General features: G+C 47.2%; 50 protein-coding genes, 1 tRNA gene, 8 pseudogenes and 1 other annotated feature (1 of these 60 cut by a window edge). Of the genes and pseudogenes, 43 read left to right on the forward strand and 16 right to left on the reverse strand.

The features are described from left to right. The 4 genes and pseudogenes from QMK20_RS09245 to QMK20_RS09260 form a co-directional block, all read left to right on the forward strand. Nucleotides 1-360, forward strand: the 3' portion of a protein-coding gene (locus QMK20_RS09245; protein WP_283655481.1) for an ammonium transporter. 1044 nt of this gene lie to the left of the window's left edge; 360 of the gene's 1404 nt are visible here — the last part of the coding sequence; its start codon lies beyond the left edge, outside the window; the stop codon is at nucleotides 358-360. Between the two features lie 48 nt (nucleotides 361-408). Then, nucleotides 409-1492: pseudogene (locus QMK20_RS09250) on the forward strand (DUF294 nucleotidyltransferase-like domain-containing protein). Next, nucleotides 1489-2232, forward strand: a complete 744-nt coding sequence (locus QMK20_RS09255; protein ID WP_283655482.1) for an exonuclease domain-containing protein — start codon at nucleotides 1489-1491, stop codon at nucleotides 2230-2232. Before QMK20_RS09250 ends, QMK20_RS09255 begins: the two are co-directional and overlap by 4 nt. 146 nt (nucleotides 2233-2378) lie before the next feature. After that, on the forward strand, nucleotides 2379-3035 hold the full coding sequence (locus QMK20_RS09260; protein ID WP_283655483.1) for a TlpA family protein disulfide reductase: 657 nt from the start codon (nucleotides 2379-2381) through the stop codon (nucleotides 3033-3035). 41 nt (nucleotides 3036-3076) lie between these two features. On the opposite strand, the gene cimA is transcribed toward QMK20_RS09260, so the two are convergent. Beyond that, complete coding sequence (gene cimA, locus QMK20_RS09265) at nucleotides 3077-4693, reverse strand: citramalate synthase (protein ID WP_283655484.1); 1617 nt, start codon at nucleotides 4691-4693, stop codon at nucleotides 3077-3079. Between the two features lie 245 nt (nucleotides 4694-4938). On the opposite strand from cimA, the pseudogene QMK20_RS09270 reads away from it, so the two are divergent. The 3 genes and pseudogenes from QMK20_RS09270 to QMK20_RS09280 all read left to right on the forward strand — a co-directional run bounded on the left by QMK20_RS09270 (nucleotide 4939) and on the right by QMK20_RS09280 (nucleotide 8212). Beyond that, nucleotides 4939-6220 (forward strand): annotated as a pseudogene (locus QMK20_RS09270) (DNA polymerase IV). A 162-nt stretch (nucleotides 6221-6382) separates the two neighbouring features. Next, nucleotides 6383-6625 (forward strand): ferredoxin, encoded by a 243-nt coding sequence (locus QMK20_RS09275; RefSeq protein ID WP_014280869.1) that lies wholly within the window; start codon nucleotides 6383-6385, stop codon nucleotides 6623-6625. Between the two features lie 156 nt (nucleotides 6626-6781). Next, entirely contained in the window at nucleotides 6782-8212 is a 1431-nt protein-coding gene (locus tag QMK20_RS09280) for a L,D-transpeptidase (protein WP_283655485.1), read from the forward strand. Between the two features lie 26 nt (nucleotides 8213-8238). Here QMK20_RS09280 and QMK20_RS09285 read toward each other — a convergent pair whose 3' ends face one another. Continuing rightward, entirely contained in the window at nucleotides 8239-8385 is a 147-nt protein-coding gene (locus QMK20_RS09285; RefSeq protein WP_283655486.1) for a hypothetical protein, read from the reverse strand. Between the two features lie 219 nt (nucleotides 8386-8604). On the opposite strand from QMK20_RS09285, the gene QMK20_RS09290 reads away from it, so the two are divergent. Genes QMK20_RS09290 through QMK20_RS09300 form a run of 3 tightly spaced genes read left to right on the forward strand, consistent with a single transcriptional unit; the run spans nucleotide 8605 to nucleotide 11116 of the window. Then, nucleotides 8605-9699 carry a quinone-dependent dihydroorotate dehydrogenase gene (locus QMK20_RS09290; RefSeq protein WP_044646355.1) on the forward strand — a complete coding sequence of 365 codons (1095 nt, stop codon included), beginning with the start codon at nucleotides 8605-8607 and terminating at the stop codon, nucleotides 9697-9699. 34 nt (nucleotides 9700-9733) lie between these two features. Beyond that, the gene (gene yjbM, locus QMK20_RS09295) at nucleotides 9734-10546 is read left to right on the forward strand and encodes a GTP diphosphokinase (RefSeq protein ID WP_283655487.1); all 813 of its coding nucleotides are present in this window, start codon (nucleotides 9734-9736) and stop codon (nucleotides 10544-10546) included. Next, the gene (locus tag QMK20_RS09300) at nucleotides 10547-11116 is read left to right on the forward strand and encodes a DUF309 domain-containing protein (RefSeq protein ID WP_283655488.1); all 570 of its coding nucleotides are present in this window, start codon (nucleotides 10547-10549) and stop codon (nucleotides 11114-11116) included. It abuts the gene before it with no gap. 104 nt (nucleotides 11117-11220) lie between these two features. Here the strand turns inward: QMK20_RS09300 and QMK20_RS09305 are convergent, their stop codons facing one another. Next, nucleotides 11221-11748, reverse strand: coding sequence for a thioredoxin family protein (locus QMK20_RS09305; protein ID WP_044646358.1), 528 nt, complete (start codon nucleotides 11746-11748; stop codon nucleotides 11221-11223). A 163-nt stretch (nucleotides 11749-11911) separates the two neighbouring features. Between QMK20_RS09305 and QMK20_RS09310 the strand changes: the two genes are divergently transcribed. Continuing rightward, nucleotides 11912-13492, forward strand: a complete 1581-nt coding sequence (locus QMK20_RS09310) for an RsmB/NOP family class I SAM-dependent RNA methyltransferase (RefSeq protein ID WP_283655489.1) — start codon at nucleotides 11912-11914, stop codon at nucleotides 13490-13492. Continuing rightward, entirely contained in the window at nucleotides 13489-14271 is a 783-nt protein-coding gene (locus QMK20_RS09315; RefSeq protein ID WP_283655490.1) for a pseudouridine synthase, read from the forward strand. Before QMK20_RS09310 ends, QMK20_RS09315 begins: the two co-directional genes overlap by 4 nt. A gap of 108 nt (nucleotides 14272-14379) precedes the next feature. Here the strand turns inward: QMK20_RS09315 and QMK20_RS09320 are convergent, their stop codons facing one another. Then, on the reverse strand, nucleotides 14380-15558 hold the full coding sequence (locus QMK20_RS09320; protein WP_283655491.1) for a GGDEF domain-containing protein: 1179 nt from the start codon (nucleotides 15556-15558) through the stop codon (nucleotides 14380-14382). A gap of 209 nt (nucleotides 15559-15767) precedes the next feature. On the opposite strand from QMK20_RS09320, the gene QMK20_RS09325 reads away from it, so the two are divergent. Continuing rightward, on the forward strand, nucleotides 15768-16892 hold the full coding sequence (locus tag QMK20_RS09325; protein ID WP_283655492.1) for a glycosyltransferase family 4 protein: 1125 nt from the start codon (nucleotides 15768-15770) through the stop codon (nucleotides 16890-16892). Here the strand turns inward: QMK20_RS09325 and QMK20_RS09330 are convergent. Further along, nucleotides 16889-17996: pseudogene (locus tag QMK20_RS09330) on the reverse strand (YkvI family membrane protein). The gene QMK20_RS09325 and the pseudogene QMK20_RS09330 sit on opposite strands and share 4 nt — an antisense overlap. A 140-nt stretch (nucleotides 17997-18136) precedes the next feature. Between QMK20_RS09330 and QMK20_RS09335 the strand changes: the two are divergent. From QMK20_RS09335 to QMK20_RS09355, 5 genes and pseudogenes are all read left to right on the forward strand, one after another. After that, complete coding sequence (locus QMK20_RS09335; RefSeq protein WP_283655493.1) at nucleotides 18137-18742, forward strand: DedA family protein; 606 nt, start codon at nucleotides 18137-18139, stop codon at nucleotides 18740-18742. A gap of 86 nt (nucleotides 18743-18828) precedes the next feature. Continuing rightward, nucleotides 18829-19401 (forward strand): xanthine phosphoribosyltransferase, encoded by a 573-nt coding sequence (locus tag QMK20_RS09340; protein WP_025686483.1) that lies wholly within the window; start codon nucleotides 18829-18831, stop codon nucleotides 19399-19401. Nucleotides 19402-19504: 103 nt separating this feature from the next. Continuing rightward, nucleotides 19505-19849, forward strand: a complete 345-nt coding sequence (locus QMK20_RS09345) for a hypothetical protein (protein ID WP_007429850.1) — start codon at nucleotides 19505-19507, stop codon at nucleotides 19847-19849. Between the two features lie 150 nt (nucleotides 19850-19999). After that, nucleotides 20000-20222, forward strand: a pseudogene (locus QMK20_RS09350) (hypothetical protein). 139 nt (nucleotides 20223-20361) lie between these two features. Continuing rightward, nucleotides 20362-20691: a carboxymuconolactone decarboxylase family protein gene (locus QMK20_RS09355; RefSeq protein WP_283655494.1), complete on the forward strand. Its 330-nt coding sequence runs from the start codon at nucleotides 20362-20364 to the stop codon at nucleotides 20689-20691. Nucleotides 20692-20831: 140 nt separating this feature from the next. Here QMK20_RS09355 and QMK20_RS09360 read toward each other — a convergent pair whose 3' ends face one another. Beyond that, a complete protein-coding gene (locus QMK20_RS09360; protein ID WP_283655495.1) occupies nucleotides 20832-21371 on the reverse strand; it encodes a YhjD family protein in 540 nt (179 codons plus the stop codon). Nucleotides 21372-21591: 220 nt separating this feature from the next. On the opposite strand from QMK20_RS09360, the gene QMK20_RS09365 reads away from it, so the two are divergent. Together QMK20_RS09365 and shc are read left to right on the forward strand one after the other, a co-directional pair. Next, nucleotides 21592-21675, forward strand: a tRNA-Leu gene (locus tag QMK20_RS09365). Nucleotides 21676-22101: 426 nt separating this feature from the next. Continuing rightward, nucleotides 22102-23991, forward strand: a complete 1890-nt coding sequence (shc, locus tag QMK20_RS09370) for a squalene--hopene cyclase (RefSeq protein WP_283655496.1) — start codon at nucleotides 22102-22104, stop codon at nucleotides 23989-23991. A gap of 688 nt (nucleotides 23992-24679) precedes the next feature. Here shc and QMK20_RS09375 read toward each other — a convergent pair. Next, nucleotides 24680-26216: pseudogene (locus tag QMK20_RS09375) on the reverse strand (MFS transporter). 98 nt (nucleotides 26217-26314) lie between these two features. Here QMK20_RS09375 and QMK20_RS09385 point away from each other — a divergent pair. From QMK20_RS09385 to QMK20_RS09395, 3 genes and pseudogenes are all read left to right on the forward strand, one after another. After that, a complete protein-coding gene (locus tag QMK20_RS09385) occupies nucleotides 26315-27154 on the forward strand; it encodes a MerR family transcriptional regulator (protein WP_283655498.1) in 840 nt (279 codons plus the stop codon). A 69-nt stretch (nucleotides 27155-27223) separates the two neighbouring features. Next, on the forward strand, nucleotides 27224-27736 hold the full coding sequence (msrA, locus tag QMK20_RS09390; protein ID WP_283655499.1) for a peptide-methionine (S)-S-oxide reductase MsrA: 513 nt from the start codon (nucleotides 27224-27226) through the stop codon (nucleotides 27734-27736). Nucleotides 27737-27857: 121 nt separating this feature from the next. Beyond that, nucleotides 27858-28806: pseudogene (locus tag QMK20_RS09395) on the forward strand (divergent polysaccharide deacetylase family protein). On the opposite strand, the gene QMK20_RS09400 reads toward QMK20_RS09395, so the two are convergent. Beyond that, nucleotides 28781-29542, reverse strand: a complete 762-nt coding sequence (locus QMK20_RS09400) for an N-acetylmuramoyl-L-alanine amidase (RefSeq protein ID WP_283655501.1) — start codon at nucleotides 29540-29542, stop codon at nucleotides 28781-28783. The pseudogene QMK20_RS09395 and the gene QMK20_RS09400 overlap by 26 nt on opposite strands. Nucleotides 29543-29855: 313 nt before the next feature. Between QMK20_RS09400 and QMK20_RS09405 the strand changes: the two genes are divergently transcribed. Together QMK20_RS09405 and QMK20_RS09410 are read left to right on the forward strand one after the other, a co-directional pair. Continuing rightward, complete coding sequence (locus QMK20_RS09405; protein WP_025685457.1) at nucleotides 29856-30047, forward strand: YqzE family protein; 192 nt, start codon at nucleotides 29856-29858, stop codon at nucleotides 30045-30047. Between the two features lie 32 nt (nucleotides 30048-30079). Then, nucleotides 30080-30262, forward strand: a complete 183-nt coding sequence (locus QMK20_RS09410; protein WP_283655502.1) for a hypothetical protein — start codon at nucleotides 30080-30082, stop codon at nucleotides 30260-30262. A gap of 2 nt (nucleotides 30263-30264) precedes the next feature. Here the strand turns inward: QMK20_RS09410 and QMK20_RS09415 are convergent, their stop codons facing one another. The 4 genes and pseudogenes from QMK20_RS09415 to QMK20_RS09430 all read right to left on the reverse strand — a co-directional run bounded on the left by QMK20_RS09415 (nucleotide 30265) and on the right by QMK20_RS09430 (nucleotide 35497). Continuing rightward, entirely contained in the window at nucleotides 30265-31371 is a 1107-nt protein-coding gene (locus QMK20_RS09415; RefSeq protein ID WP_283655503.1) for a hypothetical protein, read from the reverse strand. A 252-nt stretch (nucleotides 31372-31623) separates the two neighbouring features. Beyond that, nucleotides 31624-32630: pseudogene (locus QMK20_RS09420) on the reverse strand (YqhG family protein). Nucleotide 32631: 1 nt separating this feature from the next. Continuing rightward, entirely contained in the window at nucleotides 32632-34521 is a 1890-nt protein-coding gene (locus tag QMK20_RS09425) for a DEAD/DEAH box helicase (protein WP_283655504.1), read from the reverse strand. 136 nt (nucleotides 34522-34657) lie between these two features. Next, nucleotides 34658-35497, reverse strand: coding sequence for a helix-turn-helix transcriptional regulator (locus QMK20_RS09430; RefSeq protein WP_283655505.1), 840 nt, complete (start codon nucleotides 35495-35497; stop codon nucleotides 34658-34660). 161 nt (nucleotides 35498-35658) lie between these two features. On the opposite strand from QMK20_RS09430, the gene fabF reads away from it, so the two are divergent. From fabF to QMK20_RS09460, 5 genes and pseudogenes are all read left to right on the forward strand, one after another. Then, entirely contained in the window at nucleotides 35659-36897 is a 1239-nt protein-coding gene (fabF, locus tag QMK20_RS09435; protein ID WP_283655506.1) for a beta-ketoacyl-ACP synthase II, read from the forward strand. Between the two features lie 397 nt (nucleotides 36898-37294). Next, entirely contained in the window at nucleotides 37295-38269 is a 975-nt protein-coding gene (locus QMK20_RS09440; protein WP_283655507.1) for a helix-turn-helix transcriptional regulator, read from the forward strand. Between the two features lie 80 nt (nucleotides 38270-38349). Next, a complete protein-coding gene (locus QMK20_RS09445; protein ID WP_283655508.1) occupies nucleotides 38350-39093 on the forward strand; it encodes a zinc ribbon domain-containing protein in 744 nt (247 codons plus the stop codon). Nucleotides 39094-39398: 305 nt separating this feature from the next. Next, nucleotides 39399-40182, forward strand: a pseudogene (locus tag QMK20_RS09455) (lantibiotic dehydratase). Next, complete coding sequence (locus tag QMK20_RS09460; RefSeq protein ID WP_283655511.1) at nucleotides 40176-40574, forward strand: ATP-binding protein; 399 nt, start codon at nucleotides 40176-40178, stop codon at nucleotides 40572-40574. The pseudogene QMK20_RS09455 and the gene QMK20_RS09460 overlap by 7 nt, the downstream one beginning before the upstream one ends. A gap of 40 nt (nucleotides 40575-40614) precedes the next feature. Here the strand turns inward: QMK20_RS09460 and QMK20_RS09465 are convergent, their stop codons facing one another. Next, nucleotides 40615-41844, reverse strand: a complete 1230-nt coding sequence (locus tag QMK20_RS09465) for an MFS transporter (protein WP_283655512.1) — start codon at nucleotides 41842-41844, stop codon at nucleotides 40615-40617. A 195-nt stretch (nucleotides 41845-42039) separates the two neighbouring features. On the opposite strand from QMK20_RS09465, the gene QMK20_RS09470 reads away from it, so the two are divergent. The 4 genes from QMK20_RS09470 to QMK20_RS09485 are packed head-to-tail and all read left to right on the forward strand — an operon-like array spanning nucleotide 42040 to nucleotide 44127. Then, nucleotides 42040-42621, forward strand: coding sequence for a TetR/AcrR family transcriptional regulator (locus QMK20_RS09470; RefSeq protein ID WP_137062591.1), 582 nt, complete (start codon nucleotides 42040-42042; stop codon nucleotides 42619-42621). 51 nt (nucleotides 42622-42672) lie between these two features. Further along, nucleotides 42673-43404 (forward strand): SDR family NAD(P)-dependent oxidoreductase, encoded by a 732-nt coding sequence (locus tag QMK20_RS09475; protein ID WP_137062592.1) that lies wholly within the window; start codon nucleotides 42673-42675, stop codon nucleotides 43402-43404. Further along, nucleotides 43401-43538 carry a hypothetical protein gene (locus tag QMK20_RS09480; RefSeq protein ID WP_170970824.1) on the forward strand — a complete coding sequence of 46 codons (138 nt, stop codon included), beginning with the start codon at nucleotides 43401-43403 and terminating at the stop codon, nucleotides 43536-43538. The genes QMK20_RS09475 and QMK20_RS09480 overlap by 4 nt, the downstream gene beginning before the upstream one ends. A 34-nt stretch (nucleotides 43539-43572) precedes the next feature. Then, nucleotides 43573-44127 carry a GrpB family protein gene (locus tag QMK20_RS09485; RefSeq protein ID WP_192511246.1) on the forward strand — a complete coding sequence of 185 codons (555 nt, stop codon included), beginning with the start codon at nucleotides 43573-43575 and terminating at the stop codon, nucleotides 44125-44127. A gap of 3 nt (nucleotides 44128-44130) precedes the next feature. Here the strand turns inward: QMK20_RS09485 and QMK20_RS09490 are convergent, their stop codons facing one another. Next, entirely contained in the window at nucleotides 44131-44454 is a 324-nt protein-coding gene (locus tag QMK20_RS09490) for an iron-sulfur cluster biosynthesis family protein (protein ID WP_283655513.1), read from the reverse strand. Between the two features lie 73 nt (nucleotides 44455-44527). Between QMK20_RS09490 and QMK20_RS09495 the strand changes: the two genes are divergently transcribed. Beyond that, nucleotides 44528-44914: an NUDIX hydrolase gene (locus tag QMK20_RS09495; protein ID WP_283655514.1), complete on the forward strand. Its 387-nt coding sequence runs from the start codon at nucleotides 44528-44530 to the stop codon at nucleotides 44912-44914. A gap of 32 nt (nucleotides 44915-44946) precedes the next feature. On the opposite strand, the gene QMK20_RS09500 is transcribed toward QMK20_RS09495, so the two are convergent. After that, entirely contained in the window at nucleotides 44947-46131 is a 1185-nt protein-coding gene (locus QMK20_RS09500; RefSeq protein WP_283655515.1) for an aminotransferase class I/II-fold pyridoxal phosphate-dependent enzyme, read from the reverse strand. A gap of 43 nt (nucleotides 46132-46174) precedes the next feature. Further along, nucleotides 46175-46413: a binding site (T-box leader), on the reverse strand. Between the two features lie 192 nt (nucleotides 46414-46605). Between QMK20_RS09500 and QMK20_RS09505 the strand changes: the two genes are divergently transcribed. Together QMK20_RS09505 and QMK20_RS09510 are read left to right on the forward strand one after the other, a co-directional pair. Continuing rightward, entirely contained in the window at nucleotides 46606-47211 is a 606-nt protein-coding gene (locus QMK20_RS09505; protein WP_283655516.1) for a DUF1349 domain-containing protein, read from the forward strand. Nucleotides 47212-47292: 81 nt separating this feature from the next. After that, nucleotides 47293-48003 carry a DUF1361 domain-containing protein gene (locus QMK20_RS09510; protein ID WP_283655517.1) on the forward strand — a complete coding sequence of 237 codons (711 nt, stop codon included), beginning with the start codon at nucleotides 47293-47295 and terminating at the stop codon, nucleotides 48001-48003. A gap of 57 nt (nucleotides 48004-48060) precedes the next feature. On the opposite strand, the gene QMK20_RS09515 is transcribed toward QMK20_RS09510, so the two are convergent. Next, the gene (locus tag QMK20_RS09515) at nucleotides 48061-48990 is read right to left on the reverse strand and encodes an ArsR/SmtB family transcription factor (protein ID WP_283655518.1); all 930 of its coding nucleotides are present in this window, start codon (nucleotides 48988-48990) and stop codon (nucleotides 48061-48063) included. 511 nt (nucleotides 48991-49501) lie between these two features. On the opposite strand from QMK20_RS09515, the gene QMK20_RS09520 reads away from it, so the two are divergent. The 6 genes from QMK20_RS09520 to QMK20_RS09545 all read left to right on the forward strand — a co-directional run bounded on the left by QMK20_RS09520 (nucleotide 49502) and on the right by QMK20_RS09545 (nucleotide 57669). Then, nucleotides 49502-50845 carry an ABC transporter substrate-binding protein gene (locus QMK20_RS09520; protein ID WP_283655519.1) on the forward strand — a complete coding sequence of 448 codons (1344 nt, stop codon included), beginning with the start codon at nucleotides 49502-49504 and terminating at the stop codon, nucleotides 50843-50845. Between the two features lie 91 nt (nucleotides 50846-50936). Further along, nucleotides 50937-51827, forward strand: coding sequence for a carbohydrate ABC transporter permease (locus QMK20_RS09525; protein WP_044646978.1), 891 nt, complete (start codon nucleotides 50937-50939; stop codon nucleotides 51825-51827). A gap of 27 nt (nucleotides 51828-51854) precedes the next feature. Next, nucleotides 51855-52697, forward strand: a complete 843-nt coding sequence (locus QMK20_RS09530) for a carbohydrate ABC transporter permease (protein ID WP_044646977.1) — start codon at nucleotides 51855-51857, stop codon at nucleotides 52695-52697. A gap of 81 nt (nucleotides 52698-52778) precedes the next feature. After that, on the forward strand, nucleotides 52779-54164 hold the full coding sequence (locus tag QMK20_RS09535; protein ID WP_283655520.1) for an arabinan endo-1,5-alpha-L-arabinosidase: 1386 nt from the start codon (nucleotides 52779-52781) through the stop codon (nucleotides 54162-54164). A 41-nt stretch (nucleotides 54165-54205) separates the two neighbouring features. Then, complete coding sequence (locus QMK20_RS09540; protein ID WP_283655521.1) at nucleotides 54206-55177, forward strand: glycoside hydrolase family 43 protein; 972 nt, start codon at nucleotides 54206-54208, stop codon at nucleotides 55175-55177. A gap of 404 nt (nucleotides 55178-55581) precedes the next feature. Further along, on the forward strand, nucleotides 55582-57669 hold the full coding sequence (locus QMK20_RS09545; RefSeq protein WP_283655522.1) for a class I SAM-dependent methyltransferase: 2088 nt from the start codon (nucleotides 55582-55584) through the stop codon (nucleotides 57667-57669). Nucleotides 57670-57671: the final 2 nt, after the last annotated feature.

Genomic DNA, 57671 nt, shown 5'->3' on the forward strand with positions numbered 1-57671 from the left:
GATGATCCGGTATATGCATTTTCCGTTCATGGTATTGCAGGGATGTGGGGGGCGATATCCACAGGATTGTTCGCTACTCCTGAGCTGGTGAAAATAACAGGGGTTGGTCAAGCCGGGCTATTCTATGGTGGCGGATTTACGCAATTGGGAGTACAGTTGCTTGGACTGGTAGGGACATTTGCTTTCGTATTCGTTATTTCCTTTATTATTCTGGGTGCGATGAAAGCCATTATGGGAATTCGTGTTACGGAAGAAGAAGAAACGATGGGGCTGGATATAAGCGAGCATGGTACGTACGGCTATCCTGAGCAAATGAAACTGGTTGCCGAGGCTGAAAAGCGTTCTGGGACTGTAAGCTAATATGTAAAATATAAAGAGCCAGTAAGGATGAGCGGAGGAGATGGAAGTATGGAACTGCAAAATACGGCACCTTGGGTGAGTTCAGCCGAAGCGATTGATCATGCAGATACGCCTGAATCGCTAAGGCAGGCCAGGGTCGATTCTCAAAAATGGCTGCTGGCTTCCCAAGCCTCCGCTCCGTTATCAGACTGGTTACAAACGGCGAATGATATGCATGACCGCATTGCGGCCCAGAGCTGTGCAAATGTGCGAAAAAGGGATGGTTGAGGATGGCTTCGGCCCTCCTCCCGTCCCTTACGCATTTATAGCCTTCGGCAGCATGGGACGCTCGGAGTCGACGCTGTGGAGTGACCAGGATAACGGTATGATTATCAGTGACGCTGCATCTGCCGGGAAAGAGACATATTTTATGGAGTTCGGCCGGAGGGTGTCTGCAATGCTGGAATATTTGGGATATCCGAAATGTGAAGGGAAAGTGATGTGTTCAGAGCCGCTATGGCGACAAACATTGTCTGAATGGCAGGAGCAGCTGGCAAAATGGTCGGATGATTTTGCCTGGGAGCCGATTCGTTATCTGATTATCTCGTCTGATATGAAGCATATCGCTGGAGATGAGCGATTGTCAGCAGAATGGAAACGAAGCTTTTATGCGTTGCTGCGCAAGCGTCCCGATTTGCCGTCCGCGGTACTTAGGAACACGGTAAGGCATAAAGCAACACTTAATATTTTGGGTCAGATCGTTACCGAGCGCTTCGGGGAGCACGCGGGCGATTTTGATGTGAAATACGGTTTATACATCCCGTTGGTAAATGCAGTACGTTTTTGGGCTTTGCAGCACGGGGTGGAGGAGACCTCTACGTTGAAAAGGCTCAGGCGGCTCGCGCTGCTGGAAGCAGCACCGTCTCCTTTGCTGGATGCTTGCGAGCGGGCCTTTCGGATCGCGCTTCAGCTTCGGATGGCTACTCCGGTGCAGGAGAAGAACGGACTCTTGGTTAGCAAGGGTTACCTTGCTGTCAAACCGTTGAAGCAAGGTAAGGGCTGGCATGAACTGCGCGAGGCGCTCTCAACGGTGCGGCGGCTGCATCGTGCGCTGCAAAGACAGTTGCGGTTTACGGAAGGGAGAAGGTCATGAAGGAGCCAACGCAGGGAGGCGGCTTTTGGAGCGCTCTTCGCAGAGGAGGAGTGCCATCAGCCATCGCTTCTGTAATGGGAGCTCCTACGGCTCAGCAGATGGCCTTTATCCGTTCCTTGACCCGGGAGCAACGGCGCTCTGAAGTATTGCGGACCCCGTTGGAGCGTTTGGAGACGGTTGTTTTTGATTTGGAAACCACGGGATTTTCAGCGCAGCACGGAGATGAGATTTTATCGTTCGGTGCGATTCGGGTGGTCGGGGATACGATTATGGAAAAAGAGCAGTTTTACACGCTTGTCAATCCACGTACAGCAATTCCTGAGCACATTACGGAGCTTACCGGGATTACCCGGGAAATGACAGATGAGGCTCTGCCGCTTATGGATGGGCTGCATGACTTTATGTCCTTTGTAGGGGGACGGGTGCTTGTAGCGCATGCCAGCGCTCACGACAAGGCTTTTTTGAATGCTGCGCTATGGAAAACATCTAAAGTGCAGCTGACCCATCGTGTTCTGGATACGATGATGCTCGCCAAATGGCTGGAGCCGCAGCAGCGCCAAACGTATAGTTTGGATGAATTGCTGACCTATCAGGGCATACCGATTCAGGGACGGCATCATGCGTTAGAGGACGCGAAAATGACGGCAAAGCTGTGGGTGGCTTATGTTCAGGAAATGCTGAAGCGTAATGTGACCAATTTGGCAGATGTGTATGCTCATTTAAGCCAAGCTTCAATATAGAACAACATTACAGCAAGTCTGCGATCATTCGTGGGTTTGCTGTTTTTTTGCATCTGTATAGATTGGAAGGGTTAGAGGTGGGAGCAGAAGGGGCACCATATGGAGAAGGTGAGAGTAATCCAGATGAAAGGCCGGGTGATTGGACTGTGAAAAAAGTTGTTTTTATTAAATTCCTGATGGTTATGCTGGTGGTAGGAGTAGCTTCATGGGGAGTAGAAACAAAAATGACTTATACTTATGCGGCAAGCGTACCGGCTAAAAATGTGCAAACTCAGGAGGAAAATGAGGACGGAGAAAGACTTGAAGCTGGCAAAGGGGTAGATACAGAGTTAGATACTATAGAAGTGATGCAAAAGATACAGCCTGGTCAACCGCTTCCTTCCATGATTTTAAAAGATTTGGATGGCAAATCCTACAATATGGGAGTCAAGCGCGACAAAGCGCTGGTAATTAGCTTCTGGGCCTCATGGTGCGATCCGTGCCGTTTGGAGGCACCTGTACTGAATGAGCTATATAGCAAGTACAAGCACGATGTGGACGTATATGGTATTAATGTAACACGCTATGATCGGTTGGAGGATGTGCAAAAGTTTTCCCGCTCCCTAAAGCTCCAATTTCCGGTTTTGCTTGATGAGCAAGGGGCGCTGTTTGAACGGTTTGGGGGGGCGGCTTTTCCAACTCATGTCATGGTTGACCGTCATGGACAGGTACGTGAAATCATAATCGGCATGCTCAGCGAAGGGGATCTGGAACGAAAAATAGAGTTTCTGCAAAAAAAGACGGTGCCTTTGAGGTCCGAATAGACCGCTAAAGACACCGCTTAACAATATAAGCACTTATCAAATCAGTGATTTACCAGTCCTTGGGGCGATAGGTCGGTCTGCTGATTTTTCGGAGACGGTGCTTCCAGCAACGCATAACGGAAACTGTCCACCAGTGCTTCCCAGCTGGCTTCAATTACATTTTCGGATACGCCCACGTTACTCCAGACGTCCTCGTAATTTTTGGATTCAATGAGCACACGTACCTTGGCAGCGGTGGCATCTTTTTCGTCAAGTACACGTACTTTGTAGTCAGCCAGATGCATATCCCGCAGTGCCGGAAAATATTGAGAAAGAGCTTTACGCAGTGCATTATCGAGTGCGTTGACTGGACCGTTGCCTTCGGCGGCAGTATAAACGCTTGTGCCTGCAACATTCAGCTTCAAGAACGCTTCGGATACAACTGGACGGCCCGCTGTTTTCTCCACAAGCACCTTGAAGGACTCAAATGAGAACATTTCCTTCACTTCACCGCCCGCTTCACGAATGAGCAGTTCCAGTGAAGCATCGGCTCCTTCAAACTGGTAGCCCTGATGCTCCAGCTCCTTAATGCGGCTGATGACGCCACGTGCCTCATTGCTGGACGGATCAAGGGTAATACCCAGTTCCTGCGCTTTGGACACAACATTGCTTTGTCCGGCTAGTTCAGAGACCAGCACCCGTTGCTTGTTGCCCACCAGTTCGGGGGCGATGTGCTCATAGGTTCGCGAGTCGCGCAGAATAGCTGACACGTGGATACCGCCCTTGTGAGCAAAGGCGGCATTACCGACATAAGGCTGGTTCACAGGCAAATTCACGTTGGCGACTTCGCTGACAAAGCGGGCCGTGTTGTGAAGCTGCTTTAGTTTGTCGGAGTCCAAACAATCGTAGCCGAGCTTGAGCTGCAAATTTGGAATGACGGAGCATAAATTAGCGTTACCACAACGCTCGCCGTATCCGTTAATCGTACCTTGAATTTGTCTCGCGCCTGCTTGTACTGCACTCAGTGTATTGGCAACAGCCAATTCGCAGTCATTGTGTGTGTGAATGCCCAACCGTGACCTTGTCAGCTGGCTTTGCAGTATGTTGACAATTTCCTGTATTTCATGCGGCATGGTACCACCGTTAGTATCGCACATGACGAGCCAATCTGCGCCTGCTTCTTCTGCTTTTTTCATGACGGCGAGTGCGTATTCTGGATTATTTTTATATCCGTCAAAAAAATGCTCGGCATCAAAAATAACCTCCATGCCCCCTTGCTTTAAAAAGGCGATGGAGTCGTAAATCATGGACAGATTTTCTGCTAGCGTCGTCTGTAGGGCAGTGTGTACATGAAAATCCCATGATTTGCCGACGAGAGTAGCAGCTTGGGCGCCGGATTCCAGAATCCGTTGCAAATTGGCATCCTGTGCCGCTATGCTATCTTTACGGCGCGTGCTGCCGAAGGCGACAATCTTTGCCTGAAGTCCCAGCTCTTGCACTCGTTTAAAAAATTCGATATCCTTGCTGTTGCTCCCGGGAATCCCGCCTTCAATATAATGAACACCGAGATCATCGAGTTTTTTTGCGATTTTCAATTTGTCGTCAGCAGACAAGCTAATTCCTTCTCCTTGAGTTCCGTCGCGTAGTGTTGTATCGAAGATAGAAATAGCGGTGGACATGAGGACTCCTCCTTCGCGGATTGCACAGATTGGTAGTGCTTTGCTTTTTAAGCAGATTATTTAATCATTTAACGCGTGAAAATACAAAGGTGTCAACTTGCCTTGTTTCGTATGATTTTTGATTATATCAACTTATGACTTCAAATGTAATATATAAATATCATTTTTGACCGCAAAACCTTTAATTTCATGTAAAATAGGGCATAGAATCATTTTATAATTTATAGTTAAAAGAAGGGTTGAGCGTGAGAGATGTCAGTGCTTATTATCCGGTTGGTGGGCGGGTTATTCTGCATGTCGATATGAACGCATTTTATTGTTCTGTTCATGCAGCGGAGGAACCGGAGAAATACAAGGGTTTACCTACCGCCGTCGCGGGTAGCAGTGAGCTGCGCAGAGGTGTAATCGTAACCTGCTCCTATGAAGCCCGGCGATTGGGCATCTCAACAGGGATGGTCGTCCAGCAAGCCCGGCGGATTTGTCCGCAGCTTATCGTGATTCAGCCTGATTTTCACCTGTACCGTCGTTATTCCAAAGCTTTTATGAGCATTGCTTATTCGTATACGCCTATGTTGGAGGCAACTTCAATTGATGAATGTTATCTGGACATTACAGGTTCCAGGCAGTTTGGAACGCCTATGGAGATCGCGGAGGAAATTCAGCGCAGGGTAGCGGACGAACTGGGACTGCCCTGCTCCATCGGAGTGGCACCCAACAAGCTGCTGGCCAAAATGGCCTCTGACCTGAAAAAGCCACGCGGGATATCTGTGTTGCGCTTGCGCGATGTACCAAATATTTTGTGGAATCTTCCCTGTGGTCAATTGTTTGGTGTGGGACGAAAAACAGCCGACAAGCTTCGGCAAATGAACATTCGCACCATTGGCCCAATTGGCCAAGGCGGACGAGCATATGCTGATCGGCGTATTTGGCGTGACTGGCTCGTGGTTAAAGCTGGCTGCTAACGGGATTAATCATTCTCCGGTCAATACCGAGCGGGAGCCGAACAAGTCCATCGGACACACCACCACCTTGCCCATGGATGTGGTGAAGCTGGAGGAAGCCCAACGGGTGCTTCTCAATATCAGCGATCAGGTAGCACGCCGGCTTCGACGGCATGGCATGCTGGCAGGAGGTATTCAACTGACAATTCGGACGCCAGAGATGAAAACCTTTACGCGTTCTCAGGTAAGGAGTATTCCTACGGAAAGTGCAGAGGATATATATAAGGAAGCTTGTGCGTTGTATCGGCGGCATTGGGGAGAGGACAAACCTGTGCGCTTGCTGGGAATTACGCTTCAGCAGTTAGTCCCGAAGGAAGAAGCTGCCGTTCAAATGGATCTTTTTGAATATAAGGACCAGCCCAAAAAGGAAAGCCTGCTGAAGACGATGGATGCGCTACGAGACAAGTTTGGCGAAAATGCAGTTCTGACCGCCGGGATGCTGGGAGATGACCCTTCGGTGCTTCTTCGTAACTCCAAGCTGCGCGGAACTTCGCTGCAAAAAGACAATCTCCAGACGCCTGAGTAAACTTTTTGGTGAGTTTATACGAAGCAGCGGAGGCGTACGCTATAAGTATTTTTTGCATAAAGGATCAATGAAAATAATTTGTAATAATTTATTGTTTGTATTAATATGTGAATAGAATGCAAAAGCTGGTTTGTTTGATTGTATAGGAGGCAGAGGAGAGTTATGGCTAAATACACTTGGGTAGAAAAAGATACATGCATTGCGTGCGGAGCCTGTGGTGCTACAGCACCGGACATTTATGATTATGACGATGAGGGCTTGGCTGAAGTGATCTTTGATGGAGATGGAAACCAAGGGATCAAGGCAATTTCAGACGACCTGTTTGATGATATGCAGGATGCTTGCGACGGTTGCCCTACTGATTCTATTAAAGTTGCAGACGAGCCGTTCAATAAAGAAGGTTAAGTCTACTTGGATAGGCACAGCACCGACAGCACTCTTTGCCGTACAACGGTGAAAAGGTGCTGTCGGTGCTGTTTTTTTATGTGCTATCCATATGATCTATTTTGGCCGATATACATAGTAAATAATAGGGCAAGACTACACGATCAGGAGGATCCGATGAATCATTCGCCTCATCTTAAATCGTATGTAAAAATGCACCCTGATAATAAAATGGCTTGGTATTTGCTCGGAAAAGAGTATGAGAGCAGCGGTCAGGAGGGCAAAGCAAATTATTGCTTCAATCGCGCGGGGGAAGTGTTTGAAGCCTTCGAGCATAAACAGATTCCGGCAGACGTATGGATGGAGTATCAGGATAAACTGGTTCAGATGTCTAAGGAGAAGGCGCGGAGAACGGCTCGAACGCGTTATTTGTTAACTACGTTGATGGTACTTCTTCTGATATGGGTGCCTTCAGCCAATTCGCCGGGCCATTCGAGGGAAAGTGCATCCGTTCCGTCAGGAAGAGAGCCTGTGGCAGCCGACAATGTCCAAGTGGCAGGAGTACAGACTTCTGACCCGAATGAAGTGGCTCAGATCGGTGGGCCTGGTGCTGGTGGCGTGTTTACCGCCCAAGCGCGCACAGGCAGTTCAGCAGGAACGGCACTTGCAGATATGTTGGCAAAGGTTAGTCGTCTACCAGCCGAGACCACAGTGCTGGGCATGGAGCAAAGCGGTTCTTGGATGCTCTGGAGAGATCGTATGCAGCCGCTGCTTAGTTTGCAAAACAAAGGAAATGGAGGCTTGACTGTCCAGTCTTACGACGCAGCAGCGTGTGCTTGTAAGCCGTCGGACAGTGAAAAGCTTCGAAAAACAGGTCTGCAATGGGCTGTGGGACAGGAAGAACTGGCTGTGCTGAATAGCTCCATGCGTGCTTTTCGTACGCAGCATCAACGTCTTCCTCAAAGTCTCGATGAGCTGACCGGAAGCTTTCCAGATAATATGATGTACGGTGCGACAGACGGAATGAAGAAGGCTTTTACACCTATGCGTAATTTACTTGCTTCACAGGGACAGAGAGCTAAAGGAGCAGCAAGCCAACAAGCTGGCTCGTCGGCTGAAAGCAGTCCTTTGCTGACGTCGTCGCTGTATGGACGGCCTTTTCTAGGGCAGCCGTTGCGGATTGTGGTAGACAAGTCGAAGCACAGGCTCGGATTGGTGAGTGGTAATGTGCTGATCCGCAATTATCCTATCGGATTGGGTGGAGATCGAACTCCGGAAGGGAAGTTTGTGATTACGGATAAAGTTGTAAATCCGAACGGTAAGTCCAACGGTGAGTTTGGCAGCCGAGGTATGCAGCTGTCTGCAACGAATTATGCCATCCATGGCACCAACGAGTCGGACAGCATTGGCAAAAATGAGTCGCTAGGCTGCGTTCGCATGGGCAAAGAGGATGTGGAGGAGTTATTTGCTCTCGTACCTTCAGGTACAGAGGTGGTCATTGGTAACGGGGGACTGCCTGATCAAGTGCTTGTGCCTGGCTCCCGATTTACAACTGAGCCGCAGCACGACCAGACGAATCCCCGCAAAACCTATCACTGGCTAAATTAGCTTTAGATGCTATTGCTACATGAAGTTTAACGATTTCCTGCTTGTGCCAAAATAACGACCAGAACAATCACAATGATGAGGAGAACAAAACTGACGGCGGTCCATACAATCGCTTTCTTGTTCACCTCGTCCTTTTTCTTTTGCAGACTTGGCGGCTTGCGCTTGGTCTTCATATCAGCAATCCCTCTTTTCTGACGGGCTATAGCCCTGTCTTACTATGTCCATTGTAAATGGTTTGATTATACATTTTCAATGACATCTCCATGACAAACGAATTGTTCCTGATACTGCACGTCGCAAATTACTTTCTTTTTGGTATGGAAAAAGCTAAACTATTTTGTAGAGATGTTTTTTTAGGATTGCGCAAGGGCATAGAACGGAGTGGATGAATCGTGTTGTATCGAAGGATTGTGAAACCTGTTTTTTTCAAAATGAGTCCAGAGACGGCCCATCATGTCGTCATTGATGGCTTGAAGTATGCGGGGGCGCTTCCCGGTGGAACAGCAACGCTGCGGGGAATGTACGGAGTCAAGGAAACGGAGGATCTTGCGGTTGATCTGTTCGGCCTTCATTTTCCCAACCCGATTGGACTGGCTGCGGGATTGGATAAAAATGCGGAGGCAGTTGCCGGCTTTTCCTCGATCGGGTTTGGTTTTATGGAAGTGGGCACGGTGACACCTGTGGGACAGCCCGGCAATGACCGCCCTCGTTTGTTCCGGTTGCCTCCCGATGAGGCGTTAGTGAATCGGATGGGTTTTAACAATCTGGGTGCGGAAAGCATGGCTAAACGTCTGGCTGCGCTAAAACATCGGCCTGTTCCGGTCGCTGTTAATATTGGTAAAAACAAAAACACGCCTAATGAGGATGCCCATAAGGATTATGAGAAGTGCATTTCCGCGCTGTATCCGTATGCGGACTTTTTTGTAGTGAATATTAGTTCACCGAATACGCCGGATTTACGAAAGCTCCAGCATGGCAGTGAGCTGAAATCGCTGCTGGAAGCTGTTCGAGCAGAGATGGGAGTACAGGCGACGAAGTATGGCGGAGCCAAGTCTGTACTGGTCAAAATTGCGCCGGACGTATCAGATGAGGAACTGGAATATATGACAGATGCGATTGCGGCCAGTGGAGTAGACGGTATCATCGCGACGAATACGACAATTTCGAGGGCTGGCCTGACGCACCGGAATGCGAGTGAGACGGGAGGGCTGAGCGGTAAGCCGCTGCGTGACCGTTCTACAGAGGTCATCGGACGAGTGTATCGCCAAACAGATGGCAAGCTGCCGATTATCGGATCGGGCGGCATTTTCAGCAGTCGTGATGCTTACGACAAAATTAAAGCAGGCGCAAGCCTGATTGAAATTTATACAGCATTGATCTATGAGGGACCGGAAGTGAACCGGACATTACATGCCGGTCTGCGTGAGCTGCTGCGAAAGGACGGCTTTAGACACATTACCGAGGCTGTTGGTGCAGATCACAGATAAAAAAGTGTTGTCGGAAGAGACAGGAGGTACGGGGATGGACGGAAGAGACTGGGGAACATTTTTGCTGCCATATGATCAGGCGGTGGAGGAGCTTAAGGTCAAGTTCAAAACAATGCGTGCGGAGCTGAAAAAGCGCGAGGAATACGCTCCTATCGAATTCGTAACCGGACGGGTGAAAAAAATATCAAGCATCCTCGATAAAGCGAAGAGATTACAGGTTCCTTCTGATCAGCTGGAGACGGGAATCGAGGATATTGCAGGAATCCGCATCATGTGCCAATTTGTTGAGGATATCCGGCGGGTAGCCGAGTATATTCGAAGACGCAAGGATTTGACTGTACTGTATGAAAAGGACTATATCACCAATTATAAAGATAGCGGATATCGCAGCTTTCATATGATTGTGGAATATCCAGTGCAGACAGCGCTTGGATTAAAAATTGTGCTGGCAGAAATTCAGATCCGTACCTTAGCCATGAATTTTTGGGCAACCATCGAACATTCCCTCAGTTATAAGTATCGTGAAAGCTTACCGGATAATATGCGGACACGGTTGAAAAAGGCAGCTGAGGCGGCCTTTGTACTGGATAATGAAATGTCTTCGATGCGTCTTGAAATATTAGAAGCGCAGAAGAAGTTCGAGGATGAAGCGAATATCGTATCCAAGGTGCTGACGGGTATGCACCGTCTGTATTTCTACCATAAGATCAGTGAAACGATTGATGCGCAGCGCAGGTTCAATGAGCTGTGGGAACGGCACGACATGGAAGGGATCAAGCTGCTCCATGATGAAGTCAGGGATTTGCTGGTAGCTTCTACCAAGGAAGACGACAGGGATGAGTATTAAATGGTGAACGTTTCCTATGAACCGTTATACGTGGCTTATTTGGTATATTTCAATCGGGATCGGGATTATTTTGAATGTCACGAGGTACTGGAAGAGCTGTGGCTAAAGCTGGACCGTGACCCTGTATATAAAGGTTTGCTGCAAATTGCTGTAGGGCTGTATCATTTTCGCAACGGAAATTTCCGAGGCGGACATATGATGCTGGACAGCGCGGTACACAAGCTGGAGCATGCGTCTCCGCAGGCGCTGGGCATTAACATGGTGAAGCTGGTGGACGAGGCGCGCGCTTGCGCCAGCCAGCTTGCCGCGGCTGTTGTAGGTGGCTCGGCAGATCTCCAGCGCCAGCCGCCAGTTTATCGGGATTTGACGATTGAAATCGTCAATCCCGGGCTGCGTCAGGCCGTGGAGGACGCATCGTCGTCCATACCAGCCAATATCCCGCAGCAGAGAGGCCCGCGGCGTGGGGAAAAGCATGAGCAGCGTCAGCAGGCGCTTGAGGCTTCTGTGAGGCGCAGACAGGCGGGCCGCAGCTCCTGCTCTGCCTCCCCTGGTACGAAGGGCACGACGTAATCTGAGGCGTGTCTATGAAAGCAAGCAGCCCGATCCGTTTCAGGGGATCGGGCTGCTTTATCGTTCAGTAGCCTTAGCCGTGTGAACGTCATTTAGGAGGTTGTTTAGGAAGTTACATTCTTTTTATATTTTTCAAAAAAGGCTTTGAAATCGTCGAGTGTATAGCCGTTGTCGGAAGGGCTTTCCTTCAAACCACCTACCATACGCTCTTTTTCCACGCCTTTTTCATAATAGATGAGTGTAGGGGTGTACTCAATTTTGTATTTGTCCCAGCCGTCCTCATACTCACGCAGGTTAAATTCGTGCATGGTAATGTTCTCCTGCTTGCTCAAAGGCATTAGCTTGGGAGTGGTGGCGCGGCAATGTACACAGTCGGATGCAAAATGATAGACGAAAAAGTTTTCTTTTTTGTCAATTTTGCTTTGCAGATCCTCCGGTTTAATAATCTGCTGATAGTTTGGATCATTCAGCAGCTCTTGGGTGGCAGGCTTTAACGAGGCTGTGGAAACGCCATACAGCTTGTTTTTGGTGCCTGAATTCAAAGCGAGCAGCACCCCAAGCAAAATGACGAGCACAACAAAAAAGCCAATGACAGGTATAAGCTTTTTTTTGTTGGATTTTTGGGTGTTCAATGCAATCTCTCCCATCAAAATACAAAATATGTAGCTATGAATCTCATTATTATACAACATTACAGCTTGTAGTGAAAGTTTGTAAATCACACGGATATTGCAGCTTAACAGGTTGGTTATGGTACAATAAATTTTATTTTAACAGGACAGGATGATTACAATTATGGGTGTACAGCTCCCTACAGCATTTGTGAAGCGCATGGAGCAACTGCTCGGCGACGAGTTTGAGGCTTTTATGGCTGCTTATGACCATACGCCTCATGCCGGGATACGCGTCAATACGTTAAAAATTTCGGTGGAGGCGTTTAAGGCGATTTCGCCGTTTGAACTGCGGCCAATTCCGTGGTGTGATACAGGTTTTTATGTTCCGTACGGCACAAAGCCGGGGTTACATCCTTATTATCATGCGGGACTGTATTATGTGCAGGAACCAAGTGCAATGTCTCCGGTAGAATTGCTAAATGTTGCTCAGGGTGAGGCTGTATTGGACTTGTGCGCTGCACCGGGCGGGAAATCGACCCAAATTGCGGCCAAGCTGCAAGGAAGCGGTCTGCTCGTAACGAATGATATTAGCGCAGATCGAACCAAGGCATTGGCCAAAAATGTGGAATTATATGGTGTGCGAAATGCCGTAGTGCTGAATGAAAGCCCGGATCGAATCGCAAATGCCTTCCCGCATTTTTTTGATAAAATATTAATTGACGCTCCTTGCTCGGGAGAAGGGATGTTTCGCAAGGATGAGGATATGGCGAAGCAATGGGAAAACCATTCGGTGGACAAATGTGTAGTTATGCAGCGGGATATTTTGCGAGTGGCAGCATCTATGTTAAGTGACGGGGGAAGAATTGTTTATTCGACCTGTACCTTTGCACCGGAAGAAAATGAAGGGATGATCGCAGAGTTTCTGGAGGCACATCCTGATTTTGACGTTGTTCCTGCTTCTTCAGGAACGGGCTTTGCTTCAGGTCACCCGGAATGGGTGAGTGAAGCGGTCGCGGCAGCCCATCCGGAACTGTGTGGAACGGCACGCCTTTGGCCCCATCTTATAGAGGGTGAGGGTCATTTTATCGCTGTGTTGCAGCATCAAGGCAGTCGTACAGCTAAAGCGGATAATCAGCGGCTGTCCATCAAGGAAGCGCCAATGGCAAACGGAAAGGGCAGATCTGCAACTGGTGTTTACAAACGGAATGGAAAAGGGATGGACGGGAAATCGGGTAAAGGAACGAATGCACGCGGTTTCGGGAACAACAAGTCTCGTTCTGGTAAAGATGCGGCAAAATGGGATGGACGCGGACAACATGATGTACTGGAGTCCTATCGCTATTTTTTACAGGAGCAGCTTGAGGCGTCATTTACAGGCCATACGGTAGTCTACGGAGATCGGATTTATCAATCGCCGCTGGAATCCTATCGTCTGGACGGGCTTAAGGTGGTCCGTCCGGGCTGGTTTATGGGAACAGACAAGAATGGTCGGTTTGTCCCTTCGCATCCGCTGGCGGTGGCTTTGCGCCCTTCTGAGGCGGTCAGGAGTATAAACCTCTCCAGTTCAGACACGGATGCCATCCGTTATTTGAAAGGTGAAACGCTATCCATCCCGGCTCAGCGAATGACGCTGCAGAACGAAGCACAGCCCAAAGGTTACACTCTCGTATGCATTGACGGATATTCTGTCGGATGGGGAAAATGGCAGGACGGTATGCTCAAAAATGAATACCCTACAGGCTGGAGGTGGACATCAGTATGAGTGGGAAGGGAAGACAGACGCAGCGTTTGGACAAGGTTCTAACCCATATGGGTTATGGTTCGCGCAGTGATATCAAGAGACAGGTAAAGCAAGGGATGATTACCGTGAACGGTCGAACCACCAAGGATAGCGGCTGGCAGGTTCACCCTTACAACGATCAGATTGAAGTGAACGGGGAACGGGTTGTTTTTCGGGAATACATTTATATCATGTTGCATAAGCCGCCGGGCGTTATATCCGCAACAGAGGATACAAGAGAGCAGACAGTGCTGGATTTGCTGAGTGCGGAGGAACGGCATTTTGAGCCTTTCCCGGTAGGACGGCTCGATAAAGATACGGAAGGACTGCTATTGTTAACGAACGATGGTAAGCTGGCGCATGAACTCTTGTCTCCACGGCGACATGTTCCCAAAACGTATGAGGCTACGGTGTCGGGACATGTCACGGAAGAGGATGTACGTCAATTTGCAGCAGGGGTAGAGCTGGATGACGGCTATGTCACCCTTCCGGCCCAATTGACCATTCTTCGTCATGAAAAAGCACAAGAGACAGATGAAGAAGTCATTTCATACATTTCACTTGTGATCCATGAAGGAAAGTTTCATCAGGTGAAGCGCATGTTTGAGGCGGTTGGCAAAAAGGTTACGTATTTGAAAAGAACGGCGATGGGTCCGTTAACGCTGGATGATCAGCTATCCTTGGGCAGCTATCGTGAGCTGACAAACGAGGAGCTGGCATGGATCGGCCGGGATTTGGCATCTGCAACGTCAGAGGCTTGATGGGAGTAGGGGAAGCAACAATGACGCACAGGCTCTTATGGGAGTTCCCTGTGCGTCATTTTACTGTACAGACTATGATTTACAGCTAACATATGGCAGACTGCATGTTTATTGTGCGCGTGCTGCACGGCTTTTTTTCACTTCTGCTGCCGTATAAGCCGTGACCTTGTTTTTACCTGTTGTTTTGGATATGTACATAGCCTGATCAGCCTGTTTAACCAGTTCATCCGGGTTCATTTCCTTCTTTAACGTGCTGTGCCCGACGCTGATGGTCACAATGCTTTCATCTGCGACCCGTTCACGGATTCTTTCCGCGACCTGTCCGACCTTGGCCCGCCGATCAACGACCATCGCGACCAGTTCCTCGCCGCCGTATCTTCCGGTCAGTCCGATTTCATCCAGTTCTTCTTCCATAATCTGTGCAACCTGTTTAAGCACATCATCCGCGCGGGCATGGCCCTGTGTATCATTCAGCTTTTTGAAATTATCAATATCGCAAAAAATGACCGACACGCGGATTCCCTGCTCCATATATCGCCGCAATCGCCCCGAAAAGTATTTACGGTTATACAGACCAGTCAAACCATCAGTAATGGAGGAACGGTAAATCCGTTGAAGCAGCTCCACAATCCGTTCGAACAGGATTAGAAACAACGTAGTGTAATACAGCAATGGCAAAAATGACATCCATAGAACTGTGCTTGTTGCACCTTTTTCTGCCGGAATGTCACCTCGCAACCACAGGCATCCAAGCCAAAGTAAATAGAACAGTAAGCCCAGCGCAAACTTTTTGGGCTGACCGATTCGTGGGATGATGAACACAAGGCTCAAAGTAAGCACAATGAGTCGATAAAGCAGGGTGAACCCGACGAGATTTGCTGTGCTGATCCAACTGGGTAGTATTCCGGCAGCCCATGCGCCAACCGGCAATATCAGTAGCGCTCCCAGCAACAGCAAAGACCATGCTCCCGCACGTTTTAGCTTCCGGTAGAGCTGAAATACGGCGGCATTGGTAAGCACAAAGGCAGCAGCCTCCAGCGTATTTTGCCACACGATTCCTTGTAGCGGCATTTTGCCGCCACCTGCCGAATAGAGATTCATGGCTTCATATGTCATAATAAAAATAGCGGCAACCGAAAAAAGGATATAGGCTTTTTTTCGCTGTCTGCTATATATGATCACGCACATCAGCGCCATCATGAGTATAATATACAAACCGCAGGCGGCACTTACAGCCCCGGCCAGAGATGGGAAACCGAAGGTTCCCGATAAGGACAACAACGTCAACGTCACCGACTCCATCTGTATAGATAGTGAGTCTATTGAACGGGCGATATGGTTCCGATACAATAGACAGGATTTATTCCATTTAAAATGTTATAATTTTCTTTTGTACTTAGCAATTATTCTCAATATATCATTTTTCAGAAAATCCGGAAACCTATACATACAACCTTTGTTCCGGGCAGTACAACGCTTGAAAGGGGAAGCACGTCATGAAATTGCTACAGGCTCTCTTTTTCCCACCCGAGCAACCGGGCGGCGTTTCATCTATGATTCCATATCTGCAAGAGCGATTTATGTCCCCGCGTTGGGAAATGGAGCTATTTTCAATCCCTAAACGAATTCGCAACAAGGGCAGGGAAGAAGTAATATTTGATACCTTTGACTGGACGCAATATGAACAATATTCGATTGTCCAAAAATATATACAGACGTACCGTGACTATTTGTGGTGGACCCGGCTTCGCATTCAGAAGCCCTTTGATCTCATTCATGCTCATCACCCGATTGCCGGGATTGCTATGAAAACTGTTTTTCCCGACATCCCGCTCGTGCAGACGATTCACTCTTCTTATGAGAAGGAGTTAATTCTAAACGGTAAAATAGAGGAGAACGGGCCTGAGCATCAATTTCTGGTGTCCTTGTATCGGGAGTTGGAGCATAAGGCGGATCGCCTGATTTCAGTATCCCGCTCTTTCCAGCATTACTTGATGCCGTATGTACAAAATCCGCAAGATATTGTGGTCATTCCGAATGGATATGATGAGAAGCGCTTCAAGCCCATACCACATGAAAATGAAGTGACACAGCTTATAACTGTCTGTCGCCTTGTCCCTGCCAAAGGGCTGGATACTTTGTTACAGGCCTGTGCCGAGCTGAAAAAGAGAAATCAGAATTATGTGCTGCATATTATCGGAGATGGTCCCATTCGACCCGAGCTGGAAGAGCTGGCGCGGCAGTTAGATATTTACCATGAAACGATCTTTTATGGATACACGCTTCATCCGGAAGAGTTTATGCCTTTCTTTGATGTGTTTGTTTTGCCTTCACGAGCGGAAGCCTTTGGTTCCGTGTTTGCGGAGGCAGCTTTGAGCTGTTTGGCTTTGGTAGGTACAGAGGTAGGAGGAATACCGGAGCAAATTGAGGATGGGGTAAATGGTCTGCTTGTGCCACCCGACAGCCCGAGGGCACTGGCAGACGCATTGGAAAAGGTCATCGCAGACCCTGCCTATCGTTATGAGCTGGCGCGATCTGCTTGCGACAAGGCTAAATCGAGCTATTCCCTGAGCAGGGCTGTTAATGAGCTAAAGAAAATGTATTTGAAATTCCAGCACTAACCATGGCGTGTATCACCTGTTTTTGAATCAGAATGCCGGAAGCTGGAGCGAGGACGCGAGGAACGGAAGTGTCCCCCCCGTCCTGCCATGATCAGCTTGCCCACCCACATCAGGCTAAGTATCCCGAAAATCGGATATAGAACAGACAGCAGTGAGCTGAAACCAAACTGACTGATTAGAAAACATGTGAGCATAATGAATAGTGTGATGAGCTTAGGTGAAATTTGGATATGCTGGCGGATTTGCAGACTGACACCGTAAATGTCGGCCACGAAGGTGCTGAAAATTTCCATGAAAATGAGTAAAATGTAAATGATTTCGACCAAGGCCCCCCAGACGGTAAGCAATGCTTCCCATCGGGATCTCAAATTGCCGAATTCCCGGCATATGTGCCGACATGGCAAAGTGAGCAGACATCAGCATAAACCCGACGCCGATCCCGCCCAAAATCCCGCCCCAGCGGATCGTTTTGCGGGAGAAGGTTTGGCTGCCGAGTGGTACAAGCACTGCTTGGGCCATTGCCAGATTGAAGGAAGTATACAGCAGCGGAGAAAGCCAAGCTCGCAGCATGCTATAATCGGACGTATTTGTAATAAAGCTCTGGGGATTTGGCATAGAGAGTGTGCTGTGAACAAGCAGGATAGACATGATCATCATCATAGGGACAACAATGGTGTTCATATGCAGGATAGCCTTGATGCCTTTACTCAGGAGCAGATACGTTCCAATGAGTGTAATGAGCAGTCCGGTCTGGTAATGCAGGTGAAGGCGTTCCACGAAAACGGAGCCGGCGCCTGCCAGCATGACGCTGTTGACGCAGACCAATATAATGAGCGTGAACCAGCTGATCCATTTTCCGACTTTGGTGCCAAAAAGGTGTCTGTTCAGATCCTCATAGGACCGGGCCGAAATATCATGAGCGATCAGCATCATTTTCGTACCCAGCCATACAAATATGAGTGTGGACAGCATGATGGTGAGTGTAGCCCAACGTCCGTACTGTGTAAAAAACTGCAATATTTCTTGTCCGGTAGCAAATCCGGCACCGACGACTGTTCCGATGTATGTAAAAGCAATCTGCAAAACATGAATATTACGTTTCATCCCCAGTCCCTCCTTGCCTGCTTGAATAACGCTGTAGCGAGCATATAATACAAACTATGTTCAACTGAAATGGGACATGACTGTATGAGACTGAAATAATTATAGTGCATTCAATGAATAGCTTGACGGGAGCGTAATTTATGGGTCAAATCCTTGCATGGATACTGGAATATGGATATTTGGCAATGTTCGGCTTGCTTGCCCTTGGAGTAGCTGGTATGCCGATCCCCGACGAAGTGCTGATGATCGCCTTCGGTGGGCTCGTGTCACAAGGACACTACAACTTTATTGCTGCGCTGGCGGTTACATTTTTTGGAAGTATGACGGGCATGATGGTCAGCTACACGCTAGGTCGTCTGCTGGGTAAGCCGCTGTTGTACCGATACGGTAAATGGGTGAGGCTTACACCCTCAAGAATTGCCTCTTCCGAAAATTGGTTCGGGCGCTATGGCACCTGGGGGATTCTGTTCGGTTATTTTGTTCCCGGCTTGAGACATGTGTCCTCATATCTGGCAGGTACAACCCGTCTAGGTGTTTTTCGCTATATCATTTATGCATCAGCAGGAGCACTGCTGTGGTGCGGTACTTTTCTGGGGATTGGACATGCGGTGGGTATGCGCTGGGAACAGGTCGCAAGGCTGATGGAAAAGGTGACGCATCGGGTAGGGCTGGCGGTTATTCTTCTGATTATTTTGGGAGGAATAGTCGCGTGGTTTTGGAATAAGCGCAAAAAAAATGTCACATGACCGTATGGGAAAGCAAGCTATGGCTTGAAAGCGTCAGGTGATGTATGGTACTTTTACCGCATAGGAATGCCGTGGGAGGTCATGGAATGGAAGTATTAAAGGAACGGATTTTAAAAGAAGGCGTCGTTGCGTCGGATCAGGTGTTGAAGCTGGATGGTTTACTTAATCACCAGGTGGATCCGGAGTTGACGATGGAAATGGGACGAGAGTTCGCAGCCCGTTTCCGGGAAGAGAATATTACGAGAGTGGTAACCGTGGAATCCTCGGGTATTGCCATAGGTTTCGCAACAGCATTGGAGTTGGGTGTACCGCTGGTGTTTGCCCGCCGCAAAAAGACTTTATTGGCCGACCCGGACGCATTATGCGAACGTGTGCCTTCCTTTACGAAAGGCATTGTCACGGACATTATGCTGTCCCGTCAATTTATTCATGAGCATGACCGTGTTCTGTTCATTGATGATATTATCGCCAATGGTGATGCCGCAAGAGGTATGGTCAAAATCATTCAGCGCTCCGGTGCGGAGCTGGTCGGATTCGGCGTGGCCGTGGAAAAATGCTTCCAAGCCGGGGCGAGAACGATACGTGAGCAGGGTATACGGGTAGAGTCGCTTGTCAGAATTTCATCGTTAACTGATGGCAAGATTGAGTTTGCCGAATAGTAACAATTCAAAAGCTGCTGATCCTTATTTCTAATAATAACCTTTGCATGAGCTTCGATTTCGCTTATAATATAGTTAAGGTTTTGGGAGAGGAGGCAGCAACATGGGGAAAGAGCAATTGACCGAACAGTTTTTTCTGGAAAAACTGGCAGCGGCTAAAGTACATTTTGAACGTGCCTTGGATTGTAAGCATACGGAATTTGACGATTTATACCCCTATATGATTGAACATCCTCAGTTTTTTTGGTACAAACGCTATGTGGCCTGGTCTGAGTTGTTGACGTTGGTTAACTTATGCGAAGAATTGTCCTTCTCTTGGAAAGAAGAATTTACTGCCCACCAAGTGGAATACGTAGATCAGAGAGTGCTGTCTGCACAAGTGCTGGACTTCTGGTATGAGAAGAACGATACAAAAGAACATGATCACAGTGTAAATCAGTCGGGATAATTTGTCGCTCTGTTGGCAATCCATATAAGTAGTAAGCGGGAAGAGACCTAAATGATTTCGTTTAGGTCTCTTTTTTAAACTTTTTAATGTGCATAAATGATAGCTGCCGTGTTAGAAACGATTGAAACGATTGTATAAGGGGGGACAGGGATGATTAATGATGAAGAATTAGGACGCCTATCGGCTCTCCGGTGAGAAGGTGCGCGTCGTGCGGGATGGGCTGGAGTCCAACGATGTGGTAGGCATAGTGCTGGCGTGGGACGAGGAACAGGTGCTTATCCGCCGCCAGAATCGGCGTGTGGTCAAGCTGGATCGCAGCTATACATATCAGTCGTTCAGCGAACCCCGACACAATCCGATAGAACTGGATTAGACGAATGGGTCTCGGGCTGGCTGGATAAAAGGGTTTGAAGTGACTGGATAAAATAGGTGTACGTGTTGATGGCATATGCAGCCTGTAAACCGGACACAGTACATAAGAATATACTCCATATGAGAGGGTGTGCTGTGTCTTGACGGTTATGAATGAGAAAATACATGCGTATAAGGATCAAATCAGTCATTTGGAAGATAAGCTGCCGGAGGTAGTTCATGCATATCACCGTTTCACCGGGGAGTGTTTTCAAGCCGGGAGTCTGGATGAAAAGACCAAGCAACTGATCGCGCTAGGTATTGGTTTGTGTGCCAATAATGAGGTATGCACGTTTTATCACGTGGACGAGGCTCGGTCCAAAGGAGCTAGTGATCAGGAGATTATGGAGACCATTGCTGTAGCCGCAGCGGTAGGCGGAGGACATGCTCTTAGCCAAGGGGTTACTCGTGTGCAGAAGGCGCTGCAATAAAGCGAATGATTTATGGGAATTCTTCATACACCGTTCATAGCGGGTAGGAATGGATAACGATAGCTGATGTTTATGTAAAGAAGCTTCCGAGCACGGTTGGTGTCTGCGGAAGCTTCTTTTGTTTGCGGACTGTGCGGGGATTATGCACTTCCGCTTGCGGCAGAAGCAGCAGGGCGAAGCGATTTACGCTTATAGGCCGAGGAGGATGTAACCAGACTTCGTTCAACAAACCGTAGGGGCTTGGAAGCTGAGCGGCTGTCTGGAAACTCGGGGCGAAGTTTTTCGGGTAAAGGGGAGGCAGCTGTATGAGGCATAGAGGTTGAGAGCCCCAGATAAGCGCGCATTCGTTCATACATTTCTTTGCGGAATACAGGCATAGCCATACTGAACTGCTCTTTATTTCCTTTACTTATATAGGTGGCGTGAACGCCTGAGTGGTTTTGTTGTATGTCCAAAACACGAATATGACATTTATTAAATTCATGTTTTATTTCAGATAGTAAGATTCCGGTACGATCTACTCCTGCGTTAACCATTTCGACATAAAGATCAGGCGTTTTCAGCATACCGCTTTCTTCAAGAATAAGACTGTCCCGCTCAAATACCTTTTGAATAAAGGTAAGGAGCAGATAATTTTTCACAAGAGACAATTCATTCTGAGTAGTAACTGAAGAGATCATAACCATTCACCGCCTTAGGAAAATGTGATGATATTCCATATCTGACTGAACGAAAAGAACTAGTGTTCTTAAGAACTTATGTTCTTATTTTAGTGTATTATTTCTAATTTATCAAGAGGGAATGGAAATATAAAGTGTTTGACTTCTTCTTATGAGCATGGTATGATCTATCTTGTCGCTAAGAAAGATTGGTCTTTCGAGGACAAACGACAACATATATGCGGTCGTGGCGGAATTGGCAGACGCGCACGGTTCAGGTCCGTGTGGGCTAACCCCCGTGGAGGTTCGAGTCCTCTCGACCGCATCATCTTAACAATGAACGCTCTTGAATTTCCCCTGTGGAGATTCAGGAGCTTTTTGCATATTCGGGATATGTAAAGTGGTACTCATGACACCCAGATGTAACCCCTCATGAATGTTTGCTGCATTGGTGTAAGCGTCTAAATCGCCAAGTACGAGAATGACTGTAAATGCGGTCTTGCTTTTGATTTGTTTCTGGCGACGGATTTCAAAATCTGGCTGGACATTCTATAATAGCAAGGAGTATCATGACTGTTTCTGAAAAAGCCAACTTTATATCGCACCAACAAAAGAGTCTGTAGTCCTGAAATGGTATGGGGCCTTTTTGGTGTTTAATGCTTAACCGTCAGACGACAGCAAGCGGCACATCATTTCCTCGTACCGGCGTTCATATAATGTACATCATGACGTTATATGGAGGTACAAGAGAATGGGCGATGCACGGAGCACGGTCGATGAGGGGACAAGGAAGCTGAAGAACTTTTTTATGCGCCAGCAGCATCAAGACGGATCATGGCATTTTTGCTTTGAGAACGGGGTGACGATGGATGCTTATGTCATGATCCTCTTTCGGATATTGGATATACAGAATGAAGAGCTGATCCGGCGTCTGCATGATCGCATCCTTGTGGAGCAGCAGCCGGAAGGCTGTTGGCGTTGGTACCGGGACGAGCAAGAAGGTAATTTATCCGTTTCAATTGATGCCTATTATGCCCTGCTCTATTCCGGGTACAGTGAACCGACGGACGAGTCGATGGAGCGGGCCAGGCGTTACATCCAATCGCAAGGTGGACCGGGGAAATCGACCAGCATTCTGACAAAGGCGATTCTCGCTGCAACGGGGCAGCGCAAATGGCCAGCATCGATCTCGTTCATACCGCTGGAGATCATCCTTTTTCCTGCCTATATGCCAATTAATCTGTATGAATTCTCAGGTTATTCCCGCATCCATCTGATCCCTATGCTGATCATGGCGGACCGGAATTTCTCTATATCAACGAATAAGGCTCCCATTGTATCCGATCTGTTCGATTCACGCTATGATGACGATGAGCCGCAACCTCAGGAGCACCGGGAGATCGCGGAAAGCATACGTATCGGTCTCAGCAGACTTCTCGGAACTCCCCGTTATATCCATGAAGCAGCTCTAAACAAGGCGGAGCAGTTCATGCTGAGTCGAATCGAATCGGATGGCACCCTATACAGTTATGCGAGCAGCACCATTCTCATGGTTTTTGCCCTGCTTGCACTGGGCTATGATAAACGGCATCCGCTTATTTTAAAGGCCGTTCAAGGGTTGACAGAGATGCAGTACCGCTTTGACGGTAAAGCTACCATTCAGAATTCGCCCTCAACGATCTGGGATACGGCCTTGATCTCCTATGCGCTGCAGGAGTCCGGCGTCGCCGGGGATCATGAGGCCGTGCAGCGGTCGGCAGCCTATCTCTTATCCAGACAACAGGACAAAGCGGCGGATTGGAGTGTTCATAATCCGGATACGGTTCCTGGCGGCTGGGGATTCTCCGAGACCAATACCTTAAATCCCGATGTAGACGACACAACAGCCGCTTTAAGAGCGATTCACTGCCTGTCCCGTTCGGATCCTAAATATCGTGACTCATCCACTCGGGGACTAAACTGGGTTATGTCTATGCAAAATAAAGACGGCGGTTGGCCTGCGTTCGAAAAAAACACCAATAAGAAAATGCTCACATGGCTGGCCATAGATGGTGCCAAGTCCGCCGCTATCGACCCTTCGGGAGCCGACCTTACTGGACGCACATTGGAATACCTCGGAAATTGTTGCGGATTCGACACGAGGCACGATTTCATCAAACGGGGGGTCAACTGGCTGATCTCCCATCAGGAGAAAGACGGATCATGGTTTGGAAGATGGGGGATTTGTTACATTTACGGCACTTGGGCGGCACTGACTGGTTTAGAGGCTGCCGGGCTCCCGGCGGACCATACTTCGGTTCAAAAAGGAGCGGAATGGCTCTTGCAGATTCAGAATTCGGATGGGGGCTGGGGTGAATCCTGCACCAGCGACCGGGTGATGAAATACATGCCCTTAGGGGAAAGCACGCCATCCCAAACTGCGTGGGCACTCGATGCACTCATCGCGGTTCAGCCGCAGCCGTCTGCTGCCGTAAATAGAGGAATATATAAGTTGATGGAATTGCTGCAAAACGACGATTGGCCGACCGCATATCCCACGGGCGCCGGGCTCCCGGGTAACTTCTATTCTCATTATCATAGCTATCGTTACATCTGGCCGCTTCTGACCCTAAGCCATTATAAGAAGAAATACGGGGAATAAGGAGCCATACTGCATCTATGTGGCAGGAATGGTTATATGGTGTGAGGGCTTAGCTCGTACAGGATGACTTTATTGCTCGGAATGAGGTCAATATTCCCCATAGAATGAAGGTATTGGTCAGGGGAGGAGAAAGGCCTCCCCGAAGCTGTCGCTTCGTTAATTTGTCAATGGCAGAGAGTGGGCTGGTTCGGTTGTCGTTCTCTCCGAGTTCTCTCAAACGTCCAAAATCGACCACATTTTGCCGACCTGCCGGGCGCTTGAATTAGACGAAAAAACCGTCAGAAACCTTGATTTTACAAGGGTTTTGACGGTTTTTTAATTCCGTTCCATTGACTTATATTCCGCTAGGATCCCAATCGCATACGTGGTTCAGGTCCGTATGGGCTAACCCCCGTGGAGGTTCGAGTCCTCTCGACCGCATCATCTTATAATATACAGGTTCGTGAATTGCTTTTGTAGCAGCTTACGGACCTTTTTATATGCTTAAGAGATTAAGCTGTTGCTCAAGACCTGTGTCGAAGAAATCTTTAAGCTATAATTCAGGTGTTCATAACTTTTGGCCATTGTGGACTCAAATCACTCACCTTGATCAGCAAATGCTGCTGTTTAGACAATAACGAATAAAACAACTGCCGCTCGTAAGATATAGCGGCAGTTGTTTAGTATTAACTGTATGAAATTAACTGTATCAGGACTCAGCATCTCCTTTTTTCTTTGAGCGCGCCCCTACCAAACGGACTACTAGCGAAGCTACAACCAAAAATGCTGTTACACCCACAATGATAACAAAAAAGGATTGATCAAAAGCAGAACGGCCTGCAGCTTTCAATGCCTCTGCAGCCTGTGCAGGCAAACCCTCTGCAACCAGGAGTGCTTCATCCAGGCTGTCTTTCACATTCGCAGGAACATGGAGTCCCGAGGGGACTTTCATAGCCAGTGTATACACAAGGGTTGACATGCTTCCGATGATAGCTATCCCCGATGCTCCCCCCATTTCATAGGCAACTTCCTCAATGGATGCAGCCATACCTGCTTTCTGAGGGGGGGCATAGTTCATAATGGAATGAGATGCCGCTGTCATACCTGCTCCCAAGCCTGCACCAAGCAGGGCCAATCCAAGGATCTGCCCGGCAATGCCTGAATTAAATTGCATAACATAGATGCCCATACCCAGACCCGCAATCAGAAGAGAGAAGCTCTTAATACGGATAACGTCATAGCGATGCAATATGGACCCGGTTAACGGGCCGGCAATGAGAGATGCAATCGGTATGCTTATCGTGTACAGTCCTGCTTGGAGAGGCGACAGACCTTCCACCAGTTGAAGACGCTGGGTTACAATATATTGAATCCCCATCTGTGCAAATGCACCCACCAAGGCAGTTATAAATCCGGTGCTGAACCTTGTAATTTTGAATAAAGTAAGATCAATAAGAGGGCTGGCGCTTTTATTTTGACGACGGATAAAGATGATAAGTGCCAAGACGCCGATAACCGCACCTATTACGGCCAATATTGGAGACCCGTCACGACGGGCAAACTCTTTGATAGAATAGATGAGTCCCACCATGGCGATCATGATTTGGATGGAACCGGTAAGATCCCATTTTTTCTCTTTATTGCCCGCATGTTTTGGAACATAAATCAGAGTTAATGCAAAAGCAATGATCGCAATTGGCAAGTTAATCAAAAATACAGAACCCCACCAAAAATGCTCTAAAAGAAGCCCGCCGACGATAGGACCTAGTCCTGCACCTCCTGCGGAAACGGAGCCCCAAATTCCGATCGCTAATCCACGCTCGCGTTCATCAGTAAATGTAATCCTAATGATTGACAAGGTAGCGGGCATCATCATTGACGCTCCGACTGCAAGAAGAACCCGAGATGCCACTAATACAAAGGGCACGGGAGAAAAGGCGGCAGTAAGCGAAGCAGCAGCAAATACAAGCAAACCGAGGGTAAAGATTTTTTTTATAACCCAATCGGTCCCCAAGCGTTCCCATTGCTGGCAGCAGACCCGCCATAACGAGCGAATACCCATTCAGAATCCATAATTTTTCTGACGCGGAAGCACCGAGGTCATGGGTTAGGCTTGGCAATGCCGTGTAAAGGATGGTCATATCCATTACAATAAGTAAAAGTGCGCTTGATACGATAGCCAGAATCATCCAACGTTTGAATTTAGACATGTTTTCCTCCGTTAATACAAATTTAAGGTATTGCATTTAAAACTTTAAACTATAGGGTTACCGTATACTCAAGTGAAAATTCATGGGGTATACTAAAATTATTAGGTTTCTAAAATCATAACGGAGGAAGAGTTATGTCAAAAAGTCACAGCCAATACTTTACTACCAGTGAGCTTGCCAAAACTTGCGGAGTTACCAAACATACCCTGTTCCATTATGATGAGATTGGACTCTTAAAACCAGAATTCACAAACGAAAAAGGCTATCGTTATTACTCCATTCAGCAATGTTACACGCTTGATATTATTAATGTGCTGAAGAAGGCGGGGAGTTCACTACAGGAAATCAAGGGATTTATTCAGAATCAGAACACGCCTCTACTCATAGAACTGTTCAAACAGAAACTGCATGACCTGGAAGTAGAACGGATTAGAATAAAACGGTTGCAAGGCCTTTTGAAAGGCGCCATTGAAATGACGGAGCAAGCTAACGGAGAGTTACACGATGGGCCGTCGATTGAGGAATGTGAAGAGGAATATTTCATTGCCACACCATTGGAACAGGGAGATGGTGATAAGGAGTTTGCTCACAAATTAAGCGAACATCGAGATTATTGCGAAAATCACTTTATTGATTACGAGTTTCCGATCTGGACGATTTTATGCAAGGATCGTTTTGAGTCAGGCGATTATTATACGGACTATATTGCCAATAAACTCAAGGCTCCGATTTTGGGGGAGAGAATGATCACCAAACCCCAAGGGCTCTATGCAGTCATGAATCACAGAGGATCATATGAAACAATGTCAGAAACGTATTCCATTATAAGAAAATATATAGAGAGTAATGGGAAGGCTGTATGCGGAAATGCGTACGCGGTGGAGTTGCTCAGCTATTTCGCAGAAAAAAATCCGGACGACTATGTAATACGGATATCGGTTGAGGTTTGTAAAGGGAGAAAATTTCTTTTATAAGGTTCCCCTTTAAGATATGATAGAGAATAACGCACTTTATGATGAAGCTATTGAAAGGTTGGTTGAGAGATGGAGAAAGCAACTTTTGCAGGAGGATGCTTCTGGTGTATGGTGACTCCGTTCGAGGAGCAGCCGGGCATTCATGGCATTGTCTCAGGCTATACTGGAGGGACGATTCCCGATCCGACCTACGAACAGGTTAAAACAGGAAGTACAGGTCACTACGAGGTGGTGCAGATTACTTTTGAGCCTGAGTTGTTTCCTTATGAAAAGCTGCTCGAATTGTATTGGCCCCAAACGGACCCCACAGACGGGGAAGGTCAATTTCAGGATCGGGGTACACAGTACAAACCCGCTATTTTTTACCACACGGAGCAGCAACGGGAACTCGCACTGCAATCCAAGGAACAATTGGCACAATGCGGACGCTTTGACAAGCCCATCGTGACGGAAATTCTTCAGGCCTCCATATTTTATCCGGCAGAGGATTACCATCAGGATTATCACAAAAAGAATGTGAAGCATTACAAGGAAGACCGCGCCCAATCGGGTCGTGATGAGTTTATACATCAGAACTGGTAAGCAGGTTTAGCATACATTTTGCGTACGTAAGGCAGATCAGGGATACCCCCTTGGGTCTGCCCATACATATTTAGGCCTCGTTACTCACACAATGAAGGGACAGAGAAGGAGGCTGACCTGAATGAGTAAACGAACGAAGCAGAACCTGAGAAACGTCATAAAGAAGGCTATACAGGCTACTCGCAGCCGTAAAGAGCCAAGCTGTGCACAGGTGGTTTTCCAAAATCTGAGAATGAAAAAAAACTTAACTGCCTGTATTGTGGTGGGTCTTGTGTTTACGGTATGCGGTAATGTCTGGAGCATGGATGTAGCGAGCGCTACGGGTAAGCAGGATCAGCACCAAAAGATGGTGGCCGTCATTATCGACGACATGGGCAACAACATGAAAGGGACAGAGCAAATTTTAAATTTGCCGGTTAAAATTACGGTTGCGGTGATGCCGTTTCTGCCTTCCACCAAGCAGGATGCCATGGAAGCTCACAAGCGTGGTCATGACGTCATTGTGCATCTTCCAATGGAGCCAAAGCAGGGAAAACCCGAATGGCTTGGACCTGGAGCGATTAAGGCGAATATGTCGGATGAAGAAGTACGCGCCAAGGTGACAGCAGCCATTAAGGAAGTCCCTTTTGCGATAGGTATGAATAATCACATGGGCTCCAAGGTCACCTCAGACAAACGCATTATGTCCATTGTTCTGGATGTTTGCAAGGAGCATGGACTATTTTTTGTCGACAGCCGTACGAACTATTGGTCAGTAGTGCCTGAGCTGGCCGTAGAAAAGGGAATGCCACCGGTGCGCAATGACATTTTTCTGGATGATACCCATACACTCGCCCATGTGAATCGGCAACTGACCAAGGTGGGAGAATGGGTGGACGAGCACGATACCTGTGTAACGATTGGTCATGTTGGTGTATCCGGCATGTACACGTCCGCGGCACTCCATTCATCGGTTCCCACGCTAAAAGATCACGCCAAGTTTGTGGGCATTAGTGATTTGGTACGTTCCGTATGGGGATGGAAGGGAGCTCCTGCCACCCCACACTACCATACCGTCAAATGAGCAATAATGCCTTCGGCTATCGCTTCTGCGACGTTTTTTTGACCGCGGTCCCCCGAAAGAATGGCCCTGTCCTGTTCATTGCTGATGAATCCGGTTTCCACGATTACAGAGGGATGCTGGATTTTGTTCAGAAGATAGAAGGGTTTTCCGTAAACCGTTTCTCTGTTCATGCAGAATAAGCGGTTCAATGAATGTTGAATCCGTTCTGCCAACAGATAGCTGCTGCCTTCGTCCTGGTACAAAACAATCGGCCCCCGTTTTTCGGCACGTTTGGTCCAATTCACATGCAGACTGACGACTAAAGCGGTGGGCAGCTGTTCTGTCAGGCTCTTACGCTGGGCCAGGTCTTTCAGATGTCGGGATTTGGATTGCAGCCAACGGTTATCGTCGCTTAGAGCATAATCCTTGTCCCTGTTTAAGACCGCAGGATAGCCCTGAGAGCGTAAAATCAGATATAGCTTTTGACCAATTGCGAGATTAATATCTTTTTCCAAAAGACCCTTATGGCTCGTTCCACCATCCACGCCTCCATGACCAACGTCTATGATTACAACGGGCTTGGCAAAAGCGTGATAGGACGAATGTACGTTGGATTGACTTTCTGTGTCCTTGTTCGGATTGGTGCTTTTTTCGCCGGGCTGGGCGCTTGCATAGGCAAAGGAGGCAAATACAGCACTGCAAAGGATACTTAAACTCAATCCCATTCCTATTAGCCATATGATGTTTAGCTTTTCTTTTCGCACGTTCTATTCCTCCAATAGACGGATTGATTAATTTGATATTCAGGTACTGCAAGACATAAACAAGCTAACAAAGACATAAACAACTATAACCAAGCAGCATAGCTGCCTTAAACAAAATTATTAGCCTTCGGGTAACGATTTTGTTTAAGATAGTATGTACCATTTAAGGGAAACCATGCATAGTTATTCCCGCAGGGTTAGACTTTTTGGAAAATGAGCAAGCTAAACTTATCTGCATCCAACGCGTGAATTTAATGTTTTCCTGCAATGCGAACATAATGTCAGGGATGCAGATTAAAGGAGGTCGCGGAGGATGGCCAAGAGTGACGAGCTGGTGACATACATTACGCAACGAATTGTTCGGTATATGGAAACGCCACGCGATGTACGCCGTAGCCGTAAACAATCAAGAGAGCCATGGGTATACAAATGGTTCGGAATGCTGCCGCTCGCTCTGAATATGTGGATTAAATCCGCACGCAAAGGGCGAAAGGAACGACATTAAAATCGCCAAAGAGACCACAAGAGGCATACGGAATGCCGTTTGAGGTCTCTTTTTGTGTTATAGAAATGATCAAGGTGATTGCATTAATTAATGGCTATAAAACGAACTCGAAAAATGAACATAAAAACGGAGTAGGCGTAATGGTGCTGTACAAGCGAAGCGGTCGCGATGGGAAGCACCATCCGGCTGCACAGTGGCACGATAGAAACTTTTAAGTTCAGTTTATATAGGAGTGCATACGATAAAATCCACCGCCAGATAACAGCTGATCCAGCGGGACAAAGCGGGAAAGCCCGGTGCGGCAGGTTACCGCATACATAATAGGATGAGAGAGACCATGCGAAGGGTTCCAGGACTGATATCCGTTAATAGCTAAGGGGCCGCCAAAAGCGAAATTTATGTCTGTAGCAGAAAATACGATACGTGATGATTCACTCAGTGTGTTAGTAAACTGCTGTACGTTATGGATGGAAAGCTTTTGTTTGGGTAGAAGCCAACTAAGATCGTCATAGGGATCAAAAGGCTCAGCCGAAAGGGTAATCGCCTGTGCATCTGCTTTCAGAGAGAGAGCAGATGAAGGAATTGTACTGCTGTGGAGCTTGTTTTTCCAACTCCCATCAGCTACCTCCGCAGGCAATGGATCCCCCGTAAAAGCGTCGATGCACACTTCGATGCCAGTGGAGGAACGCACCAGCCAGTAGGCTAATAGCGGTTCCTCATACATGGGGGTAATTTGCAGCTTGTCAATGGAGGAAAGTTTGGTTTCTGGGAGGGATTTAAGGGATTGGCGGAGTAAATTCATACTGTACGGCCCGCCTGGCCCGTTTCCGTATTCATTAAGCTGATAAGCGCCGTTATGATCTGCCCCGATAATCAGGTAGCCAATGTATTCTCCTGCACGATTCACCTGCACGAGCCAGCTATGTGTTCCGGGACCGAGCGGGTGGTAGTTAAGCTCGGCATCTTTCCACTGGGCAAAAGACGGCTGTGTGGATAGCGACTGCACCGTATCGGTGGAAACCCGCTTTACGTCCGTTGGAACCCCTTGTTCCTGAGCAGGAGGACTTGCAGAAGAGTTACCTGGGGAAAGGGAAGGGCTTACAGTAGTTGCCTCGATTTGCCCCTGCTTCCCATCTTGGTTCTTGTTCGTGGGTTCCGATGAGGAAACCAATGAAGTTGCTTCGTAAGAGGGTGACGGGTTTGCGTTGTGGTCTTGGGTTGCTGAGGAGGCCGCTTGAATGGAAGCAAACGGACAGACTGCGGACAGGCCGATCAGAACAGCCGCAATCATACCAACGCTATAGTGTCCGGAATTTTTTTTCAATGGAATCCACCTTTCTGACGGCTAATGCACCGATGGAGGCTTTTTTATCCAGCATAAAGCTTGTCCGATAAAAAGACTGCTACACCTTGTCGGCACATCTGTCCTGACCGGGTTCGTTTTTTGCTGTCGATAAGTAGCGGCAGGCCTGGCAAAGCTTGTCGGTACAGCAATAAACCCGATATAGTCTGAAGTACGATGTTAAAAGCTGACGATACTTCTGCAACCAGCCTGCGAAGGAGCGTGAGATATTGGTTACCGCAGATGAAATATCCCGCAGTTAATGGCGGATACAAGCACCTTGGGTTCATATTGCCATACCATTTCTTTGCGACGGGCTTGATGCTGCTCTTGTACGGCTTCTTTTTTTCCTCTTCTTCTTTTTGCTCCTTAACCAAATCATCGTAATAGTGATCAATCACCTCCAATTCCTCGCGCAACCGTTCTCTGGCCTGCACAGCCCACTTGTAATCCTGCTGGCTCAGCTGAGCATTGAGGTAGTTTTCCAGCGAGATGGAGGCCTCCTGAACAGATAATTTTGCAGGCTGCACATGCATATTGCCTGCCAGTAGCGGGCTGAGCTGCCGGGATTCAAGCATGCTACCAAAGTTGGGTACGATGGTGCCGCTTTTGAGTGAAATCCCAAGCCAGTGGAGTTCTTCCCGCTTCAAATCACAGGCAAATTCGATCTTGTAGCAGACGCCTAACCAAGCTTCATATACTGCGGGAGAACGGGCGTATAATTGACGAGCATTAGGTTGCTCGAACAAATTGACATATTTTCCTCCATCCCGTGCAGCTTCAAAAATTTGATGCAGCCGACGACTCCCATAGTGAAGTTCTTCCTGCAAAATACGTCCGGGTCCCAACTGCGGTAACGCTGGAACATGGCCGAAGTAACGGCCCATGACCTGATCCTGTGCCGGACTGCCGGACGCTGGAGCCTGTTGTGATCCTTGCCCCGGTTGTGCTTGTGACGGGGTGAGAGACGTATTCTTTGTGGGCGACGTATTGTCTATCGAACTCTCCTGTGCCGTCCGGTAGGCTTCCCCATCGAAAATAAAGGTGAACGACATCGTTTGCGCCGGAACACCGGTACGCTCTACATAGCCCCAATAGTAGGGGCGGTTCGTTAGAGCTTTATCCGCTTCGGGAGAAAGCTTGACGGTCACATGGTTGGGCGACCTCTCGATCACGTTGCATCCGGTCGCTTCCAGATACGTGAGGACAAAGCGCTGTACCTGCTGTGAATTCATGGTCATATCAGCGGCCTCCTTTCGCGCCGCGTCGGGCTTTGGCTGGAGGGACAGCGCTGCCTGACAAGCCTAGCAAAGCAGCGGTGCCTTGGCTTGTTCCCGTCAAACGCCCGTTGATCTGATTGGCTTCGGAGGACATATCGGTTGCCGTATCCGAAGTAGATGGACTTTCTGTGCGAATCTGTTTCATTTCCTGTTTGATCGAATCCAGCGAATGACCTAGTTTTTGCATTTTTCGGCGTATTTCATCATCACTGCTGGATTCAAGCATGATTCTATATAGGCTCTTTTCAATGGATTCCTTCTTTTCAAACCGTTCCAGAATGACGTCCAGCCCGCCTATAACCATTTCGAACATATTGATTTTTTCATGCAGCAGGTGGAGGATATGCTCTTCAATCGTTCCGGTAGTGGACAGGTTGAAAATATTTACATCATGCGTCTGTCCCAGTCGATGCACACGTCCAATCCGTTGCTCCACACGCATGGGGTTCCACGGCAGGTCAAAGTTAATCATATGGTGGCAAAATTGCAGGTTAATGCCCTCGCCGCCCGCCTCCGTGGCAATCATCACCTGAATGCGTCCGCGGAACAGATCCATCATCCAGTCCTTGCGTCCCCGGTTCATGCCTCCCCGATAAGGAACAGCGGATAATCCACGATCACGAAAATAGTTCAGCAAATACTCCTGTGTAGCCCGGTATTCGGTAAAAATTATCACTTTTTCGTTCATTTGACGAATGAGTTCAAGCGCCTTTTCCGCCTTTGAATTGGCTTTAATCGCTTTGATGTGCGCGACCAATTCCCAGACGCGATCACGCAAGGGAGAGTCGGGCGCCATCTTTTTAGACAAATTGACAAGCGTTACGAATACCGCATCCCGGCTACTGCACACTTCTCGCTGAAGGGTAACGAGAGACAGCATACTGCTCAAATTTCCGCCATTCGCCTGATATTGATCCTTGACAAAGGAAGTGACTCCATCGTATAGCGTTTGTTCTTCCGGCGAAAGTTCCAAGTGAATGTTGGAAACATTTCGTTTGGTGAACTGGACCGGCCCTTCGCCGCGACGGTTGCGGATCATGACTTTGGACAGCTCATCCTTGAGCTGATCCTCATTTTTAGGTAGACGTTTATCCACAACGAAGTTGGCTGAAAAATCCCCATGTCGTCCTAACTGACCGGGCTTGAGCAATGTAATGAGATTGAAGAGCTCGGACAAATCGTTTTGTACAGGGGTGGCGGTCAGGAGCAAACAATATTTTTTACGCAGCTTCATAATGAACTGGTAGTTGGATGTTTTTTTATTTTTCAGCTTGTGGGCTTCGTCGATAATGAGCAGATCATAATCAGTGTCCAGCAGGATGTTGCTGTGTGGCTCCCGCTTGGCTGTATCCATAGAGGCCACGACGACCTCGGACGACCAGGAATATGCTTTTTTCTGAGCGACAGCCGGAATGCCAAATTTGCTGTTCAGCTCACGAACCCATTGAAGCACCAGAGAAGCGGGGACAAGAATAAGCACTTTGGCGGCAAGCCCGCGAACCAGATATTCTTTTAGAATCATTCCAGCTTCGATCGTCTTACCCAAGCCGACTTCATCAGCGAGGATGGCGCGACCAGACATTTCAAACAATACCTTACGGGCCGTATCCAGCTGATGGGGCAGCGGAGTGAGGTCTTGCAAATGCTTCAGACATTGAAGCTCATCAAAGCTGGGGACCAGCTTGGCCTTTTCTGCCTCAATCGCCAACTGATATAGACCCCAATCTCCCCAAGGTCCTCCTTTGCGAAGGCGTTGGTCCAGCTCATCCTGCCAGCTACGGTCAAATTGCACCGGAACAGGCAGTGTTGCCTGATTTTGTGATGTTGGGGAACTTGTCGATTTAGCTTTCATGATGGATTCCCTCCCTCCTAGTAATGGCGCAGATGAAGCTCTTGGTTCTGTCACATTGTTGACATCTATGTTGCACAGATCGTAGATGTAGTATGGACGGAAAAAGATATCTTCATAACAGGAGAGGTGAAATCCTTTAGCTGCCTTCCATTAGCTTTTGGAGTTTGCTTTCTGTAGAGGTTTGTGCGTTCGGGGTGTAGATGCTGCAACGCAGATCGACGCTGCCCTGCACCTGAAGGGAGGTCAGGTCAAACAACATTTTGCCTGCCTTGGCATGACGAAATTCAATCAGCACCTCCGGCGCAGAGCTGACCTCACTCTGATTCCAAAGTTCATTAAACTCCGGATAAGCCCGGCTCATGTTCTGTATGAATTGTGCATACCAAGGGTCCGTCACATATTGTCCGTAATAAGCGCGGAAAATAGCAAGGAATCCTTTGACGAAATGCTCCCAGTTTACAGCGAGACTTTTAAACTCTTTTTTGGTAAACAGCAGTTCAATCATGTTGCGTTGTTCATGGGGCAGCTCGGCAAAATCCATAAACACATGAGCCGCGGCTGCATTCCAGCCGACAATATGGCAGCGCCGATCTGAAATAATAGCAGGGCAATAGCGCAGCTCCTGTACTATTTTTTGCAGGGATGGAGAAATAACCGTCTGCTCTGCAAGAGCAGGAGGTGTCTGAAATCCGGTTTCAAGCGCTAAATCATACAAATACTTTCGTTCATCCGTGTTTAGCTGCAAGGCGGCGGCAATGGCATCCAGTACAGAGGCGGACACCTTGATATCGCGTCCCTGCTCCAGCCAGGTGTACCATGTCGTGCTGACACCTGCTAATTGAGCTACTTCTTCTCTGCGCAAGCCGGGTGTTCTGCGGCGTGGTCCGTTCGGCAGACCGACCATATGCGGGTGTAAACGGGCTCTTTTGGTTTTGAGAAAAACAGATAGTGCTTCCAGACGTGCTTCCGGTTTCATAGCGAGTTCTCTCCATTCGATGGTGGATAAGTAATGAGCAGTTAAGGCTCTAACTATAGTAGTGTTCATTATACCAGGATAAACAAACACTTGTAATAGGATAAGCTAAGGTTAAAATGAGATTTATAAGTAAGCAAACGAGCAGGAGGAATGAAGAGCGTATGCAAAGAGTTGTAATTACAGGTATGGGTGTGGTTTCACCACTGGGCAATGACGTGGACACGCTGTGGAAGAATCTGCTGGAGGGTCGTTCAGGTATACGAAAAATAGACACGTTCGATGTGTCTGATTTGAAAGCACAGATCGCCGGGCTGGTACAGGATTTTGATGCAGAAAAGCAATGGGGACGTAAAGACGCCAGACGAATGGATCGCTTCACGCAGTTTGCGTTGTTTGCGGCAGAGCAAGCGCTGAAGGATTCCGGTCTGGAGCTGGATAACACGAATCTGGAGCGAGTTGGTGTCTATGTAGGATCAGGAGTCGGCGGTCTGGATACGTTGGTGGACAATGTGAATGTATTGGAGAATCGTGGGCCGGGCAGAGTCAGTCCGACCCTGGTGCCTATGATGATTTCAAATATGGCTGCAGCGCAAATCAGTATTGCGTTCGGAGCGATGGGTCCCACGCTTTCGCCGGTTACGGCCTGTTCCATTGGAAATACGGCGATTGGAGAAGCGTTTCGTACGATTCGCACAGGAGATGCGGATGTGATTTTTGCAGGTGGAGCGGAGGCAGCGGTGACCAGACTGGCGCTTGCGAGCTTCTCCAATGCAACGGCCTTGTCGACTCGTAACAAGGAGCCTTCGATTGCGAGCCGACCGTTTGATAAGGACCGCGACGGCTTTGTTATGAGCGAAGGGGCGGGCATTCTGGTACTGGAGTCGCTGGAGCATGCTGTTCAGCGTGGCGCAGAAATAGTTGGGGAGGTCATTGGCTATGGCGCAAGCTCGGATGCCTACCATATGGTTGCACCGCACCCGGAAGGGACCGGAGCTTATCTGGCGATGAAAGCAGCCCTTCAATCCGCCCATATCACGCCTGAAGAGGTGGATGTGATCAGTGCGCATGCAACGAGTACGCCCGTTGGCGATCTGGCCGAGACTCTCGCGATACACAAACTGTTCGGTGACCATGCCTACCAAATTCCGGTCACCGCGAATAAATCCATGCTCGGTCATATGCTGGGAGCAGCAGGCGGTGTTGAAGCCATTGCACTTGTACGGAGTCTAAGGGAAGGCATCATTCCGCCGACGGTTCATCTGGACAACCCGGACCCGGCTTGTGATCTGGACTATGTGCCTCACGAAGCACGCAAGGCCTCATTAAATATCGGGCTATCCAATTCCTTCGGCTTTGGCGGCCACAATGCGGTCATCGTTATTAAGCGTTATGAGCCATAAGTGAAATAAATGATTTAACCTCAGGAGTTCTATCCAACGGGATGGAATGCCTGAGGTTTTTTATTCTAGAAATAACAGATTCATTTTAGATAAGAGTTAGAGTAAGATGGAGATTATAATTACTTAATCAATTCGCAATAGAGAAATTCACCGAAGTTTTAGACATAATAAAAGATTGTAAAGAACAATATTTAAAGGATCAAGGAATTTCATTAGGCGTAGATTTAGATTCGAAAAGAAGATCGAAAATATTTGAGCAGAAAAGTAGCGAAGAGAGCGGAGTCGTTTTGGAGAAGTGTAAGCGTTCAAGAATAATCCGGTCACGTAGCGGACATAGATGCAGTTGCTTACTCAGAGCACAAAAAGCGTGATCTATTTAATGAAAGGTTTTGGAGAAATGAAAATTGATCGGTTGCTTTCTATCGTCATTTTGTTGTTGAAAAAAAATAGAATTCAGGCGAAGGAACTGGCAGATTTATATGAAGTTTCGATACGGACGATCTACAGAGATATCGAAGCGATTAGCCTGGCTGGTATTCCGGTGGTAACCTATCAGGGGGCAAATGGGGGAATCGGCCTGATGGATGGCTACCGCCTGGATCGCAGTGTGCTGACGGATGGCGATGTGAAGGACATTGTGATGGGCTTGCAGAGCTTGTCCTCGTCGTTAGGTGGACCGAATGTAACCCGGCTGCTCGATAAATTTGAAAGCATTATACCGGATTCGGGAAAAGCGAAATTCAGTGTCAATACTACACAGTTTATCGTCGATCATTCGGGTTGGGGAAATCAGTCTGCGCAGGAGGCTAAGCTGGTAAAGGTGAAGGAGGCGCTGAGTCAAACGCGTACGATTGCTTTTACTTATCGGAATGCGCAGGGAGCCGTGACTGCACGGAATGTCGAGCCGCATACGCTCGTTCTGAAAGGACAGCAATGGTTTGTATACGCATACTGTCTCGACAGGGAGCAATTTCGTTTGTTCAAACTATCCCGCATGAGTGATCCTGTCGTGACGGAGACGGCTTTCACTCGCCGGGACCTTTCCTATGAAGTGCTGCCATGGAATGAGGAACGGCTGGCGGCGGTCAGGGCGGTACAGCCTTTTACGCTGCAATTTAACCACAAATCCCGGCATCTGGCGGAAGACTGGTTTGGCGTGGAAGCATTGACTGAGCAGGAAGAAGGGATGTATACAGTTTCGGTTCCTTTTCCCGAGGATGCGTGGATGTACGGATTTATTTTAAGTCTGGGGCCGGATGTGATCGTCAAGGAACCCGCCCATTTACGGGAGAAGATTCGGGATATGGCGTTACGTATTGCATCCAATTATGGAGAGCCTCCTATAGAGAATCTCGAAAAACATAGCATATAAAAGAAACAAACCTGACGGATAGTTGTCAGGTTTGTTTCGTTATACTGATGTCATATCAATCACGAAAGGGGATTTACAAAATGGATAAAGCTTGTCAAAGTTGCGGGATGCCGCTGGAGCATGAGGAACAATACGGAACGGACGCACAACAGGCCAAAACTGATGAATATTGTAAGTATTGTTATAAGGAAGGTGCGTTTGTGCAGCCTGGGCTGACGATGGAGGAGATGATTCAGCAGTGCGCGCCTATTCTCGCAGAGCAAGGGATGCAGAAGGAAGAGGCTGTCGCGATGATGCGTAGTTATCTGCCGAATTTAAAACGCTGGCGTTCACAGGAGAGTACGGAACGTGAAGAAGATTTTAAACCGATCCGGGAGGAAAGTCGGGGGGAGATTCGCCTGATCGGACTGGCAGCACGTACAAGCAACCGGAATGAGCAAACATCCCAGGCAATCATTCCAGGCATGTGGGAACGCTTCTGGAGTGAAGATGTGCCTGGACGAATAAGCGGGCATGAAGAACACCGTTCTGTCTATGGTTGCTATACCAATTATGAAAATGGGGTTTTTGGCGACTATACCTTTTTTATCGGAAAAGAAGCGGCTGCGGATGGTGAAGCTCCTGACGGTCTTGAACAACTCGTTATTCCTGCTGCGCGTTACGCTGTCTTTCAAGCTACACCCGAACCTTCCTCGGTCTTCCGGGTATGGCAAGCGATTTGGAGCTGGGCCGCCTCGGGACAAGCAGAGCGGTCGTACACAGGTGATTTTGAAGTGTATGGCAATCCTGATGAGCCTGTACTAATTTACATTGCAATCAAGTGATGATCTGCTTTCATACGAGAAAAGAAGAAACCTCTGTGTGCTGTTCGGCATATAGAGGTTTTTTGGTACTCCATCTTGATATTTCTGTTTTATAGTATAAAATGTCACAATTCAAAATAAGTAGGTGAATAGTTATGAAAGCGTTGTATGACCAAACGGATCAGTTTATGGTTCGTTTACCGTTACAAAATAATAGTTTGGCCTTTTTGAATAACGAAGATCAAGACAGGCTTTTGAAACAGCTGTGTGAAGATCCTGCTTTTAGAGAACAAGTATTAGTGTCCAGCAAAACATTGTATGGAACAATGAAACATTTCTTAAATAAACCAGAGAAACTGACAGGTAAGAAGAAGAGAAACTTTGTTGAATCCATGATTAAATATGCGATACGAAAGGCAACAAGAACGACACTTTTTGGACTTTTTACATCTGTCGGAGCAGGTCAGTTTGCATCAGGAGATCAGTTTGAATTTGATCAGCATCAATTTTACAAAAAAGCCAGAGTGGATCTGGAATGGCTCTTTAACATGATTAAAAAGCTGGAAAAAAGAATCTGCGGATCGGCTTGAATTCAGGATGAATGATGCATGTTACGTCAAGGGAGATCGTGCTTTTTTATTATACAGCACAGATGGAAAAGCAGATGAAATCAGTATTCGGGCTACCCCTGTATTTAAGATTGTATATGAGAGTTGCGGAGAATTTGTATCCTTTCAGGATATCACACGAAGGCTAAGTCAGAAGTATCCTCATACGGAAGGAGGAAGAATCAAGGATTATGTCATGGAATTAATAGATAAGGAGTTTCTTCTATCCCATCTAAGGCCGCCCCTTACGGTGTTGGATCAGTATCAATACTTTATTGAACAGGCGGGGAGGGCATGCGTTGCTGAAGATAGATTGGCAGACCTCCAGGCGATTGCAGTACAAATGGAGCATTACAGTCAATTGCCTTTGGGACAAGGGGAACACGAATACATAGCTTTGTTCGAAAAGATGAATCAATTGGAAAAATCATCATCACCGTTACAGCTTGATTCAGGCTTACGATTGCCTATTGCGGAGAAAAAACTGTTCAGTTCATGCTGAAGGATAATAAGCTGCTGGACATCAAGGTATATATGTATCAGGATTTATTACAACGAGCATTAATGAATGTACTTTGCAACGCTGTGGATCATACACCTGCCGGGGGAACTGTAGTATGGGAGGTAAGTTATTTAGGAAACTCAATTGAGTTTTCAATTAGAGATAGCGGCGAGGGATTCTCTCCAGAAGGCTTGAAGAGAGCTACACAGCTTTTTTACATGGCAGATAAAAGCAGAAGTTCGCAAGGGCATTATGGAATAGGGCTAACGTTTGCAGCTAAAGTGATCAACCACCATCAGGGTACAATGATGTTAGAAAATCACAACGAGGCAGCTCCTTATGGTGGTGGGGTAGTACGCATCGTAATACCCGTAAAAATGAACGTAGCTTGAAAAATGGATATGTAGTCCGCTATAAAGCGGACATTGTTTATCATGGAGCTGTTTTAGTTCTAGTGTGTGACAACTGATCTATAGATGTGTTACGGGTTACGGCCCAAAAAATAAGTGCCAAAGTGCTGACGCCAGCACCCAATAGACATACCCCATTCCAGCCGGCATATGTGTACATATGAGTCGAGGCGATGGCTCCAGTGGCGCTGCCGATGGAATAAAATATCATATAGCCTGCGGTAAGTCGGCTACGCGCTTCAGGACGCACAGTGAAAATCATGCTCTGATTCGTCACATGCACAGCCTGTACCGCCAGATCCAGAAGGATAACGCCAAGGACCAAAGCGAACAGCGAGTGCTCGGCATAGCCGATAGGCAACCAGGATAGCAGCAGCAGAGCCAGCGCAATACCCGTCGTTCGCTGTCCTGAGCCTTGATCGGCAAGACGTCCTGCCCGCGCAGCCGCTAATGCTCCCGCGACTCCGGCCAGACCAAAGGCCCCGATGGCAGTATGTGAAAGAGATAGCGGCGGGGCACTGAGAGGCAATACTAGCGAAGTCCACAATATACTGAACGCAGTAAAAATGAGCAAAGCCAGAACGGCTCGGACACGCAGAATCCGTTCTTGCACGAACAGGGTGAGAACCGAGCGAAGTAGCTGCGGATAGGATAGCGTTGCTCCTTTGGGTTCATTCTGTGGCAGCACCCGAAACAGCGCTACAGCCATGAATAGCGTCAATGCGGCAGAAACAAGGTACACCGAACGCCAACCCGCGAGATCGGTCAATACACCAGCCACGGTTCGTGCCAGCAGAATACCGATAACGACACCGCTGGTCACCAGACCTACGATGCGTCCGCGTTCAGCCGGGGCGGCCAAGGTCGAGGCGAACGCAACAAGTGTCTGTGTGACGACAGCCAGCAGCCCAACTGCTGCCATGCCCATGAGCAGGATTGTACGCGTGGGAGCCAGGCTAACTGCGACTAACGCCAGCACAGATAGGAGCATTTGTCCGGTAATCAGCCGCCGCCGATTCAAAAGATCGCCAAGCGGGACGAGCAGAAACAGTCCCAATGCATAACAAATCTGCGTGACTGTAATGACGATGCCAACCGATGAATGTGTGATGCCAAACTCGTGTGCCAGCGCGTCCAGTAATGGTTGCGCGTAATAAATGTTGGCGACAGCCAGCCCACAGGCGATGGCAAATAAGAGCGCTACAGATCGGGACATGGAACGAACGGGGGCTTTTTCTTCTGACATCTTCATTTTCACATACCACATCACTTTCTGCGAGTTACATACCGATAAGTATAATATACCGATTGGTACGTAATAATTTTAGGTTAATATAACTTGCGTCCATAAGAGATGTCAAGAGTTTATCATGTACATATTTGACAGTCGCTTCTGATGATCATACAATCTTAATATACTGAACGATACGAAAAGAAGGGGTTATTTATGGTTCGACCACGGGAATTTGATGAGGAAAAGGCATTGGATGCAGCGATGCAACTTTTTTGGGAAAAAGGGTTCGAGGCTACGTCTTTAAGCGATTTAACCTCCAAAATGGGAATTCAGCGCCCCAGTATTTATGCTGCCTTTGGGGATAAAAAGCAATTATTCGAAGCCGCGCTGCGCAAATACACACAATCCCACGCTGCTAATGTACGGTCCAGACTGCTAAGTAGTGCTTCTGTCAAAGAAGCAATTTGCAATTTTTTTGAAGGGGTAGTGGCAGAAGAATATGATGAAGGCCCTAACCTGGGGTGCTTTTGCATCAATACAATGGTAGAATTGGCCCCACATGATGAGAAGTTTGAAATTTTGACGAGGGAACATCAGATGTATCTTTCTACTGTATTTCAAGAAACCATCGAGCGTGGTATACGGTCAGGGGAGCTTGAGGCTACTACGGACGCGCGAGCTTTGGCTCATACGATGATCTCGTTGTTAATCGGGATTACCGTAATGATGAAGTCACGTCCGGAGCGTTCTTTTGTGGATCATGCGGTTGCGACTACACTTATGTTATTGAAGTGACTATTTCATTTTGAATAAAACTATATTACCGAACGAGAGAGGGGTTCTTCATTGCTTAATACAATGAAAGTTATAATAACAGGCGCTGCTTCCGGCATTGGAAAGGAAATTACTCAGCAATGTTTAAGGGAAGGTGCAAGTGTTATTGCGTGTGATATGAATAAACATTCTTTAAATGAACTTGAGGCTGAACTGAAATCACCAAGTTTGTACACCTATCTGATAGATATAAGTAACTATACGGAAGTAACTCATTTCTTTACATACATTAAGGAAGAACATACGGACATAACAGCTTTAGTCAATAATGCAGGTGTTTATAGAGGAAAGAGTATACTCGACTATCGTATGGAAGAAATAGAGCAGGTGCTGGACATAAATATTAAGGGATGTGTGTATTTCTCGCAATTTTTTGGAAAGTTCATGGTTGAGAAGAAGCATCAGGGGATTATCGTAAATATGTCTTCTGTTTCTGGAATGGAAGGAAGCTCGGATGCGATCTATGGATTATCAAAAGCTGCAATATTGGGCTTTACTAAAAGCTGTGCCATGAATTTTTCACCTTATGTAAGAGTTAATGCTGTGGCACCAACGATGGTAAGTACTCCAATGATGGATCATATTCCTGAATGGAGAAAGGAGGAATATACAAATCATCAGCTAATTCCAGAGCCTTTAAATGCAGAAGATGTTGCTTATACTGTCCTGTTTCTGCTATCGGAAAGATCCAGACATTATACGGGAGCGACCTTTGATATTAATAATGGGTGTTATCTAAGATGATTTTTAATCGTAAACATAAATTTCAAAGAAGTAAGGATGGACTTTTTGTTTGTTTTGATGCGGATAATGCTCAGTTATACAGCCGTAAGTTGCAAGATGAAGTAAAGGATATTAAAAAAGATACGGTTGAATGAGAGAATGCATGAGTGGAGATAAGGAGGATAAGGTATGCATGAGGAGCAAAATCAGGAACATTGGCCAGTGTGGGCTACGGAGCCTGTAAAAATAGTGAATCCTGATCCTGACTGGTCAGAGCAGGGCTTGCAGGTTATTCACGAGTTGCGGGAGCTGCTACTGCCGTTTAAGGTGACGGAAATGGAGCACATAGGAAGCACGGCAATTCCCAATCTTTCCGCCAAGCCCATTATAGACATTATGGCAAAATTGGAATCCTGGGATAGGCTGGAACAGATTGTATCTGCTTTGCAACCAGCAGGTTGGAGCTATGTTCCGCCTGAGCTGGATGGTCGGGAATGGAGAAGATTTTTGGTTAAAGTGGAACAGGATCAAAGAAAGGGACATCTGCATCTCATGCTGGAACATGAGGAGCATTGGGATCAACAATTGTTGTTTCGGAACCGTCTTCGTGAACGGCCTGAGCTGGTTCAGCAATATGATGCATTAAAAAGGAAGCTGGCGATGGAAAATCAGCATGATCGTGAAGCGTACACGGACGCTAAAACCGATTTTGTGCAAAACGTTCTGGATGCCGGACCATCCTAAAGATTAGGACGGCCGGACATCCCGGGTTTTCACATTGTTACTATAGAAGGTAGAATCGCTGGATAGTTTATAGGAAGGGAACTTCTCGTCTGCATCAAGGCGCATGGATTCCTCAAAATAAATCCCCTGCTGGCCGCTAACGAGAAAAGGCAAGCTGCCCGCCTGTACTTCTATATCGCCGTTGTCGGGTGCGCTGACGCTCTTGAGCACCGTAATACCATCACAGCCGCAGCCCTCTGTGTCGTAAAAAAGCTTGATATAGCCCGGTTGATCGCCGAGAATTTGTGTAAGCCGCTGCTCAGCCAGTGGGCTGATTTGAATGTTCATGGTGTCATTCCGCTCCTTTATGTCGAATAGGTCATTACTGATAAATAAAATCCCGAGGGATTGGCTTGTATTCATGTATAAGCATACGCCGTTCACCCGATTGAAAAATGCATTGGTGTATCGGGCGCAACACAAATTTCTGATTGCTGTGTTGGGCATTTTTACGAATGATGCCGGGGAAGTGCTACTATTAAAGCACGTATACCTGAAGCAGCTGGAAGCCGCACTGCAGCGTGAAGTCAAGGAAGAAACCGGGCTGGAGGTAGAGATCACCTCACTGGCGCGAGCCAGATTTGGCCAGACGCCGAACCGCGTGGATCTTATTTTTACAGGCCGCGTTATTCCCGGTACTTTCCGACCAATCTCCGAAATCTCCGACATTTGTTATTGCCGTGTAGGGGAATGGCCGGAAGGTTTGCCAGCACACCAGAAAAAGCTTATTCAGGAGCTGCTGAAGTAGTTTTCATCCAGTGTTCATATATGAAGGGCTGATTACAGACGTTTCAAGAATACACTGATGCGCTCCAAGGCGATTTCCAGTTGTTCCTGCGACGATGCGTACGAGCAGCGGATAAAGCCCTCGCCGCCCGGTCCGAATGCGGAGCCGGGTACGGTAATGACACCCTCTTCTTCCAGTAACCGCTTGGCAAACTGCTCTGAGCTTAAGCCCGTGTGTGTAATGGATGGAAAAGCGTAGAAGGCACCGTTCGGTTCATGGCACGGCAGTCCTGTCTGACGCAAGCTTTCAACAAACCATTTTCTGCGCAGATTGTACGATTCCATCATGCGGTCTTTTTCCTCCAGCCCATGGCGCAGGGACTCAATAGCGGCAATTTGCCCGATAATAGGAGCGCACATAACGGTATATTGATGGATTTTCAGCATGGCTGAAATCAGCTCCTGCGGGCCGCATACATAGCCGACTCTCCAACCCGTCATCGCAAAGGCTTTGGAAAAGCCGCTGATGAGCAGGGTTCGTTCTTTCATGCCCGGCAAAGCGGCGAAGCTTACATGCTTCTGTCCATAGGTCAGCTCACCATAAATTTCGTCCGAGATCACGACTAGATTATGCTCCTCCACCAAGCGGGCAATCGGTAGCCAATCCTCATAAGTCATCACTCCACCTGTCGGATTGTTCGGATAACAGAGAATAAGCACTTTGGATCGTGGAGTCAGCTTGGCTTTGAGCGCTTCAGCCGTCAGCTTGAACTGCTGATCAGCAGAGGTTTCAACCGTTACGGTATGCCCACCATTCAGAAACGTGATCGGTGAATACGAAATATAGCAGGGAGCCGGAATGAGAATTTCATCGTGTTCCGTAATCAGGGCACGGAGCGCCAAATCCAGCGCTTCACTGCTGCCGATCGTTACCATGATTTCATTTGCCGGATTGTAGGACGTGTTAAAACCTCTCTCCAGATACCCGGCAATCTCCTCACGCAGCTCGGGAAGGCCAGCATTCGGTGTGTACGAGGTCTTGCCATTTTCCAGTGCTGTGATACAAGCCTTTCTGACATGTTGAGGGGTCACAAAGTCCGGTTCGCCAACACCAAGCGAAACGATATCTTTTCTGCCCGTACTATATTCAAAAAACTTACGGATGCCTGAAGGCGGCATTTCCCGTACAGCTGGAATCAAAAAATCGCTTATAGATACTGTGGTCGATACGTTCGTCATATTGATTTCCTCCTTTTTGAAAAACAAAAAAAACCCGCCCCTGTAAAGGGACGAGTTTACACCCGTGTTACCACCCTAGTTTCATTCCATAAGAAATGACACTCTGTTCACGTATCCATCAATACGTGTTCCGGTTAACGCTGGAAAGGCGGCAGAGCTTACTTCAGGTTCAGCCTGCTTCTCGGAGATGGCGTTCAGCTACCCTCGGAATGTTGGCTTTCACCTGCCCCAACTCTCTGCAAATCCGCTGTATAGCTTACTCGTTCTCGTCATTGAAATTTGTTGCCGTATCAAGTTAGGTGTAATTATAAGCACAACATTTCAGGATGGCAAGTCTTTTTTTATAAATTTTAAAGACAGGAGCTTCATCATTGACGACTGGAAGATAACGTATATAGTGGTATCAAGGGGGATTGTCCCCCAAATTTCACTGTGCTATTTGCACTATATTGGCTAGAGAGGGATGGTGTCCATATGAACGTATTTGAACGCTTTAACGGCAAGGTTTTGCCTACGGGATGGGGCTGGATCAACGAACCGACTGTATGGAGATTCGATGAATCCAAGAATTTACAGGTATCTGCACCTTCACAGGCGGATTTCTTTAGAGATCCGTCCGGCGCAGCGATAAAATCGTCTGCACCCTTTTTGCATACAACGCTTCAAGGTGATTTTACAATATGGACGAGGGTTCGTGTCGATATGAAGCAGCCTTATGATTCAGGATGCTTGATGATTATGGCGGATGATACCCATTGGGCCAAGCTATGCTTTGAATATTTTGAAAGCACTCCCTCTATTCTTAGTGTGGTCACACGGGATACATCCGATGATTGTATATCTGGGACGATGGACGTTTCCAATCCGTATTTGCGAGTGGCAAAAGCCGGAAATTGCTTTGCCTTTCATTATTCATCAGACGGGCAGCAATGGAAGTTGGCGAGATATTTTGGCATGGATGTTCCAAACGAGCTAAAGGTTGGGGTCGTTGCACAATCTCCGGTCGGAGAAGGTTGTGATGTTACTTTTGATGCCTTGACTGTGGAGAATCACGTAACCGGGGACATACGAACTGTGTAATAAACGGAGTGAGCATTTCTATAAACAAGTATGCCAGCCTGACGTATATACGTATATTCAGGCAGGGGGCTGGACAAGGGTTTGTTGTTTAAAGGAAAGAGATATAAGCTGCCCGGCTTATTGGGTGTACTGCTTGTAGCTACGTTGGGATGTTATGGGCTTATTATGTATGTGCAGTCCACAAGTGGGACGAAAATGTATCAATTTTTGTACTGGGATATATTTCTGGCATGGATTCCAGTCTTGATTTCTCTGGGAATGCTCGCCTTATCCAGGCTGGGAAACATAAAAGTGAGAAGGCTTTTTTTATTAATTGCCGGAGTCGTATGGCTGTTTTTTCTGCCGAATGCGCTGTATTTGCTGACTGAATTACTGCATGCATTCCGTTTTTATGATGTGAATCCTGACTCGCGTTTTTGGCTGAATACTCAATTTTGGTTGATCTTATTTACGTCTTTTTCGGCAGCAGGGATTGGTCTTTTTCTTACTTCCATTTGTATATTTACGATCCACCGTATGCTGCAAGAGGTTTGTTCCAGCTGGCTTGCGTGGGCTATCGTTTTTATGTTCCTGTGGCTGTCCAGTGTAGGTGTCTATATCGGCAGATTTGCTCGCTGGAATAGCTGGGATGTGGCGTTGCAACCCATGGTGATCGTGATGAATGTTTGGAAATGGGTGGTACATGCCGGAGCAAGGCTTCATTTGTTGTCTTTTAGCTGGCTGGTGTTTGGAATCGCGGTCATTTTTTATCTGTTGATCTATATCTCTTTAAGTGAGGAGAAGCACGCTTAGGCCGAGGATACGTATTCCATGAATACGGGCTTCGGCCTTTTTACATATGGGAAGCCATCAGCTATAGTTGGCCTCCCCGTGTTCTTCATAAAGCACACGCACCAGCAGATCCTGACTGAAATTGCCGAATCTTTTGCCGAAAATGGTGAGACCCCCTTTGTTCTCCGACTGATCGGATACGGATAAGCGTAGTGTAATATCGCTTTTATAGTTAAGCCCAATATCGTCTATTGTGACTTCTGATATACGGCACCCGTCAATGAAGCTTCCATGTTGATTGATGCGAATTAATTTGAGCATGCCATATTGATTCAAATGCGGTGGCCACCAATCGGGATTCAGAACCCCCGGTACTTCTCCAAAATCTCCGGCGCTAGTCCAGTGACCAATCGGGATGCCGTTGACATGAAAACAAATGTCGGAAGGATATACCTCACAATAACCCGGTGCTTCTGAGCCCAGCTCTGCGGAAAATTGAATTTCGGTAAAGGATTGATTCTCTTTCAGATAGTTGGGAATCCGATATTCCAGAAAACCATCTGCCATCCAGATCATTTCCGAGTCCAGCCGCCCGGGATCTGCAAAATAGCGGGGATCATCAAAATCACCAATAATGCTGTCTCTGGTCACCAAGCCACAGGTAGGTACTGCCTGGTAATTACTATAATGACCGATGCGAATTTCAACCTCGTACACATTTTTCTGCTCTCTGCTACGCAAGTCCACCATCAGTTTTTCCTTGTTCAGATAGCACATTTTTCGGGTACCATGCTTGCCGCTTACTGTATTGATCTCGACAAGGCCACATTCCTCCAGCTTACGAATATGCATCGTAATCGTACCGTTGCTCAGATCAAGCCTGTTAGCGATGTCATTCATACTTTGTCCTTGATGGGCGGCGAGCAATTCCAAAATTTGAATGCGTATTTCCGAGCCGAGCGCTTTGAAAATGTCTAGCCCTGACATTAAGTCCTTAATATAAATCATAGCTATAGACCTTCCTTATCTATAAAAAATGTAATGTAAGCGCTTATATATTTGTTTTGATTTATGTTAAAATAAAATCAGAAAGAAGTAAACCGCTTTGCTGTAAATTATTTTTACAAAAATAAAAAGGGGAGTGAAACGAAACTCAGAATTGATTTTTCACCTAAATAAAATCGCATTTAAGTTTATTTACTCTAAATTCTTCAATAAAATAACTTAAATACGATTTTATTTCGTTTTTCATGCTATTTAATTCTATACTTTATATTTATTTAAAAAAGATTTATAAATGCATTGACGAACTGTAGAATGCCGTGCTATATTTTGTTTGTAAACGAATTCATTATTGATAAAGTAAAATGTTAATTATATGGCACATGAGAGGGATGATGATCACAGGCTGGAGTGAACAGCAGATGATGTACCGTACAGATGAATATAGGCCAAGTGGTATAAGTTTATTTCAACACTATATGTATGCGGTTTCATTTCAATTCTAGGAGGGGTCGCGTTGATAAAGAAAAAAGGTTTTGCAATGACAATGGTTGTGCTGTTGTTGATGGTTGCTGCACTGGCTGGCTGTAGTGGAGGAAGCTCCAGTAGTGATGGAAGCAAGGAGCTGACGTTCATGTTCCGTGGTGGTACGGATGAGCAGAAGGCTTATAAGGAAGTTATCAAGAAATTTGAAGAGGAACATCCTGGCGTGAAGGTTAAAATGGTCGTGACGGCAGCAGATCAATATGCTACAAAGCTTAGAGCTGCGATTACAGGAAATAATCTTCCAGATATCTTTTATTTTGCCCCTGGAGATTTGAAAGCTTATGTAAATAGTGGGGTGCTGAAGGATCTTACACCTTACATTGAGAAGAACAAGGATATAAAGCTGGATAACATTTGGAAATACGGTGTGGATTTGTATCGATATGACGGTAAAATGGCTGGCCAAGGAAATATTTACGGTATGCCAAAGGACTTGGGTCCATTCGCCTTGGGTTATAACAAAACCATGTTTGAAAAAGCAGGCGTTCCGTTACCTGATAAAGACAAACCGTATACATGGGATGAGTTTATCAAGGTCAGCCAAGAGCTGACAAAAGATACGAATGGTGATGGCAAACCGGATCAGTATGGTACAGGTTTTAACGTTCAGTGGGCATTGCAAGCCTTCGTATGGAGCAATGGTGCGGATTGGTTGGATGAGAGCAAAACGAAAGTAACGATTGATGATCCTAAATTTGCGGAAGCGCTTCAATACTTTGCTGATATGCAAAACAAATATAAGATTACGCCTGGTATTGAACAGTCACAAACACTGGACACCTATCAACGCTGGATGAAGGGCGAAATGGCATTCTTCCCGGTAGGTCCTTGGGATATGAGTACATTTGAAAAACTGCCATTTGAATATGATCTGTTGCCATTCCCGGCAGGATCGACTGGCAAATCGGCAACATGGATTGGTTCTCTGGGTATTGGTGTTTCCTCTAAAACAAAGTACCCGGATGAAGCTGTAGAACTGGTCAACTATCTGACGACTTCCAAAGAAGGAATGAAGCAGCTTGTAGATGCCAAGGTACAAATTCCGAATCTGTTAGATATGGCAGATGAGTGGTCCAAAGATACGAAAACCAAGCCTAACAATAAACAGGAATTCATTGATATTGTGAATGACTATGGACGCTCATTACCAGGCAACTATACGTATAACGCAGAATGGTACGATATTTTCTTCACCGATATTCAGCCTGTGCTGGACGGAAAAATTACGGCAGCGGATTATGTGAAGCAGGAGCAACCGAAGATGCAGAAACTGCTGGATAAAGCGGTGGAGCAAGAGAAAAAATCACAGAAATAGTACGTAAATAGCGGATAGAGGATGATGTTAGTGGCTGATATCATGCTGCTGGCATCATCTTCATTCCAAATTAGAAACAGAGGTGAGCCCTGTGATAACCAAATCTAATCTCTATCGCAAAGAGAAAATATATGGATATTTATTTATCCTTCCTCCTATTCTCGGTTTGCTAATCTTTACGTTGTTCCCGTTTGTCTATTCGTTATACGGCTCTTTTACAGACTGGGACGGATTGGGACAAATGAACTTTATTGGTCTCGATAATTTTAAAGATTTATTTACCGATGAACTCTTTTACAAATCGATGTACAATACTCTTTTCTTAATGCTGGGTATTCCAATCGGTCTTTTGTTAGCTTTGCTGCTGGCACTGGGGTTGAATCGCAAGATTCCGGGCACGACAACGTTTCGTGTGATCTACTATATTCCGGTTATTTCTTCTTTGGCTGCTGTTTCTATTATGTGGAACTGGGCATACAACGGAGACTACGGTCTGGTGAACCAATTCCTCGAATTGTTCGGTATTAAAGGTCCCAATTGGCTGATGGATAAGGATACGGTTAAGCCTGCCTTGATCCTTATGACGGTCTGGAAGGGTCTTGGCTACACGATGTTACTGTATTTGGCAGCCCTGCAAAGTGTATCTCGCTCTTACTATGAAGCAGCAGAGCTGGATGGAGCTAGCGGATTCCAAATGTTCCGCAACATTACATGGCCAATGGTGAAACCAGTGACCTTTTTCCTGGTCGTAACCAATATCATTGGCGGTTCACAAATCTTTACTGAAATGAACATTATGACTCCTACAGGGGGACCGGAATACTCATCCGCCTCAATCGTCTTCTATATTTGGGATAAGGCATTTAAAAACCTGCAAATGGGATATGCCTCCGCGATGGCTATGATTCTTGGCATCTTCATTTTTATCGTAACTTTGATTCAATTCAAAATGAATGAAAAATCGTCCTTTGATGGGGATTGATTTTCGCGGAAAGGAGTGAGTCTGATTATGTCCCATAGTCAAAGAACGAAAGTTACCAATATCATTATTTTTATTGCACTGGCGATTGGAGCGATTGCGATGATCGCGCCGCTGCTGTGGATGCTGTCCACTTCGGTGAAAGAAAAGCAGGATGTCTTTGCTCTTCCACCGGTATGGATACCAGAGGTGTTCCAGTTTAGCAAGTACAAGGAAATCTGGGAAGCGGGACCTTTGTTAAGCGGGATCAAGAACAGCGTGATTGTGGCTGTAAGTGTTACCGTTGTGGGTACCTTTACATCCAGTGTGGCTGCTTTTGCATTTGCAAAGCTGAGATTCCCTCATAAAAATAAACTGTTTCTTTTACTCATCGCATCGATGATGATTCCATACCCAACGGTTATGATTCCACAGTTTATGATGTTTTCCAAGCTCGGTTGGGTAGATACACTCTTGCCTCTGATCGTTCCAGGTTTGTTCGGGAATGTGGTTATGATCTTTTTCCTGCGGCAGTATTTGCTCAGTGTACCGGATGCCATTATCGAAGCAGCTAAAATTGACGGAAGCTCTTATTTCCGACTGTATTCGTCCATTACATTCCCGCTTATTAAGCCAGCAGTAGCGGCACAGCTTATTTTATGGTTCATGGGAATTTGGAACGATTATTTGGCACCGATTATTTACTTGAATTCACCGGAAACGCAGACGTTGCAGTTGGTCATAGCGAACTTTAATGCGACCTATGCCATTCAGACGGATTATCCGCTCATTATGGCAGCTTCCATAGTCGCTTTGTTACCTGTGCTGATTATATTCCTGATCTTCCAGAAACAGATTATTGAGTCGGTTGCTATTTCCGGTGTCAAAGGTTAAGTGTAGCCACTGGAGGGCACGGATGAATGATGCAAGGCAATCACAATATGTAATGGTAAAGGAAGGAGGAGAATAACAGTTATGGTGATGCTGCTTATGCTGGGCCTATCCGGCTGTGGGGATAATACCCCGGACCCTGTGTATCCGCAGGCTCCGCCTCCCGATCACTTGTATGATCAAAGTACGATAAATGATGAGCAGCGCTGGACGATTAATAATGCGCATGATCCTGCGATTATCAAAACAGATCAGGGCTATTATGTATATTCCACGGATGTAAAGGCAGGTGGAGAGCTGAGACCGGGGGTCATGGTACGTAAATCGACCGACCTGATTCACTGGAACTGGGTGCAGTATGCACTGCCCGGCATTCCAAAGGAAGCGGGGGCATGGTCATCAGCAACCAATCTGTGGGCACCGGACGTTATTAAAATGGGTGATGCCTATCGGATGTATTATTCAGCCTCCACCTTCGGTAGCACACGGTCAGCAATCGGATTGCAGACATCCAGCTCGCCGGAAGGCCCGTGGAAGGATGAAGGGCTGGTCGTTAAAACGAAGGAGCATGATAAGCTGAATGCGATTGATGCCAATCCGGTGCTGGATGCGGAGGGGAATCCGTGGATGGTGTACGGCTCGTTTTTTGGAGGCATTTATATTACGCCACTTGATCCCCAGACTGGAAAGCTGAAGGAGTCCGGCTACGGCAAAAATATTGCCGCCAGAGATCGGGCAACAGAGGACGGTGCTGTGGAAGGGCCGTACATTGTGTACAATCCCGCATTCCGCAAATATTACTTGTTTGTCTCATATGATTCTTTGTTCGAGGACTACAATGTACGCGTTGCCCGCTCGGATTCGATCACAGGGCCGTATGTGGATATCAATGGACATGATATGGCAGATACCAGCTACTTGCCCCAATATGAGATCGGGAACAAGGTATTGGGTGGTTATCGGTTCAGCGAAGGAGAAGGCTGGGTTGCGCCAGGTCACAATTCCGTTCTGAAGGACGGAGAGGATTATTATATCGTGCATCATGCACGGGGAGAAACGGATAAGAGCTGGCCGTATCTGCATGTACGCAAAATATTATGGACCGTTGAGGGCTGGCCTGTCGTATCGCCGGAACGGTATGCGGGCGAGCAGGAGCAGGATATACCTAAAAGATTATTACCCGGCAGTTGGGAACGCATCGTGATGAAGCAGGAAGTGGACGGTCAAGTGGAAGCTGAACCGCTTCGGCTGGAAGATGGAGGTCGGGCAATCAGCGGAACGCTTGAAGGCCAGTGGAGCTTTGACGGCAAGCGTACTTTAACACTGGATTGGAGCGATACATCCGAAAGGACCAAGGAACAACTGCTATTGCTTCCTTCATGGGACTGGGAGCTGGGTCGCCAAACTTTAATTTTTACGGGTATGGACGACAAGGGAGTTTCCATTTGGGGTAAGCGTATCGGCGGTTAATTGTATGAACTTACATACTACACATAGAGGAGAGAAGAACCATGAATCAATCTGTATCTTTTATTAATCCGGTCATTGAGCAACGGGCAGACCCTTGGATTTACAAGCATAGTGACGGATACTATTACTTTACCGGATCTGTCCCGGAGTATGACCGCATTGAGGTTCGGCGGGCACATACCATTCAGGGCTTGAATACAGCAGAGCCTGTTGCCGTGTGGCACAAATATGAAACAGGCCCGTTAAGCGCCAACATTTGGGCACCGGAAATTCATTTTATTGATGGCAAATGGTACATTTATTTTGCAGCAGCTCGCACCACAGAAACGAAGGAAGGTTTGTTCGACCACCGGATGTTCGTGCTGGAAAATGATTCAGCTAACCCTCTGGAAGGAGAATGGGTGGAAAAGGGGCAGATTAAAACCCGTTGGGAAACGTTCGCGCTGGATGCCACAACCTTCCAGCATCATGGAGTTCTGTATTATGTGTGGGCCCAGAAGGACCCGGACATCGTCGGTAATTCCAATCTGTACATTTCTGAAATGAGCAATCCGTGGACGCTACGCGGTGAGCAGGTGATGATCACTACCCCTGAATATGATTGGGAAGTCATCGGTTTTAAGGTGAATGAAGGAGCGGCAGTTCTGAAACGAAACGGACGAATCTTTATCAGCTATTCAGCCAGCGCCACAGACTATAATTATTGCATGGGGCTGCTGACAGCGGACGAGAATGCAGACTTGCTCGACCCGAAATCATGGACGAAATCGCCTGAGCCGGTATTCTGCACGAATGAGGAAACGGGCCAATTTGGACCCGGTCATAACAGCTTTACGGTTGGGGCTGACGGTAATGACGTCATCGTGTATCATGCACGGAATTACAAGGAGATTACGGGTGACCCGTTGTATGACCCGAATCGCCATACACGTGTTCAGCCGTTGAACTGGCATGAGGACGGGACGCCTGATTTTGGCATTCCTGTACCGGATGGAGTTCCTGCTGGTAAATAAGCGATACGAATGTTGTAGATGGTTCATGTGTTGCACAGCAATACTGTAGCTTTCTAAATAGAGTAGGAATTATAATTTACTACGCATAACAAGAGGAATAAGATATCCCCTGAGCTTTAGGCCGGGGGATATTTTTTTATTTCGGGAAAGCAAGGGTGATTTTTTTAAACTGTATATGGAAGTAAGCAGGCTGGCCGTAATTCCTTATGTTGGAGTTACGGCCATTTGTTTTGTAGGAGAAAGGTATGCCAAGCATCTGATTTGATAAAAATGTTTAATATTTTCCACGGGATGGAAGCTGCAAATGTATGGTAAAGTGTAGTTTATACAAGAATTTTTTATCCTAAAGTTTTTTTCCAAAGTCTCATGTGCATACCGAATCCGAATCACACGAGGTGAGAAAAATGCTGCAATCATTAAAAGCCATTGCTAATTATCGGAAAGAAAATGATCTGGCCTGGGATACGCCGACTTGGCTGAAACTACTCGTTTCGGCTGAGGAGCGTATTGTGAATCTGGAACGCATCCACTCCATAGGGGAGTTAAAGGATGCTAATCCCGTACTGGATTATGTGGAGCATACGTTGCATATTTTGGACGGGCTTCCGCTGTCTTTCTGGATTAAGGAGCTGCTAGAAGACGTGCTGGTTTGGTCTGAGACGGCCAAAGGAGGCACAGTTCGCGAACGGCTGCGCTGGCAGCAGGAGGGCATCAATTTATTTGTGCATAATATCGGTTCCGCCCAACTGTACGTCAGACAGGCTCAAGCGGAGAAACCGGTGTTTCCCCGCAATACTATGACTCGGATTCTGATTGAGACGCATGGATTAATCGGACAGTATATACGGGGTGAAATTCCTTTTGCGGAAAATCGGGCGCTGCTGGAAATGACCCGTAAGGGCTGGTTAAGCCACGAGGAACTGGAGCTTGCCTTGCGGGCGCTGAACGAGTGCATTATCGCCGGGGTAGACCCTGCATTATGGGAGCAGGTACGGAGTGAAGTGGAGCAACTGATTGGCTGGATCGCATGGGATAACGCGCCTGTGGCCTGGAGTGTAAAGGAACGACTGGAGAGATTACGGTCGGTTTCTATTCATGAAGGGGAGCCCTTCGAGCAGGCCTACGCCGAGCTGGAGCGCGAGTTGAATGTAGATAAGGCGCTGGCTCCGTTGGAGAATCGGACGCTTTGGTATGTGGAGTCGGCTTTACAGGATTTTTCGCTTCAGGAGCTGGTGAAGGTGTTTTTGCTCACGTTACGGGATGGTACGGGACAGGAATTGCCTGCAACGGTGCGTCATATCAGCTTTGAATCGCTCATGAACACCATGCATTATGACTATCGCGGCATCAAGAAAATTAACGTTTATAAAAAACGGATGATTGAAAAATATTTACACGCGCTATCCTGGCAGGATATCTTGAAAGGAAAACGGAAGCATAATCCTCATTTGAATGTGATTGTGGAGCATAAAGAGGAACTGCCGAGTACCGTATTTTTCAATTTTCATTTTTCATCTGCGGCTGAGAAGCTGATCGACTTTTGCATCGAGGCGGAAAAAACGCCTTTGTATGACAAAGCTATATTACTACTGTTTGACCTGTTCGGTTTGCGCCGTGATGCTTATGATCGTTTTCATAATGAGGAAACATACCTTACGGATATGAACCAAACCGTAGATTACAAAAAGGTCATTCTAGATTACGTGACGGGAACTCGTGTACTAGATATCGGACCGGGCGGGGGTGTGCTGCTGGACCTGATTGAACAGGAGATACCGGACGCGAAGCCGTTGGGACTTGATATTTCTGTGAATGTTATTGAGGCGCTCAAACGTAAAAAGCAATTGGAGGGCCACCGTTGGAATGTGATTAAAGGAGATGCTCTCCAACTGGAGGAATTTATAGAGCCGGGGAGCATGGATACGGTTATTTTTTCTTCCATTCTCCACGAGCTGTATTCTTACATTGAACGGGATGGAGCCCGGTTCAATCTGCATACGGTGGAGGCTGCTTTGCAAAGCGCCTATCATGTGCTGGCACCGGGCGGACGTATCATTATCCGTGACGGCATTATGACTGAACCAGCAGAACAGCGTAGACGAATCCGATTCCTGGAGCCGGACGGAATGGAATGGTTGCTGCGATATGCCGAAGATTTTGCAGGTCGCCACATTGAAGTTGAGCGTGTGAGTGAGCATGAGGCAATCTTGCCTGTGAACGATGCGATGGAATTTCTGTACACCTACACGTGGGGAGCGGAAGCCTATGTGCATGAAGTGCAGGAGCAGTTTGGGTATTTTACCCCTTCACAGTATGAAGAGTGTATTCGTCGCACGCTTGGATCGCAGGCTATAATCCGGGAGAGCCGTCACTATTTGCAGGAGGGATATGCGGAAGCGCTTGCCGGGCGTATTGAATTGACCGATGAGCAGGGTCAGCCTGTTTCTCTGCCAGATAGCACCTGTCTGATTGTGATTGAGAAGCCGCAATAGAG

It is taken from the genome of Paenibacillus sp. RC334 (assembly GCF_030034735.1).
Lineage (GTDB): Bacteria > Bacillota > Bacilli > Paenibacillales > Paenibacillaceae > Paenibacillus > Paenibacillus terrae_A.

Bases quoted from the DNA above. Each gene is read 5' to 3' on its own strand.
- msrA (WP_283655499.1), top strand. From the start codon at position 27,224: ATGGAGAAAGCAACTTTTGCAGGAGGATGCTTCTGGTGTATGGTGACT.
- fabF (WP_283655506.1), top strand. From the start codon at position 35,659: ATGCAAAGAGTTGTAATTACAGGTATGGGTGTGGTTTCACCACTGGGC.
- QMK20_RS09495 (WP_283655514.1), top strand. From the start codon at position 44,528: ATGTATAAGCATACGCCGTTCACCCGATTGAAAAATGCATTGGTGTAT.
- shc (WP_283655496.1), top strand. From the start codon at position 22,102: ATGGGCGATGCACGGAGCACGGTCGATGAGGGGACAAGGAAGCTGAAG.
- QMK20_RS09280 (WP_283655485.1), top strand. From the start codon at position 6,782: ATGAATCATTCGCCTCATCTTAAATCGTATGTAAAAATGCACCCTGAT.
- QMK20_RS09325 (WP_283655492.1), top strand. From the start codon at position 15,768: ATGAAATTGCTACAGGCTCTCTTTTTCCCACCCGAGCAACCGGGCGGC.
- QMK20_RS09360 (WP_283655495.1), bottom strand. From the start codon at position 21,371: ATGATCTCTTCAGTTACTACTCAGAATGAATTGTCTCTTGTGAAAAAT.
- QMK20_RS09465 (WP_283655512.1), bottom strand. From the start codon at position 41,844: ATGAAGATGTCAGAAGAAAAAGCCCCCGTTCGTTCCATGTCCCGATCT.
- QMK20_RS09515 (WP_283655518.1), bottom strand. From the start codon at position 48,990: ATGATTTATATTAAGGACTTAATGTCAGGGCTAGACATTTTCAAAGCG.
- QMK20_RS09310 (WP_283655489.1), top strand. From the start codon at position 11,912: ATGGGTGTACAGCTCCCTACAGCATTTGTGAAGCGCATGGAGCAACTG.
- QMK20_RS09505 (WP_283655516.1), top strand. From the start codon at position 46,606: ATGAACGTATTTGAACGCTTTAACGGCAAGGTTTTGCCTACGGGATGG.
- QMK20_RS09470 (WP_137062591.1), top strand. From the start codon at position 42,040: ATGGTTCGACCACGGGAATTTGATGAGGAAAAGGCATTGGATGCAGCG.
- QMK20_RS09315 (WP_283655490.1), top strand. From the start codon at position 13,489: ATGAGTGGGAAGGGAAGACAGACGCAGCGTTTGGACAAGGTTCTAACC.
- QMK20_RS09445 (WP_283655508.1), top strand. From the start codon at position 38,350: ATGGATAAAGCTTGTCAAAGTTGCGGGATGCCGCTGGAGCATGAGGAA.
- QMK20_RS09255 (WP_283655482.1), top strand. From the start codon at position 1,489: ATGAAGGAGCCAACGCAGGGAGGCGGCTTTTGGAGCGCTCTTCGCAGA.
- QMK20_RS09490 (WP_283655513.1), bottom strand. From the start codon at position 44,454: ATGAACATTCAAATCAGCCCACTGGCTGAGCAGCGGCTTACACAAATT.
- QMK20_RS09405 (WP_025685457.1), top strand. From the start codon at position 29,856: ATGGCCAAGAGTGACGAGCTGGTGACATACATTACGCAACGAATTGTT.
- QMK20_RS09535 (WP_283655520.1), top strand. From the start codon at position 52,779: ATGGTGATGCTGCTTATGCTGGGCCTATCCGGCTGTGGGGATAATACC.
- cimA (WP_283655484.1), bottom strand. From the start codon at position 4,693: ATGTCCACCGCTATTTCTATCTTCGATACAACACTACGCGACGGAACT.
- QMK20_RS09430 (WP_283655505.1), bottom strand. From the start codon at position 35,497: ATGAAACCGGAAGCACGTCTGGAAGCACTATCTGTTTTTCTCAAAACC.
- QMK20_RS09385 (WP_283655498.1), top strand. From the start codon at position 26,315: ATGTCAAAAAGTCACAGCCAATACTTTACTACCAGTGAGCTTGCCAAA.
- QMK20_RS09275 (WP_014280869.1), top strand. From the start codon at position 6,383: ATGGCTAAATACACTTGGGTAGAAAAAGATACATGCATTGCGTGCGGA.
- QMK20_RS09300 (WP_283655488.1), top strand. From the start codon at position 10,547: ATGGTGAACGTTTCCTATGAACCGTTATACGTGGCTTATTTGGTATAT.
- QMK20_RS09285 (WP_283655486.1), bottom strand. From the start codon at position 8,385: ATGAAGACCAAGCGCAAGCCGCCAAGTCTGCAAAAGAAAAAGGACGAG.
- QMK20_RS09345 (WP_007429850.1), top strand. From the start codon at position 19,505: ATGGGGAAAGAGCAATTGACCGAACAGTTTTTTCTGGAAAAACTGGCA.
- QMK20_RS09485 (WP_192511246.1), top strand. From the start codon at position 43,573: ATGCATGAGGAGCAAAATCAGGAACATTGGCCAGTGTGGGCTACGGAG.
- QMK20_RS09425 (WP_283655504.1), bottom strand. From the start codon at position 34,521: ATGAAAGCTAAATCGACAAGTTCCCCAACATCACAAAATCAGGCAACA.
- QMK20_RS09335 (WP_283655493.1), top strand. From the start codon at position 18,137: ATGGGTCAAATCCTTGCATGGATACTGGAATATGGATATTTGGCAATG.
- yjbM (WP_283655487.1), top strand. From the start codon at position 9,734: ATGGACGGAAGAGACTGGGGAACATTTTTGCTGCCATATGATCAGGCG.
- QMK20_RS09530 (WP_044646977.1), top strand. From the start codon at position 51,855: ATGTCCCATAGTCAAAGAACGAAAGTTACCAATATCATTATTTTTATT.
- QMK20_RS09500 (WP_283655515.1), bottom strand. From the start codon at position 46,131: ATGACGAACGTATCGACCACAGTATCTATAAGCGATTTTTTGATTCCA.
- QMK20_RS09410 (WP_283655502.1), top strand. From the start codon at position 30,080: ATGCCGTTTGAGGTCTCTTTTTGTGTTATAGAAATGATCAAGGTGATT.
- QMK20_RS09460 (WP_283655511.1), top strand. From the start codon at position 40,176: ATGCTGAAGGATAATAAGCTGCTGGACATCAAGGTATATATGTATCAG.
- QMK20_RS09340 (WP_025686483.1), top strand. From the start codon at position 18,829: ATGGAAGTATTAAAGGAACGGATTTTAAAAGAAGGCGTCGTTGCGTCG.
- QMK20_RS09545 (WP_283655522.1), top strand. From the start codon at position 55,582: ATGCTGCAATCATTAAAAGCCATTGCTAATTATCGGAAAGAAAATGAT.
- QMK20_RS09480 (WP_170970824.1), top strand. From the start codon at position 43,401: ATGATTTTTAATCGTAAACATAAATTTCAAAGAAGTAAGGATGGACTT.
- QMK20_RS09440 (WP_283655507.1), top strand. From the start codon at position 37,295: ATGAAAATTGATCGGTTGCTTTCTATCGTCATTTTGTTGTTGAAAAAA.
- QMK20_RS09540 (WP_283655521.1), top strand. From the start codon at position 54,206: ATGAATCAATCTGTATCTTTTATTAATCCGGTCATTGAGCAACGGGCA.